The organism is Pyramidobacter sp. CG50-2 (assembly GCF_003612005.1).
In the GTDB taxonomy this organism is placed as follows: domain Bacteria; phylum Synergistota; class Synergistia; order Synergistales; family Dethiosulfovibrionaceae; genus Pyramidobacter.
In genome coordinates this window covers 1-44,632 of the sequence record NZ_RAWT01000017.1, presented here as the reverse complement: position 1 = coordinate 44,632, position 44,632 = coordinate 1, and the positions used below count along the sequence as shown (strand labels likewise).

41 protein-coding genes and 1 pseudogene are annotated in these 44,632 nt (G+C 61.1%); 9 read left to right on the top strand and 33 right to left on the bottom strand.

The window, feature by feature from the left end:
• Window positions 1–2,275: hypothetical protein (locus D7D26_RS05205; RefSeq protein WP_233543473.1), on the bottom strand; the 2,275-nt coding region annotated here is incomplete at its 3' end.
• A gap of 205 nt (window positions 2,276–2,480) precedes the next feature.
• Here D7D26_RS05205 and D7D26_RS12595 point away from each other — a divergent pair.
• Entirely contained in the window at window positions 2,481–2,672 is a 192-nt protein-coding gene (locus D7D26_RS12595; protein ID WP_233543472.1) for a hypothetical protein, read from the top strand.
• On the opposite strand, the pseudogene D7D26_RS12890 reads toward D7D26_RS12595, so the two are convergent.
• Window positions 2,633–2,716, bottom strand: a pseudogene (locus D7D26_RS12890) (ESPR domain-containing protein); the annotation flags it as partial. The gene D7D26_RS12595 and the pseudogene D7D26_RS12890 overlap by 40 nt on opposite strands.
• Before the next feature lie 982 nt (window positions 2,717–3,698).
• Between D7D26_RS12890 and D7D26_RS05200 the strand changes: the two are divergent.
• Entirely contained in the window at window positions 3,699–4,919 is a 1,221-nt protein-coding gene (locus D7D26_RS05200; protein ID WP_120372311.1) for an aminotransferase-like domain-containing protein, read from the top strand.
• Between the two features lie 72 nt (window positions 4,920–4,991).
• Here the strand turns inward: D7D26_RS05200 and dnaB are convergent, their stop codons facing one another.
• The 21 genes from dnaB to D7D26_RS05090 all read right to left on the bottom strand — a co-directional run bounded on the left by dnaB (window position 4,992) and on the right by D7D26_RS05090 (window position 24,131).
• Complete coding sequence (dnaB, locus tag D7D26_RS05195) at window positions 4,992–6,338, bottom strand: replicative DNA helicase (RefSeq protein ID WP_078017020.1); 1,347 nt, start codon at window positions 6,336–6,338, stop codon at window positions 4,992–4,994.
• A 4-nt stretch (window positions 6,339–6,342) separates the two neighbouring features.
• The gene (gene rplI / locus D7D26_RS05190; RefSeq protein ID WP_120372310.1) at window positions 6,343–6,792 is read right to left on the bottom strand and encodes a 50S ribosomal protein L9; all 450 of its coding nucleotides are present in this window, start codon (window positions 6,790–6,792) and stop codon (window positions 6,343–6,345) included.
• Window positions 6,789–7,742, bottom strand: coding sequence for a YybS family protein (locus D7D26_RS05185; protein WP_120372309.1), 954 nt, complete (start codon window positions 7,740–7,742; stop codon window positions 6,789–6,791). Before D7D26_RS05185 ends, rplI begins: the two co-directional genes overlap by 4 nt.
• A 107-nt stretch (window positions 7,743–7,849) precedes the next feature.
• A complete protein-coding gene (rpsR, locus tag D7D26_RS05180) occupies window positions 7,850–8,095 on the bottom strand; it encodes a 30S ribosomal protein S18 (protein WP_078017023.1) in 246 nt (81 codons plus the stop codon).
• An 88-nt stretch (window positions 8,096–8,183) separates the two neighbouring features.
• A complete protein-coding gene (locus D7D26_RS05175) occupies window positions 8,184–8,759 on the bottom strand; it encodes a single-stranded DNA-binding protein (protein WP_078017024.1) in 576 nt (191 codons plus the stop codon).
• Window positions 8,760–8,773: 14 nt separating this feature from the next.
• Window positions 8,774–9,061 (bottom strand): 30S ribosomal protein S6, encoded by a 288-nt coding sequence (gene rpsF, locus D7D26_RS05170; RefSeq protein ID WP_078017025.1) that lies wholly within the window; start codon window positions 9,059–9,061, stop codon window positions 8,774–8,776.
• Window positions 9,062–9,256: 195 nt separating this feature from the next.
• Complete coding sequence (locus tag D7D26_RS05165; RefSeq protein ID WP_078017026.1) at window positions 9,257–9,748, bottom strand: hypothetical protein; 492 nt, start codon at window positions 9,746–9,748, stop codon at window positions 9,257–9,259.
• Window positions 9,749–9,761: 13 nt separating this feature from the next.
• Entirely contained in the window at window positions 9,762–10,637 is an 876-nt protein-coding gene (locus tag D7D26_RS05160) for a DUF3100 domain-containing protein (protein ID WP_233543470.1), read from the bottom strand.
• 42 nt (window positions 10,638–10,679) lie between these two features.
• A complete protein-coding gene (locus D7D26_RS05155; protein WP_120372307.1) occupies window positions 10,680–11,999 on the bottom strand; it encodes an amidohydrolase in 1,320 nt (439 codons plus the stop codon).
• Window positions 12,000–12,370: 371 nt separating this feature from the next.
• Window positions 12,371–12,679: a hypothetical protein gene (locus D7D26_RS05145; RefSeq protein ID WP_078017030.1), complete on the bottom strand. Its 309-nt coding sequence runs from the start codon at window positions 12,677–12,679 to the stop codon at window positions 12,371–12,373.
• Window positions 12,680–12,681: 2 nt separating this feature from the next.
• Window positions 12,682–14,361 carry an arginine--tRNA ligase gene (gene argS, locus D7D26_RS05140; RefSeq protein ID WP_120372305.1) on the bottom strand — a complete coding sequence of 560 codons (1,680 nt, stop codon included), beginning with the start codon at window positions 14,359–14,361 and terminating at the stop codon, window positions 12,682–12,684.
• A 32-nt stretch (window positions 14,362–14,393) separates the two neighbouring features.
• Window positions 14,394–16,211: a hypothetical protein gene (locus D7D26_RS05135; RefSeq protein ID WP_120372304.1), complete on the bottom strand. Its 1,818-nt coding sequence runs from the start codon at window positions 16,209–16,211 to the stop codon at window positions 14,394–14,396.
• Window positions 16,212–16,220: 9 nt separating this feature from the next.
• Window positions 16,221–19,010 carry a preprotein translocase subunit SecA gene (gene secA, locus D7D26_RS05130; RefSeq protein ID WP_120372303.1) on the bottom strand — a complete coding sequence of 930 codons (2,790 nt, stop codon included), beginning with the start codon at window positions 19,008–19,010 and terminating at the stop codon, window positions 16,221–16,223.
• Window positions 19,011–19,103: 93 nt separating this feature from the next.
• Window positions 19,104–19,676 (bottom strand): CDP-diacylglycerol--glycerol-3-phosphate 3-phosphatidyltransferase, encoded by a 573-nt coding sequence (gene pgsA, locus D7D26_RS05125; protein WP_078017034.1) that lies wholly within the window; start codon window positions 19,674–19,676, stop codon window positions 19,104–19,106.
• 115 nt (window positions 19,677–19,791) lie between these two features.
• Window positions 19,792–20,301, bottom strand: coding sequence for a transcriptional regulator NrdR (gene nrdR / locus D7D26_RS05120; RefSeq protein ID WP_078017035.1), 510 nt, complete (start codon window positions 20,299–20,301; stop codon window positions 19,792–19,794).
• A gap of 106 nt (window positions 20,302–20,407) precedes the next feature.
• A complete protein-coding gene (locus D7D26_RS05115) occupies window positions 20,408–20,863 on the bottom strand; it encodes a GatB/YqeY domain-containing protein (RefSeq protein WP_078017036.1) in 456 nt (151 codons plus the stop codon).
• 6 nt (window positions 20,864–20,869) lie between these two features.
• A complete protein-coding gene (rpsU, locus tag D7D26_RS05110) occupies window positions 20,870–21,049 on the bottom strand; it encodes a 30S ribosomal protein S21 (protein ID WP_009165205.1) in 180 nt (59 codons plus the stop codon).
• 38 nt (window positions 21,050–21,087) lie between these two features.
• Window positions 21,088–21,423: a histidine triad nucleotide-binding protein gene (locus D7D26_RS05105; protein ID WP_120372302.1), complete on the bottom strand. Its 336-nt coding sequence runs from the start codon at window positions 21,421–21,423 to the stop codon at window positions 21,088–21,090.
• A gap of 85 nt (window positions 21,424–21,508) precedes the next feature.
• The gene (locus D7D26_RS05100; protein WP_120372301.1) at window positions 21,509–22,819 is read right to left on the bottom strand and encodes a MiaB/RimO family radical SAM methylthiotransferase; all 1,311 of its coding nucleotides are present in this window, start codon (window positions 22,817–22,819) and stop codon (window positions 21,509–21,511) included.
• Window positions 22,800–23,669, bottom strand: coding sequence for a 50S ribosomal protein L11 methyltransferase (locus D7D26_RS05095; protein WP_120372300.1), 870 nt, complete (start codon window positions 23,667–23,669; stop codon window positions 22,800–22,802). Before D7D26_RS05095 ends, D7D26_RS05100 begins: the two co-directional genes overlap by 20 nt.
• A gap of 90 nt (window positions 23,670–23,759) precedes the next feature.
• Window positions 23,760–24,131, bottom strand: a complete 372-nt coding sequence (locus D7D26_RS05090) for a helix-turn-helix domain-containing protein (RefSeq protein WP_158606277.1) — start codon at window positions 24,129–24,131, stop codon at window positions 23,760–23,762.
• Window positions 24,132–24,433: 302 nt separating this feature from the next.
• Between D7D26_RS05090 and D7D26_RS05085 the strand changes: the two genes are divergently transcribed.
• From D7D26_RS05085 to D7D26_RS05055, 7 genes are all read left to right on the top strand, one after another.
• Window positions 24,434–25,408 (top strand): helix-turn-helix transcriptional regulator, encoded by a 975-nt coding sequence (locus tag D7D26_RS05085; protein ID WP_199674699.1) that lies wholly within the window; start codon window positions 24,434–24,436, stop codon window positions 25,406–25,408.
• Between the two features lie 97 nt (window positions 25,409–25,505).
• Complete coding sequence (locus tag D7D26_RS05080) at window positions 25,506–28,259, top strand: GTPase domain-containing protein (protein WP_120372297.1); 2,754 nt, start codon at window positions 25,506–25,508, stop codon at window positions 28,257–28,259.
• Window positions 28,253–29,845, top strand: a complete 1,593-nt coding sequence (locus D7D26_RS05075; protein ID WP_233543469.1) for a hypothetical protein — start codon at window positions 28,253–28,255, stop codon at window positions 29,843–29,845. The genes D7D26_RS05080 and D7D26_RS05075 overlap by 7 nt, the downstream gene beginning before the upstream one ends.
• A 13-nt stretch (window positions 29,846–29,858) precedes the next feature.
• Complete coding sequence (locus D7D26_RS05070; RefSeq protein WP_120372295.1) at window positions 29,859–30,977, top strand: hypothetical protein; 1,119 nt, start codon at window positions 29,859–29,861, stop codon at window positions 30,975–30,977.
• Window positions 30,974–31,981 carry a hypothetical protein gene (locus D7D26_RS05065; protein WP_120372294.1) on the top strand — a complete coding sequence of 336 codons (1,008 nt, stop codon included), beginning with the start codon at window positions 30,974–30,976 and terminating at the stop codon, window positions 31,979–31,981. Before D7D26_RS05070 ends, D7D26_RS05065 begins: the two co-directional genes overlap by 4 nt.
• Complete coding sequence (locus D7D26_RS05060) at window positions 31,978–33,123, top strand: hypothetical protein (RefSeq protein WP_120372293.1); 1,146 nt, start codon at window positions 31,978–31,980, stop codon at window positions 33,121–33,123. Before D7D26_RS05065 ends, D7D26_RS05060 begins: the two co-directional genes overlap by 4 nt.
• Window positions 33,123–34,346: a hypothetical protein gene (locus D7D26_RS05055; RefSeq protein WP_120372292.1), complete on the top strand. Its 1,224-nt coding sequence runs from the start codon at window positions 33,123–33,125 to the stop codon at window positions 34,344–34,346. The genes D7D26_RS05060 and D7D26_RS05055 overlap by 1 nt, the downstream gene beginning before the upstream one ends.
• 152 nt (window positions 34,347–34,498) lie before the next feature.
• Here D7D26_RS05055 and dnaJ read toward each other — a convergent pair whose 3' ends face one another.
• The 10 genes from dnaJ to rpmE form a co-directional block, all read right to left on the bottom strand.
• Window positions 34,499–35,656 (bottom strand): molecular chaperone DnaJ, encoded by a 1,158-nt coding sequence (gene dnaJ / locus D7D26_RS05050; protein WP_078016892.1) that lies wholly within the window; start codon window positions 35,654–35,656, stop codon window positions 34,499–34,501.
• Between the two features lie 13 nt (window positions 35,657–35,669).
• Entirely contained in the window at window positions 35,670–37,499 is a 1,830-nt protein-coding gene (gene dnaK / locus D7D26_RS05045; protein WP_120372291.1) for a molecular chaperone DnaK, read from the bottom strand.
• Between the two features lie 71 nt (window positions 37,500–37,570).
• Window positions 37,571–38,158 carry a nucleotide exchange factor GrpE gene (locus tag D7D26_RS05040; RefSeq protein ID WP_120372290.1) on the bottom strand — a complete coding sequence of 196 codons (588 nt, stop codon included), beginning with the start codon at window positions 38,156–38,158 and terminating at the stop codon, window positions 37,571–37,573.
• A 1-nt stretch (window position 38,159) separates the two neighbouring features.
• Window positions 38,160–39,200 (bottom strand): heat-inducible transcriptional repressor HrcA, encoded by a 1,041-nt coding sequence (gene hrcA / locus D7D26_RS05035; protein ID WP_120372289.1) that lies wholly within the window; start codon window positions 39,198–39,200, stop codon window positions 38,160–38,162.
• 325 nt (window positions 39,201–39,525) lie between these two features.
• Entirely contained in the window at window positions 39,526–40,449 is a 924-nt protein-coding gene (locus D7D26_RS05030; RefSeq protein WP_078016883.1) for an NAD(P)/FAD-dependent oxidoreductase, read from the bottom strand.
• 94 nt (window positions 40,450–40,543) lie between these two features.
• Window positions 40,544–41,404: a peptide chain release factor N(5)-glutamine methyltransferase gene (gene prmC / locus D7D26_RS05025; protein WP_120372288.1), complete on the bottom strand. Its 861-nt coding sequence runs from the start codon at window positions 41,402–41,404 to the stop codon at window positions 40,544–40,546.
• Window positions 41,394–42,470 carry a peptide chain release factor 1 gene (prfA, locus tag D7D26_RS05020; protein WP_120372287.1) on the bottom strand — a complete coding sequence of 359 codons (1,077 nt, stop codon included), beginning with the start codon at window positions 42,468–42,470 and terminating at the stop codon, window positions 41,394–41,396. The genes prmC and prfA overlap by 11 nt, the downstream gene beginning before the upstream one ends.
• Complete coding sequence (locus tag D7D26_RS05015; protein ID WP_120372286.1) at window positions 42,471–43,436, bottom strand: DUF1385 domain-containing protein; 966 nt, start codon at window positions 43,434–43,436, stop codon at window positions 42,471–42,473.
• Complete coding sequence (gene thyX / locus D7D26_RS05010; RefSeq protein WP_120372285.1) at window positions 43,433–44,077, bottom strand: FAD-dependent thymidylate synthase; 645 nt, start codon at window positions 44,075–44,077, stop codon at window positions 43,433–43,435. The genes D7D26_RS05015 and thyX overlap by 4 nt, the downstream gene beginning before the upstream one ends.
• 127 nt (window positions 44,078–44,204) lie before the next feature.
• A complete protein-coding gene (gene rpmE, locus D7D26_RS05005; protein ID WP_078016878.1) occupies window positions 44,205–44,438 on the bottom strand; it encodes a 50S ribosomal protein L31 in 234 nt (77 codons plus the stop codon).
• Window positions 44,439–44,632: the final 194 nt, after the last annotated feature.

Genomic DNA, 44,632 nt, shown 5'->3' with positions numbered 1-44,632 from the left:
CGCCGCTCTTGCTGATGGTGAGGGTCTTGGTATTGGCGGACGTGCCGTCGCTCACCTTGAACTTGCCTTCGATGTTGATCACCGGGTTGCTGGTGGTGTTGTTGATCTGGTTGATGACGTCGCCGGTGATGTTCTGCACCAGTTTCGTCTTGTCAATGCCGTAAGTGACTTTCGTCCCCGTCAGGCCTACTGTCATCGTGTCGTCGGCCGTCGCAAATTCTACCGTCGGGGCCGTCGCGCCGCCCAGAGCCACGTTGGACGTAGCCGTACCCGCTTTCAGGTCAAAGCCGCCCTGAAGCTTCGTGATGTTCGTGGCATTGTTGGTGATGTTGCCGGCGTTTGTGGTCACGCGGTTATCCAGGTTGGTGATCGTGCTGTTGTTGCTGATGTCGATATGCTGGCCGAGGTTCGGATCGGCCTTGACGGTGACGACGGGAACGGAATCGGTTCCGGCCACTTCAACGGCGATCTTGTTCGTCTCGCCTTTGAACTGGATCTCGGGCACGCCGCTCTTGCTGATGGTGAGGGTCTTGGTATTGGCGGACGTGCCGTCGCTCACCTTGAACTTGCCTTCGATGTTGGTCACCGGGTTGCTGGTGGTGTTGTTGATCTGGTTGATGACGTCGCCGGTGATGTTCTGCACGAGCTTGGTCTTGTCGATGCCGTAGGTGACTTTCGTCCCGGAGAGACCGACGGTCATCGTATCGTCGGCCGTCAAGAATTCGACGGTCGGTTTTACGCCGCCCAAAGCGACGTTCGACGTCGTGCTTCCGGCTTTCAGGTCGAAACCGCCCTGCAGCTTGGTGATGTTGCTGGTATTGTTGGTGATGTTGCTGGTGTTCGTCGTAACGCGGTTATCCAGGTTGGTGATCGTGGTGTTATTGCTGATGTCGATGTTTTTGCCGAGTTTCACGGCGTCGAGGCTGACGGTATAATCGGTCACGTGATTTTCGTCGGCTTCGCCGGCGGCGACGTTAAGGTATTGTTCGCCTGCGGCCGTTTTCACCGTAGCCTTGTCGGCGCTGACTTTCCAAGTTTTGTTTTTGTCGCCGGGCTGGCTGGCGTCTTCTACATAAACGTTGCTGCCGGCCGACACGACGGTTCTGCGGGAGTTTACGTCGCCGATGTTGGCGGCGTTGGTATCTACCGCGCCGCCGCTGGCGACGCCGGCGATCTGCTGGTTGCCGGCGTCGACGCCCTCGTTCGTGAATTTAGCGCCGTCGCCAATGGTAAGGCCGGAGCTGTCAACGTGCGTGGTTTTGTCGTCGCCGAGAATGACTTTTGTAAACTCGGGAGAATCGGCCATGCCCAAGGCGACCGTTCCGTCAACGACGCAAGTCTTGAGGTTTTTGCCGGTGAACGCCCCTTCCGTACGGACGTCGCCGGCGGCTCTGACGGTGAGGATGGAACCGAGGATCTGATCGGATCCGCCTTCTGTGCCGGAAGCGTTATTTTCGTTGCCTTTCACGGTAATGGGTTTGGTCATCACGGCATAGAGCTGCGCGCCGTTAACAGCGTCGGTGGAAGTGTCGGACAGCTGTCCGGCGGCGACGTTCTGAATGCGACGGTTGCCGTTTTCACCGCCGTTACCGATGGAAAGGGCGCCGCCGGAACTGGCAACCGCCTCGTTGAGCTGGTAGGTCACATTATTCTGCGCGCCCTTGAACGACGTTGCGTCTCCGGGGGCAAGGGCGGTCGTACCGGCTGTAGCCGTAGCGCCGGCGGTCGTCGTGGACGTGCCCTTGACTGCCTTATCGTATACTTCGGAGTATTCAGGCTGTGGGACAAAATTGCCCGGAACCGTTACGGTTTTATAAGTTGCAAATTCGTTGTTCCCGGCTTCGACGGTAACCATGGATTCGTTGCCAAGGGCGATGGAATTACCCGTGACGACAGTAGCTCTGCGTCCCATGCTGACTGATTTGTCGCCCAGCGCGGTAGCGCTGTCGCCCAATGCTACGGTGCTGTTGTTACTGGATAAAGCGGCGTCGCCGATGGCAATGCCGTATGATTTCCTCTGTTGAGGATCGTTGCTGTCCGGATCAACGACGGTTCCGCCAGTTACTTTGGCATAGCGGCCGATAGCGACGCCATAGGCGCCTGTCTTGTCCGTAGCCGCGCTCTTACCGAAGGCAATGGAATATCTGCCGTCCGATCGAGCGCCCAGCCCCACAGCCAAAGAATACTGGCCTTTGGCGCCGTCGTTGGCATAATTGCTTCCCGCGCCGGTAGCGAGATTGCCGGCGTTGACCGTGTTGACGCTATAGTAATGCACAAGGTGTTTCGGGTCGACGGAGATGGTGAGGGTCTTTTTTTGAACGGTGTAACCTTTTTCGCCGTTATTTCCGTTGGTATAATTTATGTCAAAAGTGTTGGTTAATCCGACGTTTATCCCATTGGCGCCTACGATTTTGAGGATATAATGGTTTCCGTTGCCGGTATCCCAGGTATTTGTCCATTGTGTTACGGGATTTGGAAATTTGTTATTCGTTCCTGAAGGTTCAACCATCGTATCATCGCTGGTCGGCACCCAGATTGTCGACGCCTGCGTAACGGCCGGCAACGACGCCAGCATGGCGGCGACAACGCCTGCGGCCGCTGCAACGCCGCGCAGCGACGCGCGCGAAGGGCTTTTGCCGTGGATGCGCGCTATTTCGGACGCGACAACATAACAACCTCTCACTTTGTTCCAGATTACGCGGAAAATACGATTCATCTCTCCGACCTCCCATTGAAATGGACGCGTCTGTCCCCTGCGCAGCAGGCAACGTCAATACCCCCGGTTCGCGCCGCGCAGCGGTAAAACGCGCAATTATACGCAATGCACTTGTTACTCTATTTTCTTCATTTGAAAAGATCCGGCTGATACTGATTTCCAATCAAGCGTTTTCACTGAAAATACCGCACATACCGCCGAGCCGTGCAGCATGGTGCAAGAAGGATTCGCAGGGGCGCACCGCTAAATAAAATATATTACATTCTCCTTAAAGAAAGGAATTTAATAAATATCATATATTCAAATTGTGATCAAACAACTCTTGATACCATATCATTTCCCCCCCCCGTGTAAAGATAACCAAATGTTTGCATCACGCCGCATCGCATTCGATCCGCATTGGGATGTTTGTCCGAAGGCGCCGTGTGCTCCTCGCGTTCGTCCGGTAGAAAGGGGCAAAAAATCAACGAAAAGAGGCCGCGATTGTGAGGCGTCTCTAAAATTAGATTCTTGCTCTAACTTTTGGGAGTGGTTCATTGAGGCGGCCTCTTCTTCGCATATCCCATTCCGAGGGGTGGATAAAAGCTCTTTCGATCGTTCCACCCCTTCCCCGACGCGTGACAGAGAAAGTGAAAAGCACGCGGTGATCGATCTCCCATGGCTCGCAACATAGCGAAACAGCGCCTGAAGGCTCGTCTTTCAGCGCTGTTTTCGCTTTTGCCAGCTTTGAACCCTCAAAGTCGTCTCCGACATTGTTTCTTGATCGAAGCCCAGACAACGGGAGTGTCCCGGCGGAGAGCCACAGAGGGAGCTGCGCGACAGTGGGGACAGTCCTGCACGTCAATCTCCGATAGGCGGCCGGTTTATCGGGGATCGCATTTTTCGCATTTATTCTTTCCCGCGCCTTTATGGCCGGCTCCGCTGAAAAGCGCTATAATCGGTATCAGTATGAAAATTCTTGCGATCCAGGGAGGTTTTTCCCGTGACGTTCGACGTGAAAAAGCAGTTCAGCGCCGCCGCGCTCGGCATCCGTCCCTCGCCGATCCGCGAAATGTTCCGGCTGATCCGCCGGCCCGGCATGATCAGTTTCGCCGGCGGCATGCCCGCGCCGGAAGTTTTTCCCGTGGAGGAGTTTTACGCCGGCGCGTCGATCCTGCGCGACGAAGGGCGCGACATCCTCCAGTACGGCGCCACCGAAGGCTATCCGCCGCTGCTGGACTTTCTCCGCGCCTGGATGGCGCCCCGCCTCGGGCGCGCCGTTTCGCGCGACGAGATCCTCGTCACTGCGGGCAGCTCGCAGGTCTGCGATCTGCTGATCCGCGCCACCGTCGACCGCGGCGATTACGTCGTCACCGAGGAGCCGACGTTCCTCGGCAACTCGCTGAACATGTACAATCAGGGGGCGAAGTTCATCACCGTCCCCTGCGACGGCGACGGCATGATGGTCGATCTGCTCCCGGAAAAGCTGGACCGGGTTCTCGCCGCCGGGGGCAAGGTGCGTTTCGTTTACACGATCCCCAACTTCCACAATCCTTCGGGCGCGACGCTCTCGCTCGCACGCCGCCGCAGGCTCGTGGAGATCGCCCGCCGCTACGGCCTGATCATCATGGAGGACGACCCGTACGGCAGCGTGCGCTTCGAGGGCGAAGACCTGCCGACGCTCTACTCGCTCGACGGCGAGGGCTGCGTGCTGTACGCCGGCTCGTTCTCCAAGATCCTCGCGCCGGGCACGCGCGTGGGCTGGTGCGTCGGTCCGGCCGAGCTGATCCGCACGCTGGCGGTCTTCAAACAGGGAGCGGACACGAGCACCAGCGTCGTGGCGCAGGCGCTGGTCTTCAAGTACTGCGCTTCGGGAGCGCTCGAAGCCAATCTGCCCAGGATCGTCGACCACTACCGCCGCAAGCGCGACCTCATGGAAGCGGCGCTGCGCAGGCATCTGCCCCCGGGCGAAGCGGAATGGGTCACGCCGCACGGCGGCTTCTTCTACTGGATCACGACGCCGCGCATCGACGCCAGCGAACTGTTCGAAAAGGCGATCGCGCGCAACGTGGCTTTCGTCGTCGGCGGGCCGTTCTTCCCCAACGGCGGCGGCGAGCACAGTTTCAGAATGTGCTTCACTTTCGCCACGCCCGCGCAGATGGACGCCGGCGTCAAAGCCCTCGGCGGAGCGATGCGCGAGCTGCTGCCCGCAGCGTCGCGCTGAACGAACAACAACGAAAAACGCCTTTTCCACATCCGTGCGGTGGAAAAGGCGTTTTTCGTCATGCAAAATATTTCAGCGGCCGTAGGCCATGTCTTCGAAGCGCGTGTACTCGCGCAGGAAGACGAGCCTCACCTTGTCGGTGGGGCCGTTGCGGTTCTTGGCGATGTCGAGCGAAGCCGAGTTGTCGCTGCGGCCTTCCGGGTCTTTGGCGTAATAGCTCTCGCGGTACAGCAGCGCGACGAGGTCGGCGTCCTGTTCGATGGCGCCGGAATCGCGCAGGTCGGAGAGCTGCGGCGTCTTTTCGTTGCGGCTCTCGACGGCGCGCGACAGCTGCGACAGGGCGATGACGGGGACTTCCAGCTCGCGGGCGATGGCTTTGAGCCCGCGGGAGATCTCGGCCACTTCGTTCTGCTTGCTGTCCATGGCGCGGCTGGCGCTCATGAGCTGCAGGTAATCGACGACGATCAGCCCCAGTTCGCCGTGCTTGGCCTTGAAGCGGCGGGCCCGGGCTTTCAGTTCGATCGTGGAGAGGATGGAGCTGTCGTCGATGTACAGCGGCGCTTCGATGAGGATCGAGGCGGCGTCCTGAAGATCTTTCCAGTCGCCGCGCGCGAAGGAGCCGTTGACCAGTTCCTGCAGGTTCATGCGCGCTTCGGCGCCGAGCAGACGCAGGGCCAGCTGCTCGGCCCCCATCTCCAGGCTGAAGACGAGCACGGGCAGCTGGGCTTTGACGGCGACGTTGCGCGCGATGTTCATGGCCAGGGCCGTCTTTCCCATCGAGGGGCGGGCGGCGATGATGTTCAGCGCGCCGCGCTGCAGGCCGCTGGTGAGACGGTCGATGCCGATGAAGCCGCTGGTGATGCCGGTGATGCCGGTGTCCTCGCGGTTGAAGGCTTCTTCGATCTTGTTGAAGGTGGAAGGCATGACGTCGCGCAGGCTTTTGAAGTTGGCCTCGTTGCGCTGGCGCGAAACTTCGAAGACGAAGCGCTCGGCGTCCTCGAGCAGTTCGCTGAGGTCTTTGCTCTCGTCGTAGCCCATGCGCACGATGGCGTTGCCAGCGCTGATGAGGCGGCGGTGGATGGCTTTGTCGCGCACGATGCGGGCGTGGTAGGCGGCGTTGGCCGCCGTGGGCACGCTGTCGATGACGGCGGCGAGGAACGCCTGCCCGCCCAGTTTCTCCAGCAGGCCGCGGTTCTGCAGCTCGGCGCTGAGCGTGAGCATGTCCACGGGGCGGCTGGTCTTAACCATGTCCGCGATCACGTTGAAGACGTCGCGGTAGTTCAGGTCGTAAAAATCCTCCGGCGACAGGAACTCGGTGACGTCGACCAGCGCCTCGCGGTCGAGCAGGCAGGCGCCGAGGACCGCCCGTTCGGCGTCGAGATTGCTCGGCGGCAGGCGGTCGAAGATCTCGTCAGGCACGACGCTACTGCTGCCCTTCCACGGACAGCGTCATGGCGCACTCGACGCCCGGATAAAGCTTCAGCGTCAGCGCATAAGCCCCCAGCGCCTTGACGGCGCCGTCGATCTTGACGTTTTTCTTGTCGAGCTTCACGCCGTACTGAGCTTGCAGAGCTTCGGCCACCTGCGCGGCGGTGACGCTGCCGAACAGGCGTCCGCCCTCGCCGGCGCCGACGCTCATTTTGACGACCTTGCCGGCGATCTTCGATTTCACGGCTTCGGCTTCGGCGGTGAGCCTCGAGTCGCGGCGCTCGGCCGCGGCGGTCTTGTCCTTGAGGATGTTGACGTTCTGCGCGGTGCCCTCCACGGCGAGGCCGCGCGGGAACAGGAAATTGCGGGCGTAGCCGTCGGAAACTTCGACGACGGCGTCCTTTTTGCCGAGCTTGCGCACATCTTCCTTGAGAATGACTTTCATGAACGATCGCCTCCAAAACGATATCTTATATTCCAGCACATGTCGATAATCCCCGCGAAAGTCGCGAGCTGCGACAGGAACGGGACGACCGCAAGCGTCACGAGTATGACGTTGCGGACGATGCGGGGCAGGCCGCGGCGGTCCATGTACCACGCCGCCAGTGACATGCCCTGAATCAGGAACAGCGTGCGCACGAGCAGATCGAGATTGAGCCCGACGCGGATGAGAAAGCCCGCCTGCGCCGGATAGCTCGCGCCGGCCCACGTGCACAGCAGCCCGACGAGGAAAGCCCACATCAGGCTGGAGGGGAAACGCCAGCGGCTGAAGGGCGGCAGCTTGGGCAGTTCGACGCGGTCGAGACGCCCGAGCACGTGCCCGGTGATCCAGTAGCAGGCGGCGCTGTCGATCACGGCCACGAGGATGAGAACGGCGGGGACGATCAGCGGCATGATCTTCATGGTCGCCTCGAGTTGCGCTCTGACGGCGGCCGACAGTTCGGCGCCGACGGGCAGCTTCAGCATCATGTCCATCATCTGCTGGGCGCCGCTCATGTCGAGGTTCATCGGGTTGAGCCCGGTGACGTAAAAGAGGAGGACGGCCATGATCAGCTTGCAGCCCAGCGAGACGAGCGAGCTCCAGCCCAGGATCTCGACGGCGGACCGCTTCAGCTCGATGATGCGCCCCATGCTCAGCCCCATCAGGGCGAAGCCGAGCGCGTAGGACAGCGCGGCGATCGGACCGCCCCAAAGCAGCACCAGCGCGGAGCCGACGATCAGCGACGCAAAACCGAGCCGCAGGTCGTGGCGCATTTCCAGGATCACCAGGGGGACCGGGCTGAGCAAAGCCAGGAGCAGCCCCAGCACGGGGATGTCCGCCCCAACGTACAGAATGACCGACAGCCCCGTGAGGAGCGCCGATTCCACCAGGCCGCGCGCCTGTGTCATGTCCATTTTCCCCCTTCTATGATGGCAGGCTGAACGGAGCAGCCGCGTTTTTCACGGATTGTGTAAAAAAAGAGAGAGGAAGACAAGCATCCTCTCTCTGTGCGTGCGTATGATTACTCGGCGGTATAGGGCAGAAGGGCCATGAAACGAGCGCGCTTCACGGCGACCGTCAGCTGACGCTGATGCTTGGCGCAGTTGCCCGTGACGCGGCGGGGAATGATCTTGCCGCGCTCGCTGACGTACTTCTTCAGGCGCTCCACATCCTTGTAATCCACCTCGTCGAGCTTGTCAACGCAGAAAAAGCAAACCTTCGGACGGCGCTTGCCGCCTCTCTTTCTCATCGGACCGGAAAAGGGCATCGGGAAAAACCTCCTTCGCAAAAAAACAAACCAGGGGCGCGCCCCCGTTCAATGCTCCGCAGCGCCCGCAGCGCGCGGAGCGCGGACTTTAAAAGGGAATGTCGGCTTCGTCCTCGGGCGGCGCAACGCTGGCCGCGCCCGAATCGAGCTCGGAAATATCCATGGGGAAACTGTCGTTGGCGCCGAAGCCGCCGTCGTTTTGCGACGGCGCGGCATCGCGGTAACTTCTCGGCGCGCTGCCGCGGGCTGACTGATAGGAACCGCCGCCCTGGCTCTGGAAAGAACCGCCGCCGTCCTGCCCTCCGTAAGGCGCAGATCCGCCGCTGTCGTCGCGGCGTCCGCCCACAAACTGGAAGTTGTCGGCCACGATCTCGGTGACGTAGCGTTTCTCGCCGGTCTTCGCCTCGTAGGAACGCACGTTGATGCGTCCCTCCACCAGGATGCCGCCGCCCTTTTTCAGGTAGCGTTCGCAGACTTCGGCACCTTTGCCCCAGACGACGACGGGGATAAAGCAGACTTCCTCGCGCATTTCGCCGTTCTGGTCTTTCCAGCTGCGGTTGACGGCCACGGAAAACGACGCCACGGCGCGCTGCGTGGCGGTGTAACGGATCTCCGGATCGCGGGCCACGTTGCCCATGATAATAGCTCTGTTATACCCTCGCATCGGAAGACACCTGCCTACTTTCCGTCCGCCGCGACGTTGAGATGACGAACGATAAGCGGACGCAGGCTGAGAACGCGGTTAAGCTCCTTGAGCTGATCGGGGTCGATCTTGAACTCGACGACGACGTAAATGCCCTCGGTCAGCTTCTTGATCTCGTAAGCGAGACGCCGCTTGCCCCAAACGTCGGTCTTCGCGACCTCGCCGCCGAGTTTGACGACGAGCTCCTCGATAGCCTTGACTTCCACGCTGTGGTCCTCGACGGTGGGATCGATGATCACCATCATTTCGTATGAACGTACCACGCGCAACACCTCCTCCCTCTGGACTGTCGGCCCCTCATGGGGCAGGGAACTACAACTAGCGATTATACATTACTTGCTCACGCCGCGCAAGCGGATCTTTTTCGTCTCCGCGGGTGGGCGGGCAGCGGCCGCTCCGTCGCAAAAGTCCGCCGCCTGAGATTTTCTCGGACGGTGGACTTTTTCAGAATGTCATTTTTAAAACACGCCGGTCCATTTCATGACCAGCTGAGCGATGACCGCGGAACCGACGAACGTGCCCACCAGGGCGATGAGCGTGGTCAGAACGATGGCGATGCCCTGTTCCTTAAAAGTCTTCAGATCCTTGCCGGCGGCGATGCCGGAATAGGCCAAGATCGGCGTGCACAGCGGCAGCAGATAGATTTTGCCGACCGCCCTGTTGACGAAATCGGCGCAGGGGAGCAGCCCCGGCCACGTCACCAGGATCCCGATGAACGTGATGTACAGGACTGCGGGAAACTTCACGCGCGGGGCGGCGGCCTTCATGCCCTGATAGATCAGCTGCGCCAGCACGATGATGCCCAGGAAGATCAGCAGTCCGGGAGCGGCTTCGAGCGGCCTGACCACTCTGGCGGGATCGTTCAGCCTCAGCGTGTAGACATAGTTGCAGAACGCCGCCACGACGCCGGATACGATCCAGCCTTTCGTAAGCATCCACATTCTGGTCATGACGATCGCCTCCTCAGCTTTCCTCGATGTCTTCCGCTTCGATCTTTGCTTCCGCTTCGCCAAGGTCAGGCAGAGGCTGCGCGGGGATTCCCATGCCGCGGATCCCGGCGCACTTTTCGTACAGCCAGTTCGTCATGGGCAGCGTCAGAAGCAGATTCATCAGCATGCCGTCGGCATTCGTCAGCGCCTGGGAAGTGTAGGCGTACGTCTGGATGTCCCTGGCCATCTCGGGAAACTCGATTTGCAGGGCGCCAAGCGAGGCGGACATCATCGAAGCGGAGCCGACGCCGCAGGCGGCTCCCAGCGCGTACGGATGGAACAGGCCGGAACGGGCGCAGAGAGAAGCCATCAGTCCGAAGAAAATCGTGCCCAGCACGGTGCCGGTCACATAACCGCCCATGACGCCGATCCCCTCGTCGCTGTCCAGGCCGTACAGCTCGCCGATAATGGCGATGGTGCCTTCGCGCGACGTGGAGACGGTGCAGCCGATGGCGGCCCGGCTCACCTTGAACAGAAAGACGGCGACTGGCACGCCGAGAATCGCCGTGCCCATGTTGCCGAACTCCTGAAGGATCAAAGCCAGCGCCGTGCCGCCGAGTTTGCCTTCCGTATAAATTTTATAAAGCCCGGGAGCGATGCCGGAAGCGACCTTCGCCGTCAGGAACATGACCGAGATCGTAGTATAGGCCGAGGCCTGCTTCATCGTTTCCAGCGAAAGGAGCTTCCACGCTCCCATGACGATGCCGATGGCCATGGCGTACAGCATCGGGAACAGGCTGAAACCAACCGCCGGCGTGATCTGGAACTTTCTTACGCCGAGAGCCTCGGCGGCCAGCGCAATGACGACGCACAGCGCATGCACTTTCCAATCCTTGAAAAAATCCCGCATTCTTTTCACCCCGTCACGTAAAATTTTGCCGCCCTCTCGCGCTCATTTCATGTTGACCCACGTGTCGATGTATTCCCGCTTGGTCATTTGAGGCTTGAAATCCGCCTTGATCTTCAGGCCGATCTGGGCGCCGTCGGCCAGCAGGTCGATCACCGTCATCGTCAGCGCCTTGGCGGCGACGATATACGCCAGATCCTTGTCGACGATATGGTAGTCCTTGCTGTGCGCCACCCCGGCCGCGCCGCCGATATAGGCGTGGACCACGGGCATCAGCGCCGCCACGTCGGCCGCGTCCGTGCTGCCGCCGCTGTGAGGCGTGGAACGTCCGACGGCGTCTTCCCCCAAGAGCTGAACAAGGTTGGCGTACATCACGTCCTGAAGCGCGCCGCACGGCTTCATCGGCAGGTAGCCCGGCACCTCGTCGATGATCGTTTCCGCCCCCACGGCGTCGCCGCCGGCTTTCAGCGCGCGGTTGACTTTTCGCGAAGCGTCCAGGATCGCCTCGACGGAGGCGCCGCGCACGTAAGTTTCGATGCGCACGTCCGCCGGAACGACGTTGACGGTGTCGCCGCCCTTGGTGACGATGGGATGGACGCGGATATGGTCCTCGTCGCGGAACGTCTCGCGCTGCGCGTCGATGGCGACGAGGCCGATCTTGGCCGCGTTGAGCGCGTTGACGCCGTTGTGGGGCGAGCCGCCGGCATGGGCCGCCTTGCCGGCGTAAAAGACTTCCTTGCTGACGAATCCGTTCGACGTGCCGCCGACGTTGGCCTTGACCGGCGTCTCCTGCTCGCCCTCGGTCGGCGTGGTGTGCTGCATGACCATCATGTCGACGTCGTCCATCAGGCCGCGGTAAATGAACTCCTGCTTGCCGCCGAACATTTTGATCTTGCCTTCGCGGCGCAGCCGGCCGCGGTAGCCCATCTCGATGAATTCCTCGGCGGGCACGGCCATCAGCGCCACGTCGCCGCTCAGCTCGTCCATGACGCGGCGGTCGTGCAGCGCGTAGGCCACGCCGGACAGCGCCGCGATCATGCAGTGATGGCCGCACATGTGCGCGGCCCCCGTGCGAGGATCGGCGAAGGGGCTGTCGGGCACGCCGAGCGCGTCCAGCTCGCCCATCACGGCAAGCTTCAGCTTCCTTTCCCTGCCGCGGACCTGGGCGATCACGCCCGTGATGCACTGTTCGTCGGCCGTCGGGTACCCCAGAGATTCGAAAACTCCTTTGATCTTCGCCGCCGTCTTGAACTCCTTCCAGCCCGTCTCCGGCTCGGCGAAAACGCTGTCGCCCAGCGCCGTGATTTGCTCGCGGTGTGCGTCGATGATCCCGCATGCCAGGTCTTTCAGTTCCTGCTTCGTCATGAAATTCAATCCCCTTTCCTCACGAGTTCAGTGAACGCGGTCTTCCGCTGTGCGCACTTCAGCCGGACCGATTTTCGTTTCATCCCCTCTTGAACCATATATCATTGTGATCCCGTCGTCATGCGCAATAAATAAATCGCGTTGGGCCATATTATATCCACGAAAATATTTTTGTAAAGAGCTAATATTTTTTGATCGTCGATTTTTATATAATACTAATTTTCTACGCGTCTCCAGCGCTGCGGAAAGGGCGCGAAGCGATAGGGCTTTTAACGAAAACCGCGTATGATGAGAGCCCCAAAAAAATCCTGAACGTCTCTCGCACGTTCAGGATTTTTTTGGGCCCTTATGTCCGATCGCAAAGGGAAATTCTATTTTGATTCCGTCGCCGTTTTTTTATCGTCCGGGACTTCCCCTTCGATCTTATAAATCTCTTCGCCGCCGAAGGCCATGTTCAGCTTGTCCCGCGCGATCCAGGCCTGGCCTTCCTCGGTCTTGAAAAATTCCACGCGGTCGCGCAGGCGATTGAGCTTGTCCTGCGCCTGACGCAGCGCTTCGACCTTTTCTTCCATCAGTTCGTCCATGCGCCGCTGCCGGCGAAGTTCGTTGAGCGCCGACGTGACGAGCATCGCCGCCGCCATGACGACCATCGCCCAAAAGGCCACCCAGCGCAGTTTCATGGCTACATCTTTTCGGGCGCGCTGATGCCGAGCAGGCGCAGGGCGTTGGCGATCACCGTGCGGATGGCGGCGATCATAAGCAGATGACTGTCCCGAAGCGCGCCGGATTCCTCGAGGATGCGGCTGCCGTTGTTGTAATACGAATGAAAATCGCCCGCCAGCTCGTGAACGTAGGTGACGATGCGGTGGGGTTCGAGGTCGGCCGCGGCCCGAGCCACTTCGTCGGGGAACTGGGCCAGCTTGGTGAACAGGCGTTTTTCCTCGGGCGTGGCGATGGCGTCGGGATCGAAGGCCGAGACGGCGGGCACGGCGATCCCCCTCTCGGCGGCCTTCTGCAGGATGCTGCACAGGCGGGCGTGAGCGTACTGCACGTAATAGACGGGATTGTCCGCCGACTGGCTTTTGGCCAGTTCGAGATCGAAGTCGAGATGGCTGTCGCTGCGGCGCATCAGGAAATAATAGCGCGCGGCGTCGACGCCGACTTCCCTCACCACTTCCTGCAGCTCCACGAACTGGCCGCTGCGCGTGGACATCTTCACCTGCTCGCCGTCGCGCAGCAGGTTGACGAACTGGATCAGCAGGATCGTGAACTTTTTCGGATCGTAGCCCAGCGCTTCGATGGCGGCCTTCATGCGCGGCACGTAACCGTGATGGTCGGCCCCCCACACGTCGACGACGCGCTCGAAGCCGCGGTCGAACTTCTCCTTGTGATAGGCGATGTCCGACGTGAAGTAGGTGGGCACTCCGTTGGAGCGCATCAGCACGCGGTCCTTGTCGTCGCCGTACTCCGTGCTGCGGAACCAGAGCGCCTCGTCCTGCTCGTAGAGGTGGCCTCGCTCCTTCAGCGTCCGCACGGCGGCCGGCACGAGATCGCGGTCGTACAGCGACTTCTCGGAGAAAAAGTTGTCGAACGTGACGCCGAACTCGCCCAGTTCGTCCTTGATCTGCTCGAGGATGCGCCCGGCCGCGTAAGTCTTGAAGAACGGCAGCGACGTTTCGAGCGGCTGGTCGAGGAACTCTTCGCCGCGGGCGTCGACCACTTCCTGAGCGATGTCGTAGATGTAGCGCCCTTTGTAGGACTCCTCGGGGAAAGGGAACTTCTCGGGATGGCCGAGCAGTTCGAAATAGCGCGACTGCGTGGAACGCCCGAGGATGTTCATCTGCAGGCCGGCATCGTTGACGTAGTATTCCTTCTCCACGCTCCAGCCCGCGAAGGCGAGGATGTTGCCCGTCACGTCGCCGACCGCGGCGCCGCGGCCGTGACCGACGTGCAGCGGCCCGGTGGGATTGGCGCTGACGAACTCGACCTGCGCTTTCCGACCTTTGCCGAGATCGACGCGCCCGTAATCGCCGCCGGCCGCCAGCACGTCGCGGACGATGTCACCCATCCACAGATTCGACAGATAGAAATTGATGAAGCCGGGACCGGCCACTTCGACGCGGCGGATGTGCTTGTCCGAGCCGATGCGGCGCACGATGTCCTCGGCCAGGTCGCGCGGTTTGCAGCCCAGCAGCTTGCAGTTCTGCATGGCGGCGTTCGTCGCCCAGTCGCCGTGGTTCTCCTGCTTGGGGCGCTCGAAATGGAGCTCGCCCAGCGAAGCGGGATCCTGCCCTTTTTCCTTTGCGATCGCTTCAAGGGCTCCCCAAACAAGAGCCTTCAGCGCACTCGTGTTCTCTGACATAATAATTTATACTCCCATCGTTTTATGCACTTTTACTTCGAGCGGCCGGCAGGCATCAAGGCCAGGCTGGTGGTTTTCCAGGTGCCCCACGTTTCGATCACGCGTTTGAAGCCGTCCAGATACGGCACGTCGACCCGCATAGAGGACTGGATCAGCTTTTCTTCGCCTTCAAGCTGATTCTTGCGCTGATTGATGCGGTACTGGCTCGTATAGCTGCTGACCATGCTCCCCTGCTCCATTTTGAGCGGCGCGCCCATGGAACGGTAGCCCTTGGGAAGCTGCACGCGGTAGGACTGCTCCACCACGAAGGGATATTTCAGCACGGCGCTGCTGCCCACGTCAAGAAGACGCATCATCGGGCCGGGAGCGATCGAGGGCAGGCCGATCATCAGGCCCTGCTGCCCTTCGATGCCGGACCTTGCCCTCACGGGCAGAACCAGTTTGAAGCCCTGGCTGCCCAGCGGCGAGATGTCGAGGTCCCCATCGAGGTCGATCCAGCCTTCGAGGCCGGGGAACAGCGAATAGATCTGATCCTTGCGCCCGTCCGCCAGCGACTCGCACGTTTCGACCCAATTGTTGCGCACGCGGATATCGACCGTGCCGGAGACGATGCAGTCGGCGTCGACGTCAAGGTTCCAGGCGATGGAAAGACGGTTTTTCTCCAGGCGGGTGCCGCCGACCGAATGGCGGCGAAGTTTCTTCGCGCCGGCGGCGTACAGCGTCTTGCCGCGCAGCGATACGGGCAGCTTGCCGGGCTCCCCCGGCTGTCCGGGCACGTAGTACCAGCTTTTTTTGGCGCCCGGCTCGCCGAGCAGAAACACCGGATGGGTCAGAGCCGGCGCGCAGGAGATGGATTCGCGGTCCTGCGGCAGCACGTGCTGGAACCAGACTTCGGCTTTCCAGCCCTGCTTCTGCAGCCAGGACGCCAGAAGGTACATGGACTCCCACGTGGTCCAGGGACCGCCGGCGGGGATCATCCGGGGACTGCGCCACGTGCCGCGCCCGGGAAGCCGGTCGGCGCTGCGCCAGAACTTCTCGATGCTTTTCAGAACGTCGTCGCGGGAGCTGCCTTCGCCGACCACATACTTCGCGGGCAAATCGGGCCAGCGGCGCTCTTCCAGATCGTGCATCATGGCCACGGCCGTAGCGGGGCCGGTCGCCAGGCTGAAGACCACGTAAGGGTCGGAGCTTTCGAGCATGCCGCGCATGCCGCGGTTGGCCGGCTGTTTGAAGTAGAACCAGCCGTAGCGGCGGAACGTCTGGTCCACGTCGATCGTGGGAACCGCGTTGGTGCTCGACTCCCAGTCCAGCGCCTGTTCCTTGGCGATGCGGATCTGCACGCTGCCCTCCCACGTGGGATATTCGGAACCGAGCCAGGCGATGTCTTCCATCACGTTCGGCTCGGCGAAGATCTGGCGATAGCTGAGCACGAGCACGTAAACGTCGTCCATCTTCGGGAATTTGACGAGAAGCCGTCCGTGCTCGGCCAGTTCATCCCGGTCATAAGAAAGGTCGTGCAGAAGCTTCGCCGTGCCGGGATCGAAGATCGCCGCCTGTTCGAGTTCGATATGTCCGCCGTTGGGAGCGACGAGCTGGTCCTGAAGCCAGCCGAGGCGCGCGGTCGCTCCGCAGAGGATCACATAGGACGTGCTTTTGACGGCACGCCCCTGGGGATCCTGCGTGTAGAGCTGCTTCCGGCTCCAAATCACCGCGGGCTCGGCGCCCCGGTACTCCTCGAGCGTAGGACAATCCTGCACCATTTTGGCGATGTCCGCCGAAGTCAGGGGCAGCGCCAAAGACGCCGCCGGCAGGCAGAGCGCCAAAAACAACGCAAGAGCAAACTTTTTCATGACCGCCTCCTAGAGGTTTCTGCCGCAGCAGTTTTTGTACTTCTTGCCGCTGCCGCAGGGGCAGGGATCGTTGCGTCCGACTTTCTTGACGCGCACCGGTTGGGGGCGTTCGCCGCCCGTATTGTAGTTCGCAAAGTAGCTGCCGCGCGAGTTCTGCGGGTTGAAGCCCAGTTCCTCGGCCGCCGCCTTCGACGGCGCGGGGGCGGAGCCGCGGTGTTCCCTCATCGCGGCGGGCGCGGCGCGGCGCAGGCGGTCTTCGTCGGAGACGATGGCGACGCGGAAGAACAGCTGCGTGATCTGCTCGCGCACGTGGGCCATGGTCTCCTGAAAGAGGTTGAAGGACTCGAACTGATACTCCATGAGCGGGTCCTTCTGCCCGACGGCGCGCAGGCCGATGCCCTGGCGCAGCACGTCCATGCCGAGCAGATGCTCTTTCCAGGCGCCGTCGAGCACGTGCAGGGCGATGAAGCGGAACAGCCCTTCGGCCACGGCCGGCTCGAGCTTGTCGACCCGCTCGTCGAAGCGGGCGGAAATCTCTTCCTTCATCTTTTCGGCGGCAGGCATGACGTTGCGGCGGTCGTCGGCTCCGGCCAGCGCCTTCTCGATGCCCGGCCAGTAAATGCCGCGCAGCTTGTTGGCGGCGTAAACGGGATTGGCTTCCTTGTCTTCGGGGAAGGCCGCGTCGATGATGTCGTCAACGTTGCTGACGGCGATCTCCCGGGCGTGTTCGAGGATCTCCGGATCGCCGAGGATGGTCGAGCGCTCGGCGTAAACGGCCTCGCGCTGCTGATTCATGACGTTGTCGTAGAGCAGCAGCTGGCGGCGCACGTCGTAGTGCATCATTTCCACTTTCTTCTGGGCGTTCTCGATGGCGCGGGTCAGCAGCGGATGCTCGATGGATTCGCCTTTCTCCATGCCGAGCTTGTCGAGCATGCCGCCGATGCGGTCCGAACCGAACAGCCTCAGCAGATCGTCCTCGAGGGACAGATAAAAGCGCGAGCTGCCGGGGTCGCCCTGACGGCCGGCGCGGCCGCGCAGCTGATTGTCGATGCGGCGCGACTCGTGGCGCTCGGTGCCGAGGATGCAGAGGCCGCCCAGTTCGAGCACTTTTTCCTTTTCGGCGGCGCAGAGGGTCTTCATCTGCTCGAGGATGGCCGCGCACTTCTCCGCGTCCTTGGCGGGATCGAGATTTTTGGCGCGGTACTCCTCGCGGGCGAGGAAATCGGGATTGCCGCCCAGCAGGATGTCGGTGCCGCGGCCGGCCATGTTGGTGGCGACGGTAACGGCGTTGAAGCGGCCGGCCTGAGCGACGATGGCCGATTCTTTCTCGTGGTAGCGGGCGTTCAGCACCTGATGGGGAATGCGTCGGGCGCGCAGCAGCCTGCTGACGTGCTCGGAAACCGCCACGGAAACGGTGCCGACCAGCACGGGGCGGCCGGCGGCGTGGATCTTCTCGATCTCTTCGACCACGGCCGCGAATTTCTCGTCCATGGTGCGGTAGACCTGATCCGGCCAGTCCTTGCGGATCACCGGTTTGTTGGTGGGGATGACGACGACGCCGAGATGATAGATGTCCTTGAACTCCTCGGCCTCGGTGGCGGCGGTTCCGGTCATGCCGGCCAGCTTCTTGTACATCCTGAAGTAGTTCTGGATCGTGATGGTGGCGAGAGTCTGGCTCTCCTTGCCGACTTTGACGTGTTCCTTGGCCTCGATGGCCTGGTGCAGTCCGTCCGAGAAACGGCGGCCGAACATCAGGCGGCCGCGGAACTCGTCGACGATGACGATCTCGCCGTCCTTGATGACGTAATGCACGTCTTTCTTGAACAGATAATGGGCCTTGAGCGCCTGATTGATCTTGTGGGCCATGTCGGCGTGCGCCATGTCGGAGAACAGGCCGGGCGTCTTGAGGAGCTGCTCGCACTTGGCGATGCCCTTCGAGGTGAGCACGACGGTCTTTTCCTTTTCGTCGACGACGAAATCGCCGTCCGGCTCGGGACGGTCCTTGTCGTCGAGCAGGAAGCTGTGCACTTCGATCTCGTTGGGGTCCTTGAACACGCCCTTGAGCTGCGTGGCGATCTGGTCGGCCTTCATGTAGGCGCCGGTGTCGTCCTCGGAAGGGCCGGAGATGATCAGCGGCGTGCGGGCTTCGTCGATGAGGATGGAGTCCACTTCGTCGACGATGCAGTAGGAATGCCCGCGCTGCACCATCTCGTCGGCCTGGAGGACCATGTTGTCGCGCAGGTAGTCGAAGCCGAACTCGCTGTTCGTGCCGTAGGTGATGTCGGCCCGGTAGGCTTTTTTGCGCTCTTCGGGATCCATGAAGGCGTAGATCACGGCCACGCTCAGCCCCATGGCGGCGTACAGCGGCGCCATCCAGTTGGCGTCGCGGCGGGCCAGATAGTCGTTGACGGTGACCACGTGCACGCCCTCGCCCTTGTAGGCGTTGAGGATCACGGCGATCGGCGCGACCAGCGTCTTGCCTTCGCCGGTCTTCATCTCGGCGATGTTGGCGTCGTTCAGGGCCATGGCGCCGATCAGCTGCACGTCGAAGGGACGCAGCCCCAGCTTGCGCTTCGCTTCTTCGCGGGCCATCGCGAAAACTTCCGCCAGATGCCCGTCAAGCCCGGCGCCGTTCTGAATGTCGGCCTTGATCTCCAGGGCGCGGGCCAGGATCTGCTCGTCGCTCAAGGCCTGGATCCTCGGCTCGAGCGCGTTGATCTCCTCGACCTTCCTGCGGTAGCGCTTCAGGGCGTTTTCGTTGGGATCGAGCCCCATGGCGCGTTTCAGTGATTCGAACATAAACCTTCCACCTCTCGTAAAAAAACCGGGTGACGCGAGTCCGGAATATATTTTTTCACAAAGGCCGCACGGGCGGCCCTGGCATTTACGAAATCAATCAGCGTCGGTGATCAGTTCCCAGCCGTTGGCCACGTAGACCACGCCCGACCAGACGGTGAGCACGATGCTGAAATACATCACATAGATCGCATAGGGAATCCTGAAGATCATCATCACGATGGCGACGATCTGAGAAACGGTCTTCAACTTGCCGAGCCGGGACGCGGCGATGACCTGCCCCTCGGCGGCGGCCACCATGCGCAGGCCGCTGACCATGAAATCGCGGGCGACGATGACCATCACCATCCAGCCGCTGAGGCGGTGCAGCTCCAGCAGCGCGATCAGGGCGGCCATGACCAGCACCTTGTCGCTGAGCGGGTCGATGAATTTGCCGAGATTGGTGATCAGCCCCTTCTTGCGCGCGATGTAGCCGTCGACGGTATCGGTCAGCGCCGCAATAATAAAGACCAGACCGGCCAGCAGGTCGCTGTAGGTCAGGTCAAGGCCGTAAGCGCTGAGAAAAGGAATGCCCCGGCCGATGCGCGTGTACAGCAGCAGAACCATCACGAACGGAGCCAAAAAAATGCGCGACAGGCTCAAGAGATTGGGAACGTTCAGAGAACGCATAGCAGGACTCTCTCTCCTTTTCGCCGCAGGAAAAGCCGCGGCGATGTTTTTGTCGGTGTAACCGGTTTATTATCTCACATAAAGACCGATCTGTGCGCATCGAGCATGGAAGATTTCACTTCTTCGGGGCGTTCTTCTCCTCTTTCTTTTCGCCGGCTGCTTCCGGCTGCCCGGCGCGGGAGACCAGTTTGGCGATTTCCCGCTGAAAGCTGGAAAGGTCGGTGAACTCGCGATACACCGAAGCGAAGCGCACGTAAGCCACTTTGTTGATCTCGGCCAGCTCTTTCATGACCAGTTCGCCGATCGCCATGCTGGAAACTTCGTCGCCGCTTTCGCGCAGGCGCGCTTCGATGCGGGCGGCCACGTCCTCGATGGTGTCGAGGGAAACGGGAAGGCGCTCGCAGGCGCGGCTGATGCCGCGGACCAGCTTGCTGCGGTCGAAGGCCTCGCGGCGCCCGTCTTTCTTGGAGATCCACAGCACTTTTCGCTCTTCCACGCGCTCGTAGGTCGTGAAGCGGAACCCGCAGGCCGTGCACTCGCGGCGGCGGCGGATCGTGCGTCCCTCTTCGGCGGTGCGCGTTTCCATCACGCGAGTCTCCATGGAACCACACTGAGGGCATCTCATCGATTCTGACAACTCCTTTCCTTCGATCAATCGATCAAGAACGAGTATCAATGCCTTCAAAAAAAACGGATCCGGAGGAAAACTCCAGACCCGTTTCACGCAATACTCAACCTTGCAGGACGCGCATCACAACGTCCTTGACAAGCGCGCCGTCAGCCTGGCCTTTCAGCCGGGGCATGACAGCCTTCATCACTCTGCCCATGTCCTTGGGCGCAGCAGCGCCGATCTCGGCGGCCGTTTCGCGCACGAGCGTCTCCACTTCTTCGGCGCTGAGCTGGGCGGGAAGGTAGGCGTCAAGAACTTCGATCTCGGCGAGCTCGCTCTCGGCGCGGTCGCCCGCGCCCGCCGCCTTGTACTGCTCCGCCGCTTCCCGGCGCTGCTTCACCAGACGGCCGACGAGGGAAATCACGTCGTCGTCGGTCAGTTCGTAGCTGACGCCCTTGTCGGCCTGAAACTTCTGAAGCTCGGCCTTGAGCATGCGGAACACGGAAAGCTCGAGCTCCCGGTGCTCTTTCATGGCCGTCTTCAGATCGGCGGAAACCCGATCGGTCAAAGTGCTCACGGCTGCTTACCCCCTGACTTTTCTGCGAGAGAGTTCCTGGCGCTTGCGCTTTCTCGCCTCGCTGGGTTTCTCGTAGTGTTCTTTCTTCCGGGCCTCGCGAAGGACTCCCGCTTTGGAGACGTCTCTCTTAAAACGACGAAGGACGTCTTCGATCGATTCGTTGTCTTTTCTAACGACTGTCGTCAAAACAATTCCCTCCTTTCTGCTCCACCTGCATCAAACTTTTAACCCGGGGGCCATTGGAGCCCTCGCCCCGCTAGTAAATGGATATGAAGGTGGGGGACTGTCTGACCAGCAGATTCGCCGCAGTTGACGACGAGCCGGTATCCGCCGGACACGCCGAGCTTCGCCGCCGTCGCCTTGACGGCCGGCATCAGCCGGCTCCAGAGGGCGGGATCCTGCACCTCGTCGGCAGAACCGACATGCTCCTTCGGCACGATCAGCACGTGAACGGGCGCCTGCGGCCTGATGTCGCGAAAAGCCAGGGCATTCTCGTCCTCGTACACAGTCTCCGCGGGAAGCCGCTTCTGCACGATCGCGCAAAATGGACAGGATTCCATCGTCGTCACCTCGCATAGCGATTATTTTATCACTCTTGAACTGCTTCCGACAATAGGCAATTATCGACAGCCGGTCTTTTTCTTCCTAACGGCCCCAAAGAACCCCGTTTTTGCTCGATATCACCGTCATTTTCCGCAGTTCGTCATAAATACTTTCCCTCTCGGGACGGAATTCAAAATAGCCGCGCGTATATCCCTGCGCATGGCCGCGCTGTCTCCCTTCGAAAAGCACTTCCACTGCGCGCCCGATCCAGCGCCGCGCCTCCGCGGCCAAACATTCCCGCCCCGCTTTTTTCAGGCGTTCGGCGCGGGCGAGCGCGATCTCCGCCGGGATCTGTCCGGGCATGGCCGCCGCCGGCGTGCCGGGGCGCGGCGAATAACGGAAGCCGTGCACGCGGCCGACGCGCGCCGCCTCAAGCAGCGCCAGCGTGTTTTCGAAGGCCGTCTCGCTCTCGCCGGGGAACGCGCACATCACGTCGGTGGAGATGTGCAGGTCGCTTCCCAGCGCCGCGCGAAGACGCTCGACCAGCTTCAGATAATCCGCGGCCGTGTGCCCGCGCCCCATGCGGCGCAGGATCTCGTCGTCGCCGGACTGCACGGGCAGATGAAGATGGCGGCAGAACCGCGGCGACTGCGCCAGCGCCTCGAGCAGATCGTCGCCGATGGAAAACGGCTCCAGAGAACCGAAACGCAGGCGCTTTATTCCCTCGATTTTGTCAAGTTCGCGGATCAGGGCCGCAAAGGATTCGCCGCTGTCGCGGCCGAAAAGCCCCAGATGCACGCCCGTCAGGATCAGCTCGAACTGCCCGGCCGCCGCGCAGCGGCGCGCCTCGGCAAGAATGTCGGCTGCGGGCCGACTGACCGAGGGACCGCGCAGAACGGGGACGATACAGTACGTGCAGCGGTGGTCGCAGCCGTCCTGCACCTTCACGAACGCGCGCCCGAAATAGGGGGAGCGTTCCAGTTCCAGCGCGTCCCATTTCCGCCCCATCTCGCCCCGCACGGCTTCAAAGGGGCGCTTATGCCCCGCCAGCCATTGCGCGACGCGGCCGGGCAGTTCGCTCTTGAGGCGGTTGCCGATCAGCAGATCGACGCCCATCGCCGCGGCTTTTTTCTCGCCGACGCCCTGCGCCCAGCAGCCGCACACGGCGACGCAGACGTTTTTTCCTGCGCGGCGGCAGCGGTTGATCAGCTGGCGGCTCTTGCGGTCGGCCGCGGCCGTCACCGAACAGGTCACGATCACGGCCGCGTCGTAGGGCGGCTCGTCCACGATCAGCGCGCCGCGGCGCTGAAACGCCGAGGCCAGCGCTTCCGCCTCGGCGAGGTTCGTGCGGCAACCCAGCGCCTGAACGGTGACGCGACGCCCCCGCAGCGGCTCAGAGCCTGGCGACGGCAAGACCGCACCAGTCGTCCAGCCGCACTTCGTCGACGAGGCGCAAGCCGTTTTCCGCAAGCTTTTCCTTGAACTTCTCGCCCTCTTCGACGACCAGCCCCGAGAAGATCGCCCGCCCGCCGGGGTTGAGCGCGCCCGCCACGTCGGGCAGCATGGCCAGGTTCGGCTCGTAAAGGATGTTGGCCAGCAGCAGGTCGACTTTATGTTCAAAGCCCTTGAGCAGATCGCCGACGGCGATGTCGAGTTTCTCCTCGGCGATGCCGTTCAGTTCCAGCGTGTTGCGCACCGCCTCGCGCACGACGGACGGATCGAGGTCGCGGGCGTAGGCGCGCTCCGCTCCCATCTTCAGCGCCGCGATGGAAAGGATCGCCGTGCCGCAGCCGATGTCGGCCACCACGTCGCCCGGCTTCAGCCAGCGCTCCATCAGCGTCAGCACCGCCTGCGTGCTCTGATGGTAGCCCGTGCCGAACGCCGAGCCGGGATAGATGAAGATGGGCAGACGGCCGGGATCTTCCTTGCCGGCGTGCCACGGCGCCATGACGACCAGCTTCTCGCCCACGTTCAGCGGCGGGAAGGCATCCATCCACTCCGTGTTCCAGGCGCGGTTCTCCACCCGCCCCATGTCCTTGATCTCGATCTCGCGCCACGGTTCCAGGTACGGCTGCAGCATCTTCAGCCATTCGCCCAGATCCTGATTGGCGCGGTAATAAACCTGCAGGTCGACGGCGTCGCCCTCGTTCGTCACCGTCGAGCCGATGCAGCCCGTGCTCTCCGCCGCCGAGCTGAGCACGTCTTCCAGCCCCGCCGGCCCGCGCAGCGTGATGTACCACCAGAAGTTGTCGTTGCGTTCCATTCTCCCGCCTCCTGCCCTGAAAAAACGGTTCGGAAATATTATAGCAGATTTGCCTTACGGGAAAAATTCGCGGCAAACTTCCGATCGCTTCTATTCGGCTGATTTGCCGCTCCCGGAGACGGCCCTGCGCAGCCGCGCGATCTCCATCTGATCGTCCAGACACGCCTGGACTCTTTTTCGCTGTTCGTCGTTCAGATCAGGCATGCTTTCCAACAATTGGATCAAGGATTTTTCTATTTCTCCCGAGCCATGGGGCGGCAGTCTCGTTTCGGCAGACAGCCCCAACGCGCCGAGCAGTTCCGCGCTGGGGATCTCGAGCGTCTGGACCAGCTGGATCAACAGTTCCACGGAAGGCATGGCCAGCCCCCGTTCGATCCGGCTGATATGCGTCTGAACGATGTTTACCATCTCGCTCAACTCGGCCTGCGAAAGATCTTTCTCTTTGCGGAAACGCCGAATCATCTCGCCTATCATAGGATTCTCACTCCTATCTCGCTTTCGAATATGCCTTTAAGAATTATTAAAGAGAGATGGAGTTTCAACAAATGCCTTAAAAGTCTTTTTTCAGTGGCCTTTTCAAAAATAATGCTTTATAATCGTTAAAGCGTTTACAACAAAAAAATAGACCCATAAAAAATGTTTAAATATCGATTCGCTTCGTGAAAAAAATTTCTTCTGCGATCTTTTCACTTCGACTGTAAATGACAAATACTGTCATCGCAATTCAGTATGATATGCGAAAAGAGCCCGGAAAAGGAGAGGACATGGGAAAAGCGGCAGGCAGGAACAAGATCCAGCGCGTCTTGAACCTTTACAATCGCCTGATGGAAGGCGACACGCTCGACAAAGGCGAGGAGGCGCTGCGTTTCCACGTCACTATGCGGAGCATCCAGCGCGACATCGACGACGTCAGAGCGTACCTATCCGACGCGGCGGCGGACGGGAACGTCCGGAACGACGTTATTTACGACCGCCGCGAAAAGGGATACCGACTCGAGCGGATCGAGCGCATCAAGCTGAGCAACAGCGAAGTCCTCGCCATCTGCAAGATCCTTTTGGACAGCCGCGCCTTCACGAAGCGCGAGATGCTCGCCGCGCTCCGGAAGCTGATCGGCTGTTCCGTCCCGAAGAAACATCAGAAACTGATCACCGACCTGATCAAAAACGAAGCGTTCCATTACGTCGAACCCCACCATCGCACCGTCTTTATCGATAAGCTCTGGCTGATCGCCCAGGCCATCCGCGAAAAACATTACATCGAAATCGAGTACCGCCGCCTCAAAGACCGGTCGCTGGTCAGGCGCAAGCTGCGCCCCGCGGCCGTGATGTTCTCGGAGTACTACTTCTACGTGGCCGCCTTTATCGACGACAAGGAAACGCGCCGGACCTTCGACGTGCCGGGCGACGCCTTCCCCACCATCTACCGCGCCGACCGCATCGCCAGCCTGAAAGTGCTGGACGAGACCTTTTCCGCGCCCTACGAAGACCGCTTCGAAGAGGGGGAGTTCCGCAAGCGGATCCAGTTCATGTTCGGCGGCGCGCTCCAAAAAGTCACCTTCATCTACAAAGGATTGAACGTCGAAGCTGTCCTCGACCGCCTGCCGACGGCCAGGATCCTCGCCGAAGAAAACGGCGCCTACACCATTTCCGCCGAAGTCTTCGGCAAAGGCATCGACTACTGGCTGCGCAGCCAGGGGGAGGAGGTGGAAATAATCAAAGAAACGGCCAGAAACGGATAGGATTTCCCGGCAAAAAAACGCAGCCGTCGCGTTCCGACCGGCTGCAAACGTTTCGTATGTGTTCATGGTCACGAAAATACCGTCAGGAGGAAGAAGCATGGAGAAGAGACCGTACAAGCTGGCGATCATGGGAGCGTCAGGAGTTGGCAAAACCGTTTTTCTGGGGTCGTATTTTTACGCGAACGAAAGAGGCATGGGTAAAAAATACCACATAGCGCCCCTGAACGAAAAACTCACGGCCGCCCCGGGACAAACAGAACCGCCTGACGAACGAGAGTTGAACTCCGTCCAGGTCGTCAACGAACTGATCGACATCTTGTTTAAGGGGACTCAGATCGGCACGCATAAAAGAGTGGACATGAGCATGACCGTCGGCGACAGGATGAAAGTCCGCCTCTTCGACCTGCCCGGCGGCTTCACCGTGGACAGCACGCGGTGGGAAGACCAGAAAATCAGGGAAGACCTGGAGATGGCCGACGGCGTGATCTTCTTCATCCCCGCCTGGGATACGCTGCATAACTATGCGGAGTGCCGCAAGACAAGCACGCCCTTTGACACGGCCATTTCGCAGTACATCAGGAACGAAAAAGCCGGCGCCAAGGAGAAAAAAGCCGACATCCCCATCTATTTCCTGTTCACGAAAGCGGACAAACTTCAGGGCGCCGACAAAGACGTCACCGCAGAGCAGCTCCTGGATCTGTGGAGCGGCCTCAAATCCGCCAGCCAGACGGGCAGCCAGCGGTCTTTTTTCAAAAAAGGCCAGTTCGACAAAACCTTCCTGGTGACGTCGCTCGGCACGTGGCTGGACGACCGCACGCCGCCCAAAGAAGAAGAATATCAGCCGATCAATGTCGTAGAATCGATGGAATCCCTGTTCGACGATATGGCCCGGGCGCGCCGCCTCCGCGACAGAAACTCCCTTCTGAAAAAAGCCTCCATCTTCGCAGCCGCCGCGCTGGGGATCTTTGCCCTGGCCGCGGGAACATTGTATTCCGTCCAGAAGTCACGATGGAACGGCGCCGAAAGAGCCGCGCAGCTCGCAGCGGCCCGGCAGAATTACCCCGAGGCCATCAAAGCGCTGGACGATTTCCGCGCCCACGGCGCGCCGCTGGGCCTTCCCCTGCCCTCCTTCATGTCCCCCGGAAAGGACGCCGGCGCGCAGATCGAGAAGCTGCGCCGCGATTACGAGGCCGACAGCTACAAGGGACTGGCCGGTTATCTGCAGATCGCCGACGCAGCCGAGCTGCCCGACTCCCGCAGCGACTCGTTCAAGCAGGGGTCTCAGGCTGTGAAAGACTATCTGACGAACGACGCTTTCGCAGCCATGGCGCCGGAGCATTACGCGGCCGTGAAGAAAGCGGAGCGGTATTACGCCGCCGGCGCCATGATGGGCGGTACGGTCAAAACCCTTGACGACATCGAGGGCATCCTGCGCCAGATCGACCTGGTCCCTGACTGGCGCGAGCCGCTGCTGAACCGCATCCCCGCGGGAGCGGCCGCCTGGATCGCCGCGGTAGACCAGGACGCCGCCGCCAAAGAAGCCGAAGCCTCGGGATCGGGGCTTCAGGAATACGACAGGGCGGCTTCCCAGCTCCGCGCGCTGATGAGTTCGCCCCACATGAACGATCAGCTCAGAGAAGCGCTGAACGCTCAGCTCGGCGCTCTCGAGAAATCGAGGAGCTCTCAGGCGGATAAATTGATCTCCGCCAAAATCGCCGCGGCGGGCAGCATGGAAAACCCCGAAGAGGCCCTCCGCGGGCTCGAAGAGCTGAAAGCCTCCGTAACCCTGTCCGAAGCTCAGATAAAGCGCCTCCAGGACGCGGCGGACAGGCAGTATGAAGCGCTGGTCGACCGCTGGCTCAGCGACAAAACCGCTGCGGAAACGCTGCGCGGCTATCTGCGGCAGTACCCCGACATGCCGAGGAGCGCAAAGAGCCGCGTTGACAGCTACTTGCAGCGTATGGGCTATATCCGGAGCGAAGATCTGCGCCAGAGCATTCTTTTCGCCGACTACATGTCTACCCTCATGGAGAAGGCCAAAGAGGTCAATGAACTGCATACGGCCAGCGCTCAGGAGCTGCACGGAGCCGTCGCCCAGCGCTTCCAGGAGCTATTAAGCGGGAACGCCGATTTTGCCGGCAAGAAGATTGCGGACAGCCTTGCCAAGAACGACTTTTCCAAGGCTAAGGAACACATTGAGGGTTTTTCCGCGCAAAAAAAGAGAGATCTCGCAAACTTTTCACGCTCCTGCGACACCAGCGCCGCGGAAAACAGCGTGGCCGGCTGGGAGGAAGGCTGGACGTCCAAAGTCCTCACCGAAAATTACCGCTTTCTGCGCGATCGATTCCGCGAGTATAAAGACACCTGCGAACCCTCGGATCTGGATTCTTTTTCAAAAGATCTCAAAGCCTTCACGGACCGTTGGCCCGGGGCGCCGCAAAAGGACGAGGTTCAGCAGGTCATCGACTACATCAGCGCCATCGCAAAGGGCGCCGACGCCAGATTAACCGTTGTAAAGGCCAAGCTCGAGAGCGGGCGGAACTGGACGTTCGGAAGCGACCTTCAGCTAAACCTGAAGGTCGGAGGTAAAACATATCCCACCGATTTCCATCGTTTCAGAAACGAGCCTGAGTACAATGAAACTTTTAACATCAGGTGGTCCGCTGGCACGGAGTCCTGTGATATAGACCTCATCAATAAGGGCACACTTTCGAAGAATGACGAGCTTCTTATGACAATTACTGTTCCCTGCGGGGGCATCGCCGGCTGGAGAAAACTGGACGGCTCCCACACCCAAAGCTACGCCACAGTCTGGCTCAAAGTCGAAGGCATTCCCGACTGTCCGTGGTAAAAAGGGGAGCGCTGTTCGCCATGGAAAAGCTGAAGTACTTTGTGTTCAACTCCGGCGAGGCCAACGAGGCGGGGCAGGACTGGAACGTCAACTCCGCCTCGCCGGGGTTCCCCCTGGCAGGCGCGGCGGCCCCGCCGACAGACCGTTCCCACGCCGGACTTGTGCGGCTGGACAACGCCTATGCGTCGCAGCTGGCACGCTTCGGCCTTGACCGCCCGCTGCTGCCCCGCCGGATTCCCGACGCGTGGGCGGAGGACGATTACTGGCCCGCCCCCGGTCGGTACGGCTACGCGCTGATGCCCTGGGGCCCCGAGTTCTGCCTGGCCGGCATTTACACCGGCGGGCGCGATCACCGCGGACGGCGCAACATCAGTCTGCTCATGGCCGCCGTTCCCGGCGAAATCCGGCAGAAGACGACGCCGCAGGAATTTTTCAGCGGCATCCGGCGTGGCAATGACGTCGACGGGATTCTCACAATCCGCGCTACGGAAGAGCAGAAGAAAAACATCGTTCGCCCCGACTGGCTCGAACTGCCCCCGGCCCCCGCCCCCCTGAGCGGCGCCGCTCCAGATCGGCTGGGCGGCTGGCCCGACAGCGAAACGCTGAAGATCCTTGTCAACGGCCGCCTCAGGACGCTGACCGCCGTTCCCGACGCGGAAATCCGGCCGGCCGCGCCGGAGCCGGAACGGCACAGCCCTCCGCGGCCGCGCCGCCCGAAACTTCTGGCCGCCGGGCTTGCCCTCTGCGCCGCCCTCGGCGGCTGGGCATGGTTCAGCGGCGGCAGTCCCGAACCTCTTCCCCGGGATCCCGTACCGGCCAATCTTCAAACCGCGCCGACAGGCGCCGCCCCTGAGAACACCGATTCTTTCTCGGCACTGATCCGCCGCGCCGCCGAGACGGGCTGCCAGGATCAGTACGCTTCCTGCACCGTCTACGCGGCGCAGCTGAAGGGCGACGTCATAACAGTCATCCGTCCCCCCCTCTGGGCCCCCGCCTCCGGGCAGACGGAACTGAAGGACACGTTCACAGCGGAACGAGGCAGCGTCTTCGCCGTCAGCGCAGACAAGCTCCGCGGTCTGCTGAAAGCCCTTTTCGCGGGCGACGACGTCGAATACGTCCGCGCGGATTCCCCGGAAATTTTCAACCGCAACTGGGATCGCAATCTGGCGGAGCTCAAAAAAAGCCTTGCGGTACCCGCCGATCCTCCGTCCCCTGTCTCTTCGCCCGACCGCGAGGCCGTCAGGACGGCTCTTCTGGATTCGGCAAAAACGCTGCCCGAAGGCAGCTGTCTGGCCTTTGCGTCCGGCCGCTCCGACGGTATCACCGTCATCCGTCTGGTCAGCCTCTCCGACGGCTCGCTGATCGGCCGGCGCAGCTGCGCCGCCGACGGGTATATTGCCGTCGCTCCGAAAGAAATGGAACGCTGGATCGGCCGTCTGGAAGGGAAATACCTCTCCCCTCCCTGCGTGAGCGACGGCGACAACGGGCACAAAATCATCCGCTCGAAGAAAGAACTGACGTGGACCCCAGAAACATGGAAACACAGCGTCGAATCCTTTATGGAAGAACTCATTGAACAATTATGAAAGGAGAGCGCCCATGAAAGACTCTGATTTAAGAAACGAGCGGCGGGACGATCACGGCGCAGCCGATCTTCCCCTCACGGCGCAGGAAAAAGAAACCACGCAGGCAGACGCGCAGGAGAAGGCCGAGCGGCGGGACGGCCACGGCGCAGCCGATCTTCCCCTCACGGCGCAGGAAAAAGAAAACACGCAGGCAGACGCGCAGGAAAAAAACAGCCCCAGGCCGTCCGGCACAAAGCTGAAAAGGGCGCTTGCCGCCGCAGCGATCGCCCTCCTGGGCGCCGGGCTCTACTGGGGATACAGCTGGCGCCAGCAGAAAGAGGCAGAAAGAATCGCCCTTCAAAAACAGCAGGAACAGCAGCGCCTTCAGGAAGAAAAGCGGCGGACCGAGCAGGCCCGGCTTCTCGACCGCACCGCCAGACAGGTCACAGCGCGCGGGCTGGAAGGAGAGGACAGACGGCCCTCGCTTTTCGCCGCCGCAGAGATCTCCGACTCCAAAAGCTGGAAGCTGCTGGCTCCCCTCTTCGGCGCCGACCGTCCGAAGATCCCCGACGGACCTTTCAAAGTCCGGCTGTGGAGCAGCGATAAAATCGCCGTCAGCACAGAGACGCTGAAAAAACTCTTCGCCGATCTGCTGCGTGGCGAATATGTGCCGGGCATGCTGCCCATGATTTACAGGGACGGCTGGACGGAAGCCCTCGACCGTTTTCAACGGCAGCTTGCCGAAAGCGCCCAATCCGCAGGGCCTCTTCTCTCCGAGACCGACGAAGACCGCCTCAGGCAGGAAGTGCGGACCGTCCTTGAAAAGCCCGGCGGCAAGGAATACTTTGCCTTCGTTTGGGAGAAAGACGGCGGCTGCCTGAAGATCCGCTTCGTTGACCAAAAGGGCGACGTCGTTTACGACCGGTGCTACCTGCCGGAGGGCAGCTTCATCCTGTCGGACGACGCGCTTTCCTACTGGATTCTGCGCCTCAAAGGCAGCCTGAAAATCGAGCCTTGGATCGAACCGGCAGACAACGGACAGATCGTCCTGCACGGACGGAATCTGCCGGGGTGGAGCCGGGAAAACCGGGAAAACGTGACGGACCAGTTCATTTCAGAACTGGTCAACTCGCTGGAGGGAAGCATCCAATGAAAAATTTTTTCAGACTCGCCGCGGCGGCGCTGTGCCTCGCCCAGAGCCTCTGCGCGGCGGCCGCGGTTCCGCCGACTCCTCGGCCGCCGGAGAACGCCCAGGCCGGGGAAAAGAACGCTCTCGACTGGTATGCACCTGAAAGGCCTCAGAAAAATCCGCCGGCCGCCCATCCCTTTACAGAGCGCGAACGGGCGGGATGGCGCGAGAGCGACCAAACAGACCGGCAAAGATCTCAGGAAGCCCGGAGGATCGTAGAATCAGCCGCCGAGGGAAATTTCCGCGCCGAAGCGCTCTGCGTGGTCAAAGTCCCTGGGCAGGACGCCCAAAAGCTTGACTTCGAGGAATGTCTTCTTTCCGGAGACCTGACAGCGCCGCAGGGGACCGTCAGCGTCGAAACCGACTGGAAGTCGTTCCCCAAAATGGCCGAAGCGGACTTCCCCGCCCTGCGCCGCGAAGTTGAGACGCTGCTCTCCGGCCAGTTTGTGCCGGGGACCCTGCCCATGATCGACAATCCACGGCGCGGCGAAATCCTTCAAAAAATCGGCAGTCTGTGCGGCGCCGGAACCACCCCTTCAAAGGCAGCGCCGCCCCTCAGCGAAGACGTCCAAGTATCGGAGCTGAAGAAGCGCCTCGGCGGCAGTCCGACTGACACCCTGCGCTTTGCCTTTCTCGGTCGGGAACATGCCGGCCTCTGGACCGTCAAAGTGTTCGGCCGCGGCGGGAATCCCATCGGCCAATATTACTGTCCGACGGCCAACGCCGTCGAATCCCCCCGCATGGGACGATGGCTGCGCCGTCTGAGCGGAACGGAACAAAAGGAGCCATGGATCGAAACCGCCCCTTCCGGCATGATGGTCCTTCACGGCGCCGGCCTGCCCCAGTGGGAGAAGGCTGCCCAGAAAGAAATTCTGAAAATCTTCGCAGACCAGCTCATGGAAGCGCTTGAGCAGGAACGTTCCGCTCCCGCTCAAGCGCCGGGAACCCGAAAGGAAGCCGGAAAATGAGCAGAGCCGGGAAAACAGCCATAAAAGCGCTCGTCCTCTGGTCGGTTCTGACAGCCATACTTCCCCTCCCCCCTGTCCGCGCCCATCTGGGGCCTGAACACGCCGCAAAATGGAACGAATGTCTGGGGATCGACATGCAAAGGACAACGCCGGAAGGGAAAAAGAGATTAAACGCACTGTGGAAAACCGCCCAGGATATGATCGACGTTTACAAAAACGGAAAAGGAGCTCTCACGGAATATCAGAAGATACAGGAAGAATGTCCCTGGTTCAGCTGGGGTAAATACAACCACCGCCTGCTGTTTCACTGGGGATTCAACAATGTGCCCAAGGATCATCCGGCTGTTCAGAATCAGGTGAACAACTGCCTGAAAGACTGCAAAAGCGGCTCGGCTCCTCTGAATATGCAGGACTTAAAGGAAACCATCGAGAAGTGCCGTTATATCGACCAGACGACCTACGACAAGTTCTCCAGGACATTGGGGAATCCCAAGAGCTACACCTCCTACATAAAGATGCTTCCCCCCGTCATGCAGAGCGATACAAGGATCTACAAAAATAACAAGATCAATGATGAAGCCCTCTGGACAGATCAGGACAAGAAGGCAAGAGACGCCAGGCAGGCGCTGTTTGAAAGATATCAGGACACTCAGGACAAACATCTCTACGCCACGCTGGGCAAGCTTCAGGGTATGTGGAACAGACAATTGATCGACGCTGTCGAAAAACATTTGGGAATCCCCCGGAAAGTCAACGATCAGGTTGCCCATGGCGCAGCGGCCAATGCGTTGGCGACGCTGATTTATGATATTCATATTCTTTACGACTTCGACTCTGCTGGCGCGGACGCGATCGCCCTGCCGCGCATAAAGACGCTGAAAGATGAGATCCTAGAAAAGGGCATGCACCGTCTTGCCTTCGGCCGCGCCAAGAAGAAGAAGCTGAGCCAGGAGCTGATCAAGCGCTTCAACGCGGCAGCAAAAGCTGGAGGAGACGACAGCGACAAATCGCACGAACTGCTCAGACTGATCGAGGAATATCTGCCGCAGATTCTTCAGGATCAATACGGCGAAATACTGAACAGCCGGGGAATCTATCTCCTTCCCCAAAGTGAAACCCAAACCTATAAGGAGGTTGCATGATGAAAAGTTTACGTTGGTTCAAGGTGACGGCCGCAGCGCTGCTGGCAGCGCTGGCAATGGGATCCGTACCTTGCCGGAGCGACGCGGCAACGGAGGAAGCATACGACCCGATCAACTCGCTGCTGTTCCTGAACATGGCGGTGGTGTCGGTCAGGAAGGTCGTCACGACCAAGGACCGTATCGTCCTCGATCAGGAGTACAAAAACATCATTAACAACAATGCCTTGGGCGAAGTCGCCGACGACTATGAGATCAAGGCCCTGTACAACGACCTGCTGGACACAATTACCGAATATGGGCTGCGCGACGAGCAGAAAAAGCGCTTCCAGGAAAAATACGACCGCCAGCAGAAAAAAGCCCTGCGCAGCGCCATCATGGGCTTCCGCCCTTACGGCGGCAATCTGTTGAGCTTTGCGCTCAGCGCCGTGTCGCAGGGCATCTCGGCCTACTTCGGCTATCAGGACAGCAAGGCCAAACTGAGAGAGGGGCTTGATGAGAGTCTGTGGCAGCTTAATGACCAACAGATCAGAGAGTTCAACACGCTGCAGAAAAGCCTGCTGAACGCCAGCTGGTCCATTCTGCGCCAATACCGCCTGCCCGACAAATACCGCATCACCCAAAGGGATCTCGAGCTGCTTGACGACACGATAAATCAATACAAGGAGAGCGACGCCGTAGAAAAGTTCGCGGCGCTGGAGGACATTTTCTTCGCCTATCCGCCCTTCTGGTTCTATTACGGCGAGGCGGCTTACAAACGGGGCGACAAAGACCTGGCGCGCCGCTGCTTTGGCGAGTTCGACAAGGCGTGGCGCCATGTGCTGCGCTCCGATCCCTTCAAGGTGCAGGTGGTAAAATACCAGATTCTGCTCGAGGAACGCCCGACCCGCGAGAAGATCCGGCCCCTGCTGAAAGCGCTTAAGGAGAACTCCTATCCCACGGAATGGCAGGACAACCTGTTCTACGGCGTCGTCTCATATTACTTCGGCGACAAAAAGGACGGGATGAAAGCGGTGAAAAACAATCTCCTCTTCCATACTGAAAGCGACATCAGCCAGAGAATATACGACTCCATGGCTCAGGACAAAATGGACGAGGCGGCCCTTCCCGGCGAACTTGAAAAATGGAGTTCCGAAAACCAGTCTGACCGTAGCGGCCCGGCCGCGCCCCCTTCCCAAAACTACGACCGCCCGCGCGAGACGAAAAATTACGACCGGCCGCAGTAAATCAAGAGGCTGTCGGCTTCGCGAATCGACGGTTTCTCCGACATGGGGCCTAATCCCCGCGGATCGATGAATCCGACCATATCAAAAAGCCACGCTGAAACGTTTTTGACCGTTTCAGCGTGGCTTTTTCCGTAATTACCCTCTGTCTGTCGCTATTTCTTTTTCGCGCTTTTCTTTTTGGCGGCGGTTTTCTTGTTGCCGAAGAGTTTGTCGAACAGGCCTTCCTTTTCGCCGGTAGCGACGTCCATTTCCTCGGCGAGCTGTTTTACCAGCTCGGCGGCGCGCTCGGAGAGAACGCTGCCTTTGGGGACGTCGACGGTGACGTGCAGGTACAGGTCGCCGCGGCTGGAGCCGCGCAGGCGGGGCATGCCCTTGCCTTTGACGCGGATGGTCTGGCCGGGGGCGGTCCCCTCGGGGATGTCGAAGGGAACGTCGCCGTCGATCAGGGTGCCGACGGTCGACGGGCCGCCCATGACGGCGAGCGGGAAGGGGATGGAGACGGTGCGGTGCAGGTCGTTGCCGTCGCGCTGGAACAGCGGATGGTCCTTGACCTGCATGACGATGTACAGGTCGCCGGGAGGGCCGCCGTTGGCGCCCAGTTCGCCGGCGCCGGGAACGCGCAGGCGCGTGCCGGTGTCGACGCCGGGCTGGATCTTGATCTCCTGCTCGCGGCGGCGGTGGATGCGGCCTTCGCCGCCGCACTCGGTGCAGGCTTTTTCCACCACGGTGCCGCGGCCGCCGCAGGTGGGGCAGGTGCTGACGCTGAGCGTGTCGCCGAAGAGGGTGCGCACGCGGGTACGGACCTCGCCGGCGCCGTGACAGGTGGGACATTCCCGCGGTTCATGCCCCGGCTCGGAGCCGCTGCCGTGACAATGGTCGCAAGGTTCCCAGCGGGGAATGGCGACTTTCTTCGCCACGCCGGTCGCCGCCTCTTCGAGGGTGATGGAAAGGACCATCTGCAGGTCGCTGCCGCGGGCAGGGGCGTTGGGGCGCGAACGGGGACCGCCGAAGCCGCCGAACATGCTGCCGAAAAGGTCGCCGAAGATGTCCTCGGGGCCGGCGCCGGCAAAGGGATTGCCGGCGTCGTCGGCGGTGCCGAAGCGGTCGTAACGCTGTCGTTTTTCCTGATTGCCGAGGACGGAAAAAGCCTCGTTGATCTCCTTGTATTTCTGTTCCGCTTCGGGATCGTCAGGATGAGTGTCGGGGTGGCAGTCGCGGACTTTCAGGCGAAAGGCGCGCTTGATCTCGTCCGCCGTCGCGTCGTGGGCGACGCCAAGAACTTCGTAGTAGTCCCGATGCGTTCCAGCCATTGCCTACGCCCGATTATTCGCTGAATTCAGCGTCGACCGTGTCGCCGTCTTTCTTGGTGTCGTTGTTGCCGCCGGCTTCGTTTTTATCCGCGCCGCCGGGATTCTGCTGGGCGTTCTGCTGATAGAGGCGTACGCCGATGGGCTGCATGGCGGTGTTCAGCGCCTCGACGGCTTTCTTGATGGCTTCGGGATCGGTGCCGTCCTTGGCCTTTTTCAGCTCGTCGATCTTGGCGTTGACGGCCCCCTTCTCCTCGGGCGTGACTTTGTCGCCGAGGTCCTTGAGGGTCTTTTCGGACTGGTAGATGATCGAATCGGCCATGTTCTTGGCTTCGATCAGCTCTTTCTTCTTGGTGTCTTCGGCTTCGTGCGCCTCGGCTTCGGCTTTCATCTTCTCGATCTGGTCCTTGGTGAGGCTGGAAGACTGGATGGTGATCTTCTGCTCCTTGCCGGTGCCCTTGTCCTTTGCGGAGACGTTGAGGATGCCGTTGACGTCGATGTTGAAGGTCACTTCGATCTGCGGGATGCCGCGGGGCGCGGGGGCGATGCCGTCGAGCGAGAAGGTGCCGAGCAGCACGTTGTCGGCGGCCATGGAACGCTCGCCCTGAAGGACTTTGATCTCGACGGAGGGCTGATTGTCGGCTGCGGTCGAGAAGACCTGGCTCTTGGACACGGGGATGGCCGTGTTGCGCTCGATGATGCGGGTGCACACGCCGCCGAGGGTCTCGATGCCCAGCGACAGGGGCGCGACGTCGACGAGGACGATGTTCTTGTCGGTGTCGCCGCTCATGATCGCGCCCTGGATGGCCGCGCCGGAAGCGACGCATTCGTCGGGGTTGATGCCCTTGGTGGGTTCCTTGCCGAGCAGCTCTTTGACCTTGGCCTGCACGGCGGGCATACGGGACGAGCCGCCGACGAGCAGGATCTTGTCGATCTGCGAGGCGTTCAGGCCGGAGTCGGAAAGGGCGTTCTTGACGGGAGCGACGACGCGCTGAAGAAGGTCGGCGGCGAGGTCCTCGAATTTGGCGCGGCTGAGTTTCATCTCCAGGTGCTTGGGGCCGGTGGCGTCGGCGGTGATGAACGGCAGCGAGATCGTGGTCTCCATCATCGACGACAGTTCGATCTTGGCTTTTTCGGCGGCCTCGCGCAAGCGCTGCATGGCCATTTTGTCGGCGGACAGGTCGATGCCCTGATCTTTCTTGAACTCGGCGACCATCCACTGCACGATCTTCATGTCCCAGTCGTCGCCGCCCAGATGGTTGTCGCCGCGCGTGGCGAGCACTTCGAACACGCCGTCGCCGACGTCGAGCAGCGAGACGTCGAAGGTGCCGCCGCCGAGATCGAAGACGAGGATCTTGTGGTCGCCGCTCTTGTTCTCGCCGTAAGCCAGCGCCGCGGCCGTGGGTTCGTTGATGATGCGCAGCACGTCCAGCCCGGCGATGGCGCCGGCGTCCTTGGTGGCCTGGCGCTGGGCGTCGGTGAAGTACGCGGGCACGGTGATGACGGCCTTCTTCACTTCGGTGCCGAGGTAATCCTCGGCGTCGTGCTTCATCTTCTGCAGGATCATGGCGCTGATCTCCTGGGGCGTGTACTTCTTGCCCTCGATGGTGACGGTGTAATCGCTGCCCATGTGGCGCTTGATGGACATAATGGTGTTGTCGGCGTTGACGATCGCCTGACGTTTGGCAAGCTGCCCGACGAGGCGCTCGCCTTCCTTGGTGAACGCCACGACGGAGGGCGTGATGCGCGCGCCTTCGCTGTTGGGGATGATCGTGACGTTCTCGCCTTCCATCACGGCGATGCAGCTGTTGGTGGTGCCAAGATCGATACCTACGACTTTGCTCATAATGAATCACCTCATGAAAAATTTTGTTCCGTTTTTATATATCGCTGCGGTCTTTCCCGCTTATTACCCTGTTACTGCGGTTCCCCGTTCCCTTCCGGCTCGTTTTCGGCGTAACGGCCGACCATGACCAGCGCCGGACGGATGACCTTCTCGGCCATCTGAAAGCCCTTGCGCACGACCGTGTGGACGAGCCCGTCCTGAGATCTGTCGCTTACGGGGACCATGCCCATGGCGTCGTGCTCCGCGGGGGAAAACGGTTTGCCCGCGGGATCCAGCTCCGTCACGCCAAGATCTTTGAGCGCGTCGGCGAACTGCTGCCGGACCATGCGCACGCCTTCTTTGATCGAGGCGGGATCGGCCTCGGCCGAATCGAGGGCGCGTTCGAGGTTGTCGAACACGGGCAGCATGGCGAGAATGGCGCGCTCGCTGCCGTAGGCCTTGAGCCGCTTCATCTCGCGTTCGGCCCAGTTGCGGTAGTTGATGCCGTCGGCCTGCGCGCGGGCGGCGAGTTCGCGCATCTGTTGATACTGCGCCGTCAGCTCGTCGATTTTCCGCTGCGTCTCGTCCGCGGGCGTTTCCGCCTCGGGCGCGCTCTGGTTCTCGGGGCGCTCTTCCGCTGCGGGGTTCTCCGCCGTCGTTTTTTTCAAATCGTCTTCCATATCATGGCTCCTCCTTCTCGGTCACGGGACGGTTCAGTCCGTTCAGGACGGCCTCCAGCACCGCGATCGAGTTCTCGTAATTCATGCGCAGCGGTCCCACCAACCCCACCACGGCCCTGCGCCCGCCGCCGGTGGCGGTGGACATCATGACCGAACAGTTCTGCATGGCAGGGCGCTCGTTCTCGTCGCCGATGGTCACTTTCAGCCCCTCGGAAGCGGCGTAATCGGAAATGAAGTCTTCCAGATCCTCGCGCGTGTCCATCAGCGAAGAGATGGCCTGGATGCGGCCGCGCCGCTCGTCGGACGCCTCTCCGCCGTCGGAGATGAAAACTTCGCGCATGCCGCCGGTGGAAAGGGTCAGGCCGTCGCCGCTCATCATCTCGTCGATGGCGATAAAGATATCTTCGACGTCCTGCCAGCGTTCGGCCATCGCTCTCGAAAGATACTCGAGCAGCTCGCCGCGCGCGCTGTTCCACGGCACTCCGCCCGCGGCGTGATCGATCACCGCGGCCAACTGCTCCAGCTGCTCCTGCGTCACGTCGGGGGAAACGCGCACGCGGCCGTGATGCACCGCGCCGTTTTCCACCACCAGCAGGATCAGCAGGATCTCCGGCGCCAGCCGGATGAAATCGGCCTTGCGCAGCTTCAGCCCCTCGAGCGCGGAAACGGCGGCGACGCTGAAACAGCGCGTGAAGCGTCCCAAAAAGCGGGCCGCTTCGGCCAGACGCTCGTCCAGACTCTGCAGCTGATCCGCGACCTGATGCACCCAACGGCTGATTTCCGGCGGGGGCGACGAGGGCCGGTGCAGGATCGAATTGACGTAGACCCGGTAGGCCATGGAAGTGGGAAGGCGTCCCGCCGACGAGTGGGGCTGAGTGAAATAGCCCATCTCCTCGAGATCGGACATTTCGTTGCGGATCGTCGCCGCGCTGTGGCTCTTGAGGAACTTGCGCGAAATCGTGCGCGATCCCACCGGTTCGCCGGTCTTGATGTACTCGTACACCACGGCGAAAACTATCTCGAGCTGCCGTTCTGTAAGCACGGCCTCGCACCTCCTTCCATGTTATTAGCACTCAATTAAAAGGAGTGCTAACGCATCTATTACGCATGAGAGAATAGCAGGAAGTCAGCCGAATGTCAATACAGGTCAGGGGAAAGTTTTACTTTGTCACTCTCTTTCTCAATGAAACGACTTCATCGAAGACGCCGCGCTTCGAAGCGGAACAAGTCGTGACTCATACTACTTCTCAATTAAATAGTATAAGGGCGGCCCAATGAAAGCCCCCCCGCTTTTCGCACGGCGAAAAAAAATCCGCGAACCGACGGAAAACGGTTCGCGGGATTCTCTTCGTCTGCCCGATGAAAAACTAAAAGTTCTCGGCGATGTACTTGTAGGCGGACATGCCGGCTTCGGCGCCGTCGGCGGCGGCGGTGATGACCTGGCGCAGGGGCGTGTCGCGCACGTCGCCGGCGACGAGGATGCCGGGGACGCTGGTTTCCATGTTGCTGTTGGCCACGACCCAGCCGCCCTTTTCGGTGCACTTGACGAGATCCTTGACGAGCTCGTTGTTGGGCTCGGTGCCGACGAACATGAACACGAACTCGACGGGCAGGTCGCTGATCTCGCCGGTCTTGACGTTCTTGAGCACGACCTTCTGCACGAAGTCGCCGTCGCCCTCGATCGACTCGACGACCGAGCTGTAGACGGGCTGGACTTTGGGATTCTTGAGCATGCGCTCGACGGCCATCTCGTCGGCGCGGAACTGGTCGCGGCGATGGATGATGTAGACTTTATTGGCGAACTGAGTCAGGTAGCAGCCCTCTTCGACGGCGGTGTTGCCGCCACCGACCACGGCCACGTCGACGCCTTCGGTGAAGGCGGCGTCGCAGGTCGCGCAGTAGCTCACGCCCTTGCCAGTGTATTCGGCTTCGCCGGGGCAGCCCAGCTTGCGGAACTCGGCGCCGGTCGCCACGATGACGACCTTGGCCTTGTAATCGCCCTTGCTGGTGCTAACGACCTTGAACTTGCCGTCTTCCTTGATGCTGTTGACGGTGCAGTCGATCATCTCGGCGTTGAAAGCCTTGGCGTGCTCGACGAACATCTTGCCGATCTCGGGGCCGCTGCTGTGCTTGATGGCGGGATAGTTCTCGATCTCCTCGGTGCGGTTGATCGCGCCGCCCCAGTTGCCCCGCTCCAGCACGACCGTTTTCAGTCCGGCACGCCGGCAGTAAACGGCCGCAGCCATTCCGGCAGGGCCTCCGCCAATGATGACAACATCTCTTTCTTCCATCTAAAATCTTCCTCTCTGCACGGAGATTTTCCGCTGACGTCAGCGGGTGTAAACAAGAAACATATTCGAGATTATATCAAAGTCAAGAAACGTTTCATTGCGGCAAAACATCGGCAAAACGCCACCCGATCACTCTATCACAACCGGCAATATCGCGCAAGAGAACCGTTTCACGAAAAGCTTTCGGCGCGAGCGCGCGCAGCGCTGCCGTCTGCGCGCCGCCGCCGTACTCGACGCAGAAGAAGCCGCCCGGGCGCAGCACGCGCCCGCAGAGCTCAAAAAGCCAGCGGTACGGCTCCAGGCCGTCGGGACCGCCGTCAAGGGCCAGCCGCGGCTCGTAACGCGAGACTTCGGGCATCAAACGCTCGATTTCGCCGGAAGGGACGTAGGGGGGATTGGACACCACGAGCGAGACTTCGCAACCGGGAATGTCTTCGGGCGCCTCGCTGGCGATCAGGCGGGCGCGAGGAGAGAAGCCGAACTTTTCCAGATTGCGTCGCGCGCAGTTCAGGCTGGCGGGATTCTTTTCCACCATCAGCGCCCGCGCGTTCGGAAAGCGGTTCAGCAGCGCCAGCGCCACGCAGCCGGTGCCTGTGCCCCAGTCGAGGAACGCGCCGCCGTCGAAATTTGCCGCCGCGCATTCCACCAGCAGCTCCGTTTCGGGGCGCGGCACGAGGCAGCCCGCCTCGACGAGCAGCGAAAGGCCGTCGAAATCGCAGCAGCCCAAAATGTATTGCAGCGGCTCGCGCGCCTTGCGCCGGTCGCAGGCCGACAGCGCCGCTTCCGCCACGGCGGCGGGCGCGGCGTCGGACAGATGAGCGTGGACCCAGGCGCGCCCTTTGCCGGCATAATGAGCGAGGATCAGGTCGGCTTCGAGAAGCGGCGAATCGAGTTCCTTCAGCTCGGCGGCCAAAAGCGCGCGCAGTTCGCCCAGCGTGCCGGGCTTATACGCCATCGAGCGCTTCGAGCTTGGCGGCCTGCTCGGCCATGACGAGGGCCTTGATCATCTCGTAGAGGTCGCCGTCCATCATGTATTCGAGCTTGTAAAGCGTCAGGCCGATGCGGTGATCGGTGACGCGGTTCTGCGGATAGTTGTAGGTGCGGATGCGCTCGGAACGGTCGCCGGAGCCGATCATGCCCTTGCGCTCGGCCGATTCGGCGCTGCGCTGCTTCTCCACTTCGGCGTCGTAGAGGCGGGTCTTGAGCACCTGTAGAGCCTTGGCGCGGTTTTTGATCTGCGAGCGCTCGTCCTGGCAGGTGACGACCAGCCCGGTGGGCAGATGCGTGATGCGCACGGCCGAGTCGGTCATGTTGACGTGCTGGCCGCCGGCGCCGCTGGAGCGGTAGGTGTCGATCTTCAGGTCTTCGGGACGGATCTCGATGTCGATGTCGTCGGCGACGGGCATGACGACGACGGTCGCCGCCGAGGTGTGGATGCGTCCGCCCGCTTCGGTGGCGGGGACGCGCTGCACGCGGTGCACGCCGCTCTCGTACTTGAGCTGGCTGTACACGCCGTGGCCGTGGATCTGCAGCACGATCTCCTTGTAGCCGCCGACTTCGGTCTCGTTCTCGTCGACGATCTCGAGCTTCCAGCCCTCGCGCTCGGCATAGCGCGAGTACATGCGGAACAGGTCGGCGGCGAACAGGCTGGCTTCGTCGCCGCCGGTGCCGGCGCGGATCTCCATGATGACGTCTTTCTCGTCGTTGGGATCCTTGGGCAGCAGGGCGACGCGCAGCTGCTCCTCGATCTCGGCGAGCAGAGGCTCCTTTTCTTCCAGCTCCATCTTGGCCAGCTCGGCCAGCTCGCGGTCGCCGCCGCCGGCCAGTTCTCTGGCCTCGGCGATCTCATCCCGGACCCGACGGTAGCGGCGATAATCGCCGACGACTTCTTCCAGTTCGGCGTGCTTCTTGCCGAGGTTCTGCATCTCCTTGAGATCAGAGACGACGGCGGGATCGGCCATCTTCCTTTCAAGTTCGACGTAAAGCGCTTCCAGTTCGCGCAGTTTCGGTTCCAGGTTCATTCAGACGGCCTCCGTGCGGTCAGAATCGAATTTCAGATCGAGAGCTTCTTCGAGGGAGCGGATGCCCACTTCCACCTGATCGGCCCCCGGCTCTCTCGTGGTCAGATACTGGAGCGACATGGCCGGCGCCATGACGCAGCGCCCGGCGCGCCCCAGCCGCGACATGGCGCGGATGAACTCGTAGGACACGCCGACGACCACGGGGATCAGGCAGACGCGCGAGCCGACGCGCCAGACGATGCCGCCGGGGCCCGCCAGGGAAAAGACGACGATGCTGACGATCACGACGATGAGCAGAAACGACGTGCCGCAGCGGGGGTGCAGGCGCGAGCAGCGGCTCACGGACTCCACCGTCATGGGGCGGCAGGACTCGTAGGCGTTGATAGTCTTGTGTTCGGCGCCGTGGTAAGCGAGCACGCGGGCCATGTCCTTCCACAGGCCGATCATGCCCAGATAGGCGACGAACACTCCTCCGCGCACGCAGCCTTCGATCAGGTGGCCGCTCCAGGCCGACAATCCGGCGGCGCGGCGGATCCAGTCGGCGGCGTAAACCGGCAGCACGATGAAGAGCCCAATCACCATAATCGCCGCTACGAGTCCCGTCAGAAACACGTCGCGGGGCGTCATCTCGTCGTCCTCGCCGAGGGAGAGGCTGGCGGACTTGGACAAGGCCCTGAAGCCTTCGCGCAGCATCTCGATCATGTTGAGAAAACCGCGGACGACGAGGATCTTGCCCCAGCCGGTCTTGCTCCAGTTTTTGGCGGGCCAGTGCTCGGTGACGATCTCGCCGTCGGCGCGACGCACCGCCAATCCCCAGCGAGTGTAGCCCTTCATGAGCACGCCTTCGATGACGGCTTGCCCGCCCACGGGCATGGGAGCGGGACGTCCGTCCTCCGTTTCCGCGGCAAGGGCCGCCAGCGAGGCGGTCAGCGCCGCGGAAAATTTTTTCGCCGCAGAAAAGGTCACTTTGGCGAGACTCCTTCGAAAACGCCGGCCAGCCACGGTTCCTTCTCCACCAGCAGTTCGGCCATGCGGCGCACCATCTCGCGCACTTCCCACTGCGCGCCGGAGACGAGCACGCGCTTTTCGTAGATGTCGAGCAGCGAACGCAGGTTCAGCGTGGTGACGAAGTTCGTGCAGATGCCGCCGGGCAGCGCGAAGCGCGCGTCTTCCATGGGCGCGCCGGCGGCGACCAGTTCGTCGTAGCCCTTCTGAGCGGCGGCCATGGCGGCCTGGTAAACGGACAGTCTCGCCGGATCGGCGGCGATCGTGGGCGGCGTGACGAACTCGAACGTCTGCCCGCGCTTCTCCGTGCCTTCGGAGACGTAACGCTGACTCTGCACCGACAGGGAAACGCCGATGCGGTGGCGGCTGTACTGCGCCAGCAGCGTGCGCGACACGCCCGCCACGGCGTAGGTCACGGAGCAGTGCTCCAGCGTGCTGAGATGGCGGGCTTTCAGCAGAAAGTTCACCAGCTTGAGCATTTTGCCCTCGCTCTCGTCGAGTTCGAAAAGCTCCTGCGGCGCCATGGTGCTGTGGCAGGTGCGTCCGGCCGTCCAGATCGTGCGCAGGAAATCGGGCGTCTTGTTGATAATTTTGATCTCCATCGTTCAAAACCTCCTTTGAACGCCGGGCACGAAACGGATGCTCGAACGCCCGGCATATTTATGCGGCAACGCCCCGGCGGGGCGCAAAACGCAGTTGAAAAAAAAACGGGGCGCAGGCCCCGTCTTTTTAGTCCGAACTCTCTTCTCTCTGGCCGTAGTTCATGCCGGCGTACTTTCTGTTGAACTTCTCGAGGCGGCCGGCTTCGGAAACGACGCGGCTCTTCTTGCCCGTGAAGAAGGGATGACAGGCCGAACACACACCGACCTTGATCTCCGGGACCGTGGCGCGGGTCACGAAATGGTTGCCGCAGGCGCAGGTCACCTGGCATTCAACGTAATTGGGATGGATGTCCTTTTTCATACTTTGTGCACCTCCTAGCGTACAAAGATCTTCCATTTACATTGGTAGAATTTAACACAACTTGAGCTTTCGCGCAAGAGTTGAAAAGTCTCCTGTCGTTGTTCAGTGATAAAGTCACCCATAACTGTTCCAAGAAAATGTCACTCTGAGATAATACCGTTCATGAAACAGGAGCGAATGACATTGTCACAAAA

Bases quoted from the DNA above. Each gene is read 5' to 3' on its own strand.
- rplI (WP_120372310.1), bottom strand. From the start codon at position 6,792: ATGAAAGTCATTCTCAAGGAAGATGTGCGCAAGCTCGGCAAAAAGGAC.
- D7D26_RS05185 (WP_120372309.1), bottom strand. From the start codon at position 7,742: ATGGACATGACACAGGCGCGCGGCCTGGTGGAATCGGCGCTCCTCACG.
- rpsR (WP_078017023.1), bottom strand. From the start codon at position 8,095: ATGCCCTTTTCCGGTCCGATGAGAAAGAGAGGCGGCAAGCGCCGTCCG.
- D7D26_RS05175 (WP_078017024.1), bottom strand. From the start codon at position 8,759: ATGCGAGGGTATAACAGAGCTATTATCATGGGCAACGTGGCCCGCGAT.
- D7D26_RS05165 (WP_078017026.1), bottom strand. From the start codon at position 9,748: ATGACCAGAATGTGGATGCTTACGAAAGGCTGGATCGTATCCGGCGTC.
- D7D26_RS05160 (WP_233543470.1), bottom strand. From the start codon at position 10,637: ATGCGGGATTTTTTCAAGGATTGGAAAGTGCATGCGCTGTGCGTCGTC.
- D7D26_RS05155 (WP_120372307.1), bottom strand. From the start codon at position 11,999: ATGACGAAGCAGGAACTGAAAGACCTGGCATGCGGGATCATCGACGCA.
- D7D26_RS05145 (WP_078017030.1), bottom strand. From the start codon at position 12,679: ATGAAACTGCGCTGGGTGGCCTTTTGGGCGATGGTCGTCATGGCGGCG.
- argS (WP_120372305.1), bottom strand. From the start codon at position 14,361: ATGTCAGAGAACACGAGTGCGCTGAAGGCTCTTGTTTGGGGAGCCCTT.
- D7D26_RS05135 (WP_120372304.1), bottom strand. From the start codon at position 16,211: ATGAAAAAGTTTGCTCTTGCGTTGTTTTTGGCGCTCTGCCTGCCGGCG.
- secA (WP_120372303.1), bottom strand. From the start codon at position 19,010: ATGTTCGAATCACTGAAACGCGCCATGGGGCTCGATCCCAACGAAAAC.
- pgsA (WP_078017034.1), bottom strand. From the start codon at position 19,676: ATGCGTTCTCTGAACGTTCCCAATCTCTTGAGCCTGTCGCGCATTTTT.
- nrdR (WP_078017035.1), bottom strand. From the start codon at position 20,301: ATGAGATGCCCTCAGTGTGGTTCCATGGAGACTCGCGTGATGGAAACG.
- D7D26_RS05105 (WP_120372302.1), bottom strand. From the start codon at position 21,423: ATGGAATCCTGTCCATTTTGCGCGATCGTGCAGAAGCGGCTTCCCGCG.
- D7D26_RS05095 (WP_120372300.1), bottom strand. From the start codon at position 23,669: ATGGAACGCAACGACAACTTCTGGTGGTACATCACGCTGCGCGGGCCG.
- D7D26_RS05090 (WP_158606277.1), bottom strand. From the start codon at position 24,131: ATGATTCGGCGTTTCCGCAAAGAGAAAGATCTTTCGCAGGCCGAGTTG.
- D7D26_RS05085 (WP_199674699.1), top strand. From the start codon at position 24,434: ATGGGAAAAGCGGCAGGCAGGAACAAGATCCAGCGCGTCTTGAACCTT.
- D7D26_RS05080 (WP_120372297.1), top strand. From the start codon at position 25,506: ATGGAGAAGAGACCGTACAAGCTGGCGATCATGGGAGCGTCAGGAGTT.
- D7D26_RS05070 (WP_120372295.1), top strand. From the start codon at position 29,859: ATGAAAGACTCTGATTTAAGAAACGAGCGGCGGGACGATCACGGCGCA.
- D7D26_RS05065 (WP_120372294.1), top strand. From the start codon at position 30,974: ATGAAAAATTTTTTCAGACTCGCCGCGGCGGCGCTGTGCCTCGCCCAG.
- D7D26_RS05060 (WP_120372293.1), top strand. From the start codon at position 31,978: ATGAGCAGAGCCGGGAAAACAGCCATAAAAGCGCTCGTCCTCTGGTCG.
- D7D26_RS05055 (WP_120372292.1), top strand. From the start codon at position 33,123: ATGAAAAGTTTACGTTGGTTCAAGGTGACGGCCGCAGCGCTGCTGGCA.
- dnaJ (WP_078016892.1), bottom strand. From the start codon at position 35,656: ATGGCTGGAACGCATCGGGACTACTACGAAGTTCTTGGCGTCGCCCAC.
- dnaK (WP_120372291.1), bottom strand. From the start codon at position 37,499: ATGAGCAAAGTCGTAGGTATCGATCTTGGCACCACCAACAGCTGCATC.
- D7D26_RS05040 (WP_120372290.1), bottom strand. From the start codon at position 38,158: ATGGAAGACGATTTGAAAAAAACGACGGCGGAGAACCCCGCAGCGGAA.
- D7D26_RS05030 (WP_078016883.1), bottom strand. From the start codon at position 40,449: ATGGAAGAAAGAGATGTTGTCATCATTGGCGGAGGCCCTGCCGGAATG.
- prmC (WP_120372288.1), bottom strand. From the start codon at position 41,404: ATGGCGTATAAGCCCGGCACGCTGGGCGAACTGCGCGCGCTTTTGGCC.
- prfA (WP_120372287.1), bottom strand. From the start codon at position 42,470: ATGAACCTGGAACCGAAACTGCGCGAACTGGAAGCGCTTTACGTCGAA.
- thyX (WP_120372285.1), bottom strand. From the start codon at position 44,077: ATGGAGATCAAAATTATCAACAAGACGCCCGATTTCCTGCGCACGATC.
- rpmE (WP_078016878.1), bottom strand. From the start codon at position 44,438: ATGAAAAAGGACATCCATCCCAATTACGTTGAATGCCAGGTGACCTGC.